Origin of the sequence: Agrobacterium tumefaciens (assembly GCF_005221325.1) — a bacterium.
Classification (GTDB): Bacteria; Pseudomonadota; Alphaproteobacteria; order Rhizobiales; family Rhizobiaceae; genus Agrobacterium.
The window spans coordinates 1,090,130-1,147,800 of sequence record NZ_CP039889.1 but is presented as its reverse complement, the minus strand read 5'-3'; the positions used below and the strand labels follow the sequence as shown (position 1 = coordinate 1,147,800).

47 protein-coding genes, 1 tRNA gene and 1 riboswitch (2 of these 49 running past the window's edge) are annotated in these 57,671 nt (G+C 59.5%); of the genes, 25 read left to right on the top strand and 23 right to left on the bottom strand.

Features of this window, described 5'->3' with window-relative positions:
* From CFBP5499_RS20130 to CFBP5499_RS20100, 7 genes are all read left to right on the top strand, one after another.
* A protein-coding gene (locus CFBP5499_RS20130) for an ABC transporter permease (RefSeq protein WP_080828985.1) crosses the window boundary here: on the top strand, window positions 1-31 show its end. The gene continues 971 nt to the left of window position 1, outside the view; only the last 31 of its 1,002 coding nucleotides appear in the window; the start codon falls outside the window, past its left edge; its stop codon occupies window positions 29-31.
* Window positions 32-72: 41 nt separating this feature from the next.
* A complete protein-coding gene (locus tag CFBP5499_RS20125) occupies window positions 73-1,047 on the top strand; it encodes a sugar-binding transcriptional regulator (RefSeq protein WP_175416903.1) in 975 nt (324 codons plus the stop codon).
* Window positions 1,044-2,042, top strand: coding sequence for an aldo/keto reductase (locus tag CFBP5499_RS20120; RefSeq protein ID WP_080828987.1), 999 nt, complete (start codon window positions 1,044-1,046; stop codon window positions 2,040-2,042). Before CFBP5499_RS20125 ends, CFBP5499_RS20120 begins: the two co-directional genes overlap by 4 nt.
* A 122-nt stretch (window positions 2,043-2,164) precedes the next feature.
* Window positions 2,165-3,889, top strand: coding sequence for a glycerol-3-phosphate dehydrogenase/oxidase (locus CFBP5499_RS20115; protein ID WP_080828990.1), 1,725 nt, complete (start codon window positions 2,165-2,167; stop codon window positions 3,887-3,889).
* A gap of 2 nt (window positions 3,890-3,891) precedes the next feature.
* Window positions 3,892-4,734, top strand: coding sequence for a class I fructose-bisphosphate aldolase (locus CFBP5499_RS20110; protein ID WP_080830173.1), 843 nt, complete (start codon window positions 3,892-3,894; stop codon window positions 4,732-4,734).
* Window positions 4,727-6,226: an FGGY-family carbohydrate kinase gene (locus tag CFBP5499_RS20105; RefSeq protein ID WP_175416834.1), complete on the top strand. Its 1,500-nt coding sequence runs from the start codon at window positions 4,727-4,729 to the stop codon at window positions 6,224-6,226. Before CFBP5499_RS20110 ends, CFBP5499_RS20105 begins: the two co-directional genes overlap by 8 nt.
* Window positions 6,227-6,511: 285 nt before the next feature.
* A complete protein-coding gene (locus CFBP5499_RS20100) occupies window positions 6,512-8,716 on the top strand; it encodes a methyl-accepting chemotaxis protein (protein ID WP_080828996.1) in 2,205 nt (734 codons plus the stop codon).
* A 144-nt stretch (window positions 8,717-8,860) separates the two neighbouring features.
* Here the strand turns inward: CFBP5499_RS20100 and CFBP5499_RS20095 are convergent, their stop codons facing one another.
* From CFBP5499_RS20095 to CFBP5499_RS20060, 8 genes are all read right to left on the bottom strand, one after another.
* Window positions 8,861-9,841, bottom strand: a complete 981-nt coding sequence (locus CFBP5499_RS20095) for a bifunctional helix-turn-helix transcriptional regulator/GNAT family N-acetyltransferase (RefSeq protein ID WP_080828997.1) — start codon at window positions 9,839-9,841, stop codon at window positions 8,861-8,863.
* A gap of 197 nt (window positions 9,842-10,038) precedes the next feature.
* Window positions 10,039-11,184: an alpha-hydroxy acid oxidase gene (locus CFBP5499_RS20090; RefSeq protein WP_080828998.1), complete on the bottom strand. Its 1,146-nt coding sequence runs from the start codon at window positions 11,182-11,184 to the stop codon at window positions 10,039-10,041.
* Window positions 11,185-11,291: 107 nt separating this feature from the next.
* The gene (locus tag CFBP5499_RS20085; protein WP_080829000.1) at window positions 11,292-12,305 is read right to left on the bottom strand and encodes a 2-hydroxyacid dehydrogenase; all 1,014 of its coding nucleotides are present in this window, start codon (window positions 12,303-12,305) and stop codon (window positions 11,292-11,294) included.
* 60 nt (window positions 12,306-12,365) lie between these two features.
* Complete coding sequence (locus CFBP5499_RS20080; RefSeq protein ID WP_080829001.1) at window positions 12,366-13,988, bottom strand: ABC-F family ATP-binding cassette domain-containing protein; 1,623 nt, start codon at window positions 13,986-13,988, stop codon at window positions 12,366-12,368.
* A gap of 144 nt (window positions 13,989-14,132) precedes the next feature.
* Window positions 14,133-15,371, bottom strand: coding sequence for a vWA domain-containing protein (locus CFBP5499_RS20075; RefSeq protein WP_080829003.1), 1,239 nt, complete (start codon window positions 15,369-15,371; stop codon window positions 14,133-14,135).
* 168 nt (window positions 15,372-15,539) lie between these two features.
* Complete coding sequence (locus CFBP5499_RS20070) at window positions 15,540-16,418, bottom strand: transglutaminase family protein (RefSeq protein ID WP_080829004.1); 879 nt, start codon at window positions 16,416-16,418, stop codon at window positions 15,540-15,542.
* Between the two features lie 4 nt (window positions 16,419-16,422).
* The gene (locus CFBP5499_RS20065; RefSeq protein WP_080829006.1) at window positions 16,423-18,828 is read right to left on the bottom strand and encodes a circularly permuted type 2 ATP-grasp protein; all 2,406 of its coding nucleotides are present in this window, start codon (window positions 18,826-18,828) and stop codon (window positions 16,423-16,425) included.
* Window position 18,829: 1 nt separating this feature from the next.
* Window positions 18,830-22,156 carry a DUF2126 domain-containing protein gene (locus CFBP5499_RS20060; protein ID WP_080829008.1) on the bottom strand — a complete coding sequence of 1,109 codons (3,327 nt, stop codon included), beginning with the start codon at window positions 22,154-22,156 and terminating at the stop codon, window positions 18,830-18,832.
* A gap of 290 nt (window positions 22,157-22,446) precedes the next feature.
* Between CFBP5499_RS20060 and CFBP5499_RS20055 the strand changes: the two genes are divergently transcribed.
* A complete protein-coding gene (locus CFBP5499_RS20055; protein ID WP_080829009.1) occupies window positions 22,447-24,255 on the top strand; it encodes an ABC transporter ATP-binding protein/permease in 1,809 nt (602 codons plus the stop codon).
* Between the two features lie 42 nt (window positions 24,256-24,297).
* Here CFBP5499_RS20055 and CFBP5499_RS20050 read toward each other — a convergent pair whose 3' ends face one another.
* The gene (locus tag CFBP5499_RS20050) at window positions 24,298-24,492 is read right to left on the bottom strand and encodes a hypothetical protein (RefSeq protein ID WP_233284222.1); all 195 of its coding nucleotides are present in this window, start codon (window positions 24,490-24,492) and stop codon (window positions 24,298-24,300) included.
* A gap of 168 nt (window positions 24,493-24,660) precedes the next feature.
* On the opposite strand from CFBP5499_RS20050, the gene CFBP5499_RS20045 reads away from it, so the two are divergent.
* The 4 genes from CFBP5499_RS20045 to CFBP5499_RS20030 all read left to right on the top strand — a co-directional run bounded on the left by CFBP5499_RS20045 (window position 24,661) and on the right by CFBP5499_RS20030 (window position 29,382).
* The gene (locus tag CFBP5499_RS20045; protein ID WP_080829012.1) at window positions 24,661-25,050 is read left to right on the top strand and encodes an acyl-CoA thioesterase; all 390 of its coding nucleotides are present in this window, start codon (window positions 24,661-24,663) and stop codon (window positions 25,048-25,050) included.
* A gap of 173 nt (window positions 25,051-25,223) precedes the next feature.
* A complete protein-coding gene (locus CFBP5499_RS20040; protein WP_080829014.1) occupies window positions 25,224-27,467 on the top strand; it encodes a polysaccharide deacetylase family protein in 2,244 nt (747 codons plus the stop codon).
* A 162-nt stretch (window positions 27,468-27,629) separates the two neighbouring features.
* Complete coding sequence (locus tag CFBP5499_RS20035; RefSeq protein ID WP_080829016.1) at window positions 27,630-28,670, top strand: four-carbon acid sugar kinase family protein; 1,041 nt, start codon at window positions 27,630-27,632, stop codon at window positions 28,668-28,670.
* Window positions 28,671-28,674: 4 nt separating this feature from the next.
* Window positions 28,675-29,382 (top strand): FadR/GntR family transcriptional regulator, encoded by a 708-nt coding sequence (locus tag CFBP5499_RS20030; protein ID WP_080829018.1) that lies wholly within the window; start codon window positions 28,675-28,677, stop codon window positions 29,380-29,382.
* Window positions 29,383-29,417: 35 nt separating this feature from the next.
* Here the strand turns inward: CFBP5499_RS20030 and CFBP5499_RS20025 are convergent, their stop codons facing one another.
* Genes CFBP5499_RS20025 through CFBP5499_RS20015 form a run of 3 tightly spaced genes read right to left on the bottom strand, consistent with a single transcriptional unit; the run spans window position 29,418 to window position 32,691 of the window.
* Window positions 29,418-30,545 (bottom strand): iron-containing alcohol dehydrogenase, encoded by a 1,128-nt coding sequence (locus CFBP5499_RS20025; RefSeq protein ID WP_080829021.1) that lies wholly within the window; start codon window positions 30,543-30,545, stop codon window positions 29,418-29,420.
* Window positions 30,542-31,498 carry a 4-hydroxythreonine-4-phosphate dehydrogenase PdxA gene (gene pdxA / locus CFBP5499_RS20020; RefSeq protein ID WP_080829023.1) on the bottom strand — a complete coding sequence of 319 codons (957 nt, stop codon included), beginning with the start codon at window positions 31,496-31,498 and terminating at the stop codon, window positions 30,542-30,544. The genes CFBP5499_RS20025 and pdxA overlap by 4 nt, the downstream gene beginning before the upstream one ends.
* Complete coding sequence (locus CFBP5499_RS20015; RefSeq protein WP_080829025.1) at window positions 31,495-32,691, bottom strand: sialidase family protein; 1,197 nt, start codon at window positions 32,689-32,691, stop codon at window positions 31,495-31,497. Before CFBP5499_RS20015 ends, pdxA begins: the two co-directional genes overlap by 4 nt.
* Window positions 32,692-33,013: 322 nt before the next feature.
* Between CFBP5499_RS20015 and CFBP5499_RS20010 the strand changes: the two genes are divergently transcribed.
* The 6 genes from CFBP5499_RS20010 (at window position 33,014) to CFBP5499_RS19985 (ending at window position 39,247) form a co-directional block, all read left to right on the top strand.
* Entirely contained in the window at window positions 33,014-34,522 is a 1,509-nt protein-coding gene (locus tag CFBP5499_RS20010; RefSeq protein ID WP_080830174.1) for an ABC transporter substrate-binding protein, read from the top strand.
* A gap of 75 nt (window positions 34,523-34,597) precedes the next feature.
* Complete coding sequence (locus CFBP5499_RS20005) at window positions 34,598-35,512, top strand: ABC transporter permease (protein ID WP_080829030.1); 915 nt, start codon at window positions 34,598-34,600, stop codon at window positions 35,510-35,512.
* Between the two features lie 15 nt (window positions 35,513-35,527).
* Window positions 35,528-36,451, top strand: coding sequence for an ABC transporter permease (locus CFBP5499_RS20000; RefSeq protein ID WP_080829032.1), 924 nt, complete (start codon window positions 35,528-35,530; stop codon window positions 36,449-36,451).
* Entirely contained in the window at window positions 36,444-38,084 is a 1,641-nt protein-coding gene (locus tag CFBP5499_RS19995; protein WP_080829034.1) for an ABC transporter ATP-binding protein, read from the top strand. The genes CFBP5499_RS20000 and CFBP5499_RS19995 overlap by 8 nt, the downstream gene beginning before the upstream one ends.
* Window positions 38,081-38,962, top strand: a complete 882-nt coding sequence (locus tag CFBP5499_RS19990; protein ID WP_080829036.1) for a dihydrodipicolinate synthase family protein — start codon at window positions 38,081-38,083, stop codon at window positions 38,960-38,962. Before CFBP5499_RS19995 ends, CFBP5499_RS19990 begins: the two co-directional genes overlap by 4 nt.
* Window positions 38,963-39,157: 195 nt before the next feature.
* Window positions 39,158-39,247: transfer RNA gene (locus CFBP5499_RS19985), tRNA-Ser, on the top strand.
* A gap of 730 nt (window positions 39,248-39,977) precedes the next feature.
* Here CFBP5499_RS19985 and CFBP5499_RS19975 read toward each other — a convergent pair.
* Window positions 39,978-41,234, bottom strand: a complete 1,257-nt coding sequence (locus CFBP5499_RS19975) for an MFS transporter (RefSeq protein WP_080829040.1) — start codon at window positions 41,232-41,234, stop codon at window positions 39,978-39,980.
* A 90-nt stretch (window positions 41,235-41,324) separates the two neighbouring features.
* Here CFBP5499_RS19975 and CFBP5499_RS19970 point away from each other — a divergent pair, with 90 nt between their 5' ends.
* Window positions 41,325-42,176, top strand: a complete 852-nt coding sequence (locus CFBP5499_RS19970) for a LysR family transcriptional regulator (RefSeq protein WP_080829042.1) — start codon at window positions 41,325-41,327, stop codon at window positions 42,174-42,176.
* Window positions 42,177-42,239: 63 nt separating this feature from the next.
* Here CFBP5499_RS19970 and CFBP5499_RS19965 read toward each other — a convergent pair whose 3' ends face one another.
* Genes CFBP5499_RS19965 through CFBP5499_RS19955 form a run of 3 tightly spaced genes read right to left on the bottom strand, consistent with a single transcriptional unit; the run spans window position 42,240 to window position 44,587 of the window.
* Window positions 42,240-42,818 carry a GNAT family N-acetyltransferase gene (locus tag CFBP5499_RS19965; protein WP_080829044.1) on the bottom strand — a complete coding sequence of 193 codons (579 nt, stop codon included), beginning with the start codon at window positions 42,816-42,818 and terminating at the stop codon, window positions 42,240-42,242.
* Window positions 42,819-42,866: 48 nt separating this feature from the next.
* Entirely contained in the window at window positions 42,867-43,754 is an 888-nt protein-coding gene (locus CFBP5499_RS19960; protein WP_080829047.1) for a LysR family transcriptional regulator, read from the bottom strand.
* A 2-nt stretch (window positions 43,755-43,756) separates the two neighbouring features.
* Window positions 43,757-44,587: an acyl-CoA thioesterase gene (locus tag CFBP5499_RS19955; RefSeq protein ID WP_080830175.1), complete on the bottom strand. Its 831-nt coding sequence runs from the start codon at window positions 44,585-44,587 to the stop codon at window positions 43,757-43,759.
* 98 nt (window positions 44,588-44,685) lie between these two features.
* Window positions 44,686-44,894: riboswitch (cobalamin riboswitch) on the bottom strand.
* A gap of 296 nt (window positions 44,895-45,190) precedes the next feature.
* On the opposite strand from CFBP5499_RS19955, the gene CFBP5499_RS19950 reads away from it, so the two are divergent.
* The 3 genes from CFBP5499_RS19950 (at window position 45,191) to CFBP5499_RS30120 (ending at window position 47,760) form a co-directional block, all read left to right on the top strand.
* The gene (locus CFBP5499_RS19950; RefSeq protein ID WP_080829049.1) at window positions 45,191-46,174 is read left to right on the top strand and encodes a DUF1852 domain-containing protein; all 984 of its coding nucleotides are present in this window, start codon (window positions 45,191-45,193) and stop codon (window positions 46,172-46,174) included.
* Window positions 46,175-46,199: 25 nt separating this feature from the next.
* Window positions 46,200-47,228, top strand: a complete 1,029-nt coding sequence (locus tag CFBP5499_RS19945; protein ID WP_080829051.1) for a methionine synthase — start codon at window positions 46,200-46,202, stop codon at window positions 47,226-47,228.
* Window positions 47,229-47,397: 169 nt separating this feature from the next.
* Window positions 47,398-47,760 (top strand): hypothetical protein, encoded by a 363-nt coding sequence (locus CFBP5499_RS30120; RefSeq protein WP_175416902.1) that lies wholly within the window; start codon window positions 47,398-47,400, stop codon window positions 47,758-47,760.
* A 110-nt stretch (window positions 47,761-47,870) separates the two neighbouring features.
* Here the strand turns inward: CFBP5499_RS30120 and CFBP5499_RS19935 are convergent, their stop codons facing one another.
* From CFBP5499_RS19935 to CFBP5499_RS19915, 5 genes are all read right to left on the bottom strand, one after another.
* Window positions 47,871-48,800, bottom strand: coding sequence for a sugar ABC transporter substrate-binding protein (locus CFBP5499_RS19935; RefSeq protein WP_080830177.1), 930 nt, complete (start codon window positions 48,798-48,800; stop codon window positions 47,871-47,873).
* A 33-nt stretch (window positions 48,801-48,833) separates the two neighbouring features.
* On the bottom strand, window positions 48,834-49,799 hold the full coding sequence (locus CFBP5499_RS19930) for an ABC transporter permease (protein WP_080829053.1): 966 nt from the start codon (window positions 49,797-49,799) through the stop codon (window positions 48,834-48,836).
* On the bottom strand, window positions 49,796-50,794 hold the full coding sequence (locus CFBP5499_RS19925; protein WP_080829055.1) for an ABC transporter permease: 999 nt from the start codon (window positions 50,792-50,794) through the stop codon (window positions 49,796-49,798). The genes CFBP5499_RS19930 and CFBP5499_RS19925 overlap by 4 nt, the downstream gene beginning before the upstream one ends.
* Complete coding sequence (locus tag CFBP5499_RS19920) at window positions 50,791-52,290, bottom strand: sugar ABC transporter ATP-binding protein (RefSeq protein ID WP_080829057.1); 1,500 nt, start codon at window positions 52,288-52,290, stop codon at window positions 50,791-50,793. Before CFBP5499_RS19920 ends, CFBP5499_RS19925 begins: the two co-directional genes overlap by 4 nt.
* A gap of 129 nt (window positions 52,291-52,419) precedes the next feature.
* The gene (locus tag CFBP5499_RS19915) at window positions 52,420-53,931 is read right to left on the bottom strand and encodes a UxaA family hydrolase (RefSeq protein WP_080829059.1); all 1,512 of its coding nucleotides are present in this window, start codon (window positions 53,929-53,931) and stop codon (window positions 52,420-52,422) included.
* 289 nt (window positions 53,932-54,220) lie between these two features.
* On the opposite strand from CFBP5499_RS19915, the gene CFBP5499_RS19910 reads away from it, so the two are divergent.
* Together CFBP5499_RS19910 and CFBP5499_RS19900 are read left to right on the top strand one after the other, a co-directional pair.
* Entirely contained in the window at window positions 54,221-55,273 is a 1,053-nt protein-coding gene (locus tag CFBP5499_RS19910) for an aldo/keto reductase (RefSeq protein WP_175416901.1), read from the top strand.
* 194 nt (window positions 55,274-55,467) lie between these two features.
* A complete protein-coding gene (locus CFBP5499_RS19900) occupies window positions 55,468-56,217 on the top strand; it encodes a GntR family transcriptional regulator (RefSeq protein ID WP_233284221.1) in 750 nt (249 codons plus the stop codon).
* A gap of 28 nt (window positions 56,218-56,245) precedes the next feature.
* Here CFBP5499_RS19900 and CFBP5499_RS19895 read toward each other — a convergent pair whose 3' ends face one another.
* Window positions 56,246-56,575 (bottom strand): L-rhamnose mutarotase, encoded by a 330-nt coding sequence (locus CFBP5499_RS19895; protein WP_080829066.1) that lies wholly within the window; start codon window positions 56,573-56,575, stop codon window positions 56,246-56,248.
* 10 nt (window positions 56,576-56,585) lie between these two features.
* Window positions 56,586-57,332, bottom strand: coding sequence for an SDR family NAD(P)-dependent oxidoreductase (locus CFBP5499_RS19890; RefSeq protein ID WP_080829068.1), 747 nt, complete (start codon window positions 57,330-57,332; stop codon window positions 56,586-56,588).
* Window positions 57,333-57,599: 267 nt separating this feature from the next.
* Between CFBP5499_RS19890 and CFBP5499_RS19885 the strand changes: the two genes are divergently transcribed.
* Window positions 57,600-57,671: the 5' end (the start) of a low affinity iron permease family protein gene (locus tag CFBP5499_RS19885; protein ID WP_080829070.1), read on the top strand. 336 nt of this gene lie beyond the right edge of the window; the window shows 72 of its 408 coding nt (coding positions 1-72); the start codon lies at window positions 57,600-57,602; its stop codon lies off the right edge, out of view.

Sequence of the window (57,671 nt, the reverse complement as noted above, 5' to 3'; positions counted from 1 at the left end):
CGACCACTATCTGGTCAGGCGCCGCCGATGAGCGCCCTTCGCGCGCCCGAGGGTAACTGGAGAAAGACGATCATGCTGGATATCAAGGACGATTTCGATCAACAGAGGCAGATGTATTCCGTCCTGGTGCTGCATTTCATCGAGGGGGTGAAACAGTCGGAGATCGCCGAGCGGCTCAATCTTTCCCATACAAAGGTGAACCGCATGATCGCGGCGGGCCGCAAGGCGGGCATGGTAAAGATCACCATCGCCAGTCCCTATCAGCGGCTGGTGGACCTCGAAAACGAGATCAGCCGCCGGTTCGGCCTCACGCAGTCGGTGGTGACGCCGACGGTCTCCGACAATCCGGAAACCGCCTTGCAGATGGTCGGCCGGGTGGCCGCCAACCATTTGCTGGAGACAATCCGGGATGGTGACGTGATCGCGATTACCGGCGGCAAGGCGGTGAGTGCCGTCGTCGATAATCTGGAGGCGGAGCGGCGTTTCGATGTGCGGGTGGTGCCGCTGACCGGCGGCGTGCAGGGCAAGCATTATACTGACGTCAATCATCTTGCCACGCAGCTTGCGGAAAAGCTCGGTGGCAGCGCCTCGCTCCTGCATGCGCCGCTCTTTGCCGAGGATGAGGAACAGCGCGATCTGCTGATGAATGTCGCGTCGATCCGCGAAGTGTTCGACTTAGCGCGGCAGGCACAGGTGGCACTGGTCGGCATTGGTTCCGTGGAGGCTCCGGGCTCCGGTTATTACGATCTTCTGCCGGATGCGGCCCGTGGTGGGCAGGCGCTGGTGGATGTGGGTGTTGCCGGTGAATTTCTCGCCCATCTCACCATGGCGGACGGGCAACTGGCACGGATCGATCTCAACTCGCGTGTGGTGGCGCTGGACCCCAGGCAGCTTGCCCGGTGCCCGAACATCATCGGCGTCGCGGCAGGCGCCATCAAAGCCGGACCGGTGGCGGCCACGCTTGCCGGTCGTTATCTGACCTCGCTCGTCGTGGACGAGGCGATTGCCGGTTATTTATTGAATCAAGGGGAAGGGGAAACGTCGTGACGGAGAACGCAATATTGACCCGGACGATCGGCGGCAGCGACATCAGCGCATCCGCCGTGGGGCTGGGCACCTGGGCGATCGGTGGCTGGATGTGGGGCGGCACCGATGAGCGGCAATCCATCGCCGCCATCCAGGCTTCCATCGATGCCGGCATTTCCCTGATCGATACCGCCCCGGCCTATGGCATGGGGCTTGCGGAAACCATCGTTGGCAAGGCGATTTCCGGCAGGCGCGACAAGGTGGTGCTGGTCACCAAATGTGGTCTCGTCTGGCATGTCAACGAGGGCGCCTATTTCTTCCATCAGGATGGCAAGCCCGTTCACCGTTATCTTGGCGCTGCCTCGATCCGTTATGAGGTTGAAGAAAGCCTGAAGCGGCTTGGAACCGATTATATCGACCACTACGTCACCCATTGGCAGGACGCCACGACGCCGATTGCCGAGACGGTCGAGGCTTTGGTGCGGCTGAAGGAGGAGGGGAAGATCCGCTCCATCGGCGCAAGCAATGTCTCGCCTGATGATCTCGAGGCCTACATCGCTACCGGCGCGCTGGATGCCGTTCAGGAAGAATATTCCATGGTGAAGCGTGATATCGAGACGACGCTTCTGCCGCTTTGCCGGAAGAATTCTGTCTCCGTCCTCAGTTATTCGTCGCTGGCACTCGGCCTTCTGTCGGGCAAGGTCGGGCCAGAGCGGGTGTTTGCAGAGGACGATCAGCGCCATGGCAATCCTCGTTTCAGCCAGGCGAACCGTCAGAAGATCGCGCGGTTGATGGCGGTGCTGGAGCCGGTGGCGGCCACGCATGGGGCTTCTGTCGCGCAGGTGGTGATTGCCTGGACGATTGCTCAGCCGGGCATAACATTCTCGTTGTGCGGCGCGCGCGATCCGGCGCAGGCGGTGGAAAACGCCGCTGCCGCCCGCCTGCGGCTTACAGGGAGTGAGCTGGCCTTCATCAGTGCTGGTGTTACCGAGCATCTTGTCGGGCTCGATAGCTGAAACATGTAGGTGAGGCGGGACCTCCGGCGAACAGCACGTAGTTTTCGCCGCCCGTCTTTCCCGTCGCTTTAAACGATCAACACCATTGGGACGCTGGTCATTAGCCAGCGAACGGTATTCCTATGCCCAGTTTTCGCGAGGACGCTCTTAGCCGCATCCGGCACAACGGTGATTTCGACGCCGTCGTCATCGGCGGCGGCATCAACGGCATCGCGGCCTATCGCGATCTCGCCCTCCAAGGGCTGCGGGTGCTCCTGGTCGAGCGCAATGATTTTTCCTCCGGCTGCAGCGCAGCACCCTCGCGCATGATCCATGGTGGCCTGCGTTATCTCGAGAATGGCGAATTCGGCCTCGTGGCGGAATCCTTGTGTGAGCGCGATGCTCTTCTGACGCTTGCGCCGCATATGGTGCAGCCGCTGCCGACGACGATCCCGATTTTTTCGATGTTCAGCGGCCTGTTCAACGCGGCGGCGACATTTTTCGGCTCGGGCGGCAAGCCCGCAAGCCGGGGAGCGCTCGCCATCAAGGCGGGCCTTACCCTCTATGACTTCGTCAGCCGCAAGAACCGCATTCTGCCCCGCCATGAGTTTCGCGGCGCCGGCAAGACGCTGAAGCACTGGCCCGGCCTGACGCCTGACATCAGATATTCGGCCACCTATTACGATGCATGGATAAGCCAGCCGGAGCGGCTTGCCCTGGAACTGCTGATCGATACCTCGGCCGATGCGCCGCAAAGCATCGCGCTCAACTATGCGGAGCTTATTCGCAACGGCGATGGATACCGCCTCCGGGCAGGGGAAACGGACGAAACAATGTCCATCCGGCCGCGCATCATCGTTAATGCCACCGGGGCATGGATCGACGAAACGATCGGCACGCTTTCCGCCGCCCCGTCCGCAGAAAGGCAAAAACCGACCGTTTCCGGCACCAAGGGGTCGCATCTCATCATCGCCAATGATGCACTCCTCAAAGCGCTGAACGGTCACATGATTTTCTTTGAGAACGCGGATAATCGCGTCTGCATCCTCTTTCCCTATCTCGGCCGGGTTCTCGCGGGGTCAACCGATATCAAGGTGGATCGTCCCGAGCGGGTGCGATGCGAGCCCGAAGAGCGGGATTATATTCTCGAAGCGGTCGCCCAGGTGTTTCCGGACATTACCGTCGATCCCTCAGACATTGTCTTCAGTTTCAGCGGCATACGCCCACTGCCGCGCAGCGATGCCGCTTTTACCGGGAGAATTTCCCGCAGCCATTTCATTCACCGTGTCGCCGGCGATCCACCGCAGCTTTGCATGATCGGCGGCAAGTGGACGACCTTCAGGGCCTTCGGCGAACAGGTAAGCGATGAGGTTTTGGCCTTTCTAGGGCGTAAACGGCTGACCGGCACGATGAACCGCCCGATCGGCGGCGGCAGGAATTTCCCCACCGGTGCCGGACGCCTCTCCGTTTTACTGTCGGAACAGTTTTCAATCGACCGGCGCCGGGCGGAACATCTGGCCCTGGCCTATGGCTCCCGTGCCTTCGAATTGATGGGTTTTTGCCGGGGACGGGCGGATGACGCGCCGCTTTCGGAAAAATCGCCGATAACGGCCGCGGAAGTCCTCTGGCTGATCCGTTGCGAACATGTGCGGCACCTGACGGACCTCATTCTGCGGCGCACGACGCTCGCCATCACCGGCCTCATTGATGTGGATCTGATCGACGCCATCCTCGGCGTCGCCTCGCGCGAACTGGGCTGGTCATCCAGCCGGGCGGTGGAGGAGCGGCAGCGGCTCATCCAGGAGCTGGAAACTTTTTACGGGGTCACCCCGGTAATGCTTCAAAACAGATGCAAGGAGAATGCATGATGATGCGGATTTCGAAAAAGGCGCGCATGAACCGGCTGTTCCGCGATGGCGGTTGCCTTGACGTGGCCATCGATCACGGTGTTTGCAACGAACCGAGCTTTCTCGTCGGGCTGGAGGATATGGCGCAGACGGTCGAGAAGCTGGTGGAAGCGCGTCCCGATGCCATCCAGATGACCTATGGGCAGGCGGATCTGCTACAACAGAGACCGGAGCGCGACAAGCCGGCCCTCGTCATGCGCATCGATATGGGCAATCCCTATAATTCCACCCGCCACAGAACCATGTGGTCGCAGCTGCAGAATTATCATGATCCGATCATCGGTGCGTTGGAGATGGATGCGGCCTGTGTCGTCGTCAATCTGTTCATGCTGCCGGATGAGCCGGAGCTGTTTCGCCAATGCGTCGAGAATATCAGCCGGGTGCGGGCCGATTGCCATCGTTTCGGCATGCCGCTGATGATCGAGCCACTGGTGATGCTGCCCAACGACGTGCGCGGCGGATATCAGGTTGATGGCGACGCCGAGAAGATCGTCACGCTCGTACGTCTTGCCTCGGAAATGGGAGCCGATATCATCAAGGCCGATCCCACCAGCAACCCGGAGGATTTCCACAGGGTGATCGAGGCGGCGCGCTGCCCGGTGCTGGTGCGGGGCGGGGGGCGTGAGGACCTGCGCAATGTGCTGACAAAATCGGCGGCCTTGATGGCGGAGGGCGCGAACGGGATGGTCTATGGCCGCAACATCTATCAGCATGACAACCCCAAGGCCGTGGTGGCGGCCTTGATGGCCATCATCCATCAGGGTGCGAGCGGTGAGGAAGCATGGGACATCTATAATCGTGGCTGAGAAAAATCATATATTGGGTCTCGATGTCGGCAATACGGTCATCAAGGCCGTGCTGTTCGACACGGCGGGCCGGCAGATCGCCCAGCACGCCATCGACGGACATTCGACATTTCCGCAGCCCGGTTATGTCGAGCGCGATCTCGAGGAATTGTGGCGGAACGGCTGTGAGGCGATCCGCCAGCTTCTGGTTAAATCGGCGGTTGATCCCCGCAGCATCGCGGGCGTGGGCTGTGCCGGCCATGGCAATGGTCTCTACCTCTTGGATAAACAACAGCAACCGCTCCTCGGCATCCAGTCGCTCGACAGCCGCGCCGCCGATATGGCGGCCGAGCTTGACCGGAAAAGCGGAGGCTTGTTGCAGGCGCGCTGCCTGCAACGGCCGTGGCCCGCGCAGACGCCCACACTTCTCGCCTGGGTGAAACGGCATGCGCCCGATCTCTATGCGCAGACCGGCACGGTGCTGTTCTGCAAGGACTTCGTCAATTTCCGCCTGACCGGCTGCCTTGCCAATGATATTTCCGACCTCAGCGGTGCGGGACTGCTTGCCCTGCCGGAAGCGCTACTCGACCGCGAGCTTCTGTCACTCTACGACCTTGAAGATGCCTTTGCGTTATTCCCCCGTCTCGTGGAATCGGCTGACATTGTCGGCCAGGTGACGCGGGAGGCTGCCGGCCTGACCGGGCTTTCGGAAGGCACGCCCGTCATTGGCGGTTTCTTCGATGTCGTTTCCAGCGCCATGGGTTCGGGCGTCATCAATGCGGGCGAAGCCTCCGTCATTGCCGGCACCTGGAGTATCAACCAGGTATTTGCAGACAAACCGGTCATCAGCCCTGACGTCTTCATGGTCACGACATTTGGCCGTGACCGTTATGTCAATATTGAATCCAGCGCCACCTCCGCCGCCAACCTCGAATGGTACGTGCATCGTGTCCGCGCCGACCATGGCGACCATGCCTTCGAGCGCTGCAACGAGCTGGTCGGTTCCGTGACGCCACGGGCGGACGATCCGTTCTTTCACCCCTTCATCTTTGGCTCGCGGCTCGGAGCGGAGTTTCGTGGTGGGTTTTATGGTCTCGCCGGCTGGCACGGCGAAGGCCACATGGTGCGCGCCCTGTTCGAGGGAGTGTGTTTCGAGCACCGCCGCCACATCGGCGTCCTGCGAGAGGCGGGGCTGCCGGTCGAAAGCGCGGTCATGTCCGGCGGCGGTTCCCGCAGCCAGCACTGGCCGCAGATCATGGCGGATGTTCTGGAGATTCCCCTTCGCGTCGCCGAGGCCCGGGAAACGGGAGCGCTCGGAGCGGCGATCGGTGCCGCCGTGGCGACGGGGCTCTATCCGAACTACGAGGAGGCCGTTGCTGCGATGACGCGGGTTCAGAGTGCCTATCAGCCGAATGCTTCGCAGGTCTCGCACTACAGGCGGCGCTACGGTCTCTATCAGGAATTGACCGGACAGTTACGGAGCTTCTGGAGCGCTTTGCGGTTACCGCAATAATGCGTGTTGCGGCAGGCGGCAATCGCGTCCACCGCATCTGGCAGAGACCGGCACGGAGAGGAATATCTGTGCCGGTAGCGGCCGCAGTATCCCCGATATCATGTATATACTTTTAATATTACGTCTTCATAAAGTATTGATTTCACGGATTGCACCTAAATATAAAATAGAAAGTAATTTTTAAACATAACTTTATAGTCTTTCTTTCCAGCCCGGTCATCGACGGTTACGCGTGCGCACCCGTAACTCTCGCTACCGTTGCAGCATAGTTTTGGGGGGTGGGAGATGCTTTTTAAATCGACAACGGGTCGGAATATTTTTGCGGTCGCCGCGTGTGGTGTCTTTGCCACGATCGCGGCCTCGGCCGTGCTGTTATATCGGTCTATCGAGGATACGAGGGACAATAGTCTTGAGCGCATGCGGCAGATCGCCCGTGCGGAAGCCCTGGCAACCGAAAAGAATATCGGCGGCACCATCCATATCGCCAACAGCCTCGCCTCGGTTCTGGAAGCGATGAAGCAGTCAGGCAACGCAGACCGGAGCCTGGCCGATCAGATTATTCAACACACGCTAGCCGATAATCCTGACATACTCGGACTATGGACCGGGTGGGAGCCAAACGCCTTTGACGGCAAGGATGCGGATTTCGTCAACAGCCAGGGACATGATGCGACCGGCCGGTATATCCCCTATTGGGTGCGAAGCGGCGGCAAGATAAGCAATACCGCTTTGGTCGATTACGCCACCGCAGGTCCGGGCGATTATTATCAACTGCCCTTCACCCTGAAGAAAACGGTTGTCATCGAACCTTACTCATATGCGATCGACGGCAAGGAGGTTCTTATCACCTCCGTGGCGAAGCCCGTCATGATCGATGGTAAACCTGCGGGGGTTGCCGGCCTCGATCTCTCGCTCGAGGAAACAGGCAAGGCGCTTTCGACGGTGCGGCCCATGGGAACGGGTTTCGTCAGTCTGGTCAGCGGTGGCGGCAAGATCATCAGCCATCCGGATTCGTCGATCATGGGGAAAAGCCTTACGGATGGTGGCGTGCAGACCGCCGGCTGGGACCAGCTCATTGCAAAACCCGGCGTGGAGCAGGAAATGACGGCGCAGGATGGAACGGCTTCCTTCGCCGTCGCGCTACCCGTGACGCTCACGCCTGACATGAAGTGGTACGCGATCGTCTCGGTGCCTGTAGAAACGGTATTTGCCCAGCTCCATGCGTTGATGCGGAACGCCGCCATGACGATCGCAACAGCCGCCGTGCTGCTGGCGCTTGCAGGGTGGTTCATTGCGCGGCGGTTCATCGGGCGCATCGCGAATATCATCGATGAAACAGCCCGTATCGCAAAGGGTGATCTCCAGTTGACACTGAAGGACGTCGAGACGAGAGACGAAATCGGCGACCTTGCCCGTTCGCTTGACGTTCTGCGCGAAAGCAATCGGCAGAAAGCCTCATTGGAGCGGGAAGCGGAGACCAACCGCGCCCTTGGCGAAGAAGAGCGTATGGACCGGGAGCGCAAGGCTGCCGATGAAGCAGGCAACATCCGCTTTGCCGTGGACAGCCTGGCTTATGCTTTGGCGAGGCTTGCTGACGGTGATGTGTCGTGCCGTATCGGTGATGCTTTTGTCGAACAGCTCGACGCGGTGCGTAACGATTTCAATGGCTCGGCCGGCAAATTGCAGAACGCGCTTCTGCGGGTATTGGAAAACGCTTCCGGCATCGATGCCGGCGCCCATGAAATCAAGGCGGCGTCCGATGATCTGGCACGGCGAACGGAGCAGCAGGCGGCCGCCGTTGAGGAAACCGCAGCTGCCCTTGAGGAGATCACGATCACGGTAAAAGACGCTTCAAACCGGGCGAATGAGGCGGGCCGGCTCGTTTCCCGCACTCGTGTCGGTGCCGAACGTTCGGGCGAGGTCGTGCGCCAGGCTGTGATGGCGATGGAGCGGATAGAGAAATCGTCAAACGAGATTTCCAGCATCATCGGCGTGATCGACGAAATCGCCTTCCAGACGAATTTGCTGGCGCTCAACGCCGGGGTGGAGGCCGCGCGTGCAGGTGAGGCGGGCAAGGGGTTTGCCGTGGTAGCGCAGGAGGTGCGCGAACTTGCACAACGTTCCGCCGCGGCGGCAAAGGAAATCAAGTCGCTGATCACCAAGTCGAACCAGCAGGTTGAAGAGGGCGTGCATCTTGTCGGCGATACCGGCAAGGCCCTCGATGTCATCGTCGCGGAAGTGCAGGAGATCAACCAGCATGTCGCCGCGATCGTGGAATCCGCGCAGGAACAGTCGTCCGGCCTCCAGCAGATCAACGTTGCCGTGAACCAGATGGATCAGGACACCCAGAAAAATGCCGCGATGGTCGAGGAGATGACCGCCGCCAGCCATACGCTGGCAACGGAAGTCGATGCGCTGAACCGGTTGCTTGGCCAGTTCGAGCTTGGCCAGGGAGTGAACGCCAGCAGGGGGGCGCTCAGGGCGGCTTGATCGGACAGCACCCGAGGATGAGCAACTGTGGATGCATATCAGGCACTTGAGGGAGAAATCTCGCGAGCGCCTGATATGCTGCATGCCGTTCGGCCGCATCGAGCCAATGACCAGACCATTTGGGCAGCCGACACCTCTGGAAGATCAATCCGGGCATGGCCGGACAAAGCGCTGTTCCAGCACCTCGCTTCCCCATTGGCTGCCCGGATATTCCTCGGTGCATGTGAAACCATGGGCCTCGTAAAGATGCCGTGCGGCCAAAAGGCCGTTGAATGTCCAGAGATGGGTTTCGGCAAAGCCCGCCTCGTCGGCAAAGGCGAGGGCGGTTGCGAGTAGCCTGCGTCCGACACCGCCGCCGCGTATGCCATCATCAACGATGAACCAGCGCAGATGCGCAATACCAGCTCCAAGATCTTCCCCGTCGATGGCGACCGAACCGATGATTTCCTGTCCGCGCATTGCGACCCAGATCGCATTTCTCGGGTTTTCAAGCCGGTTGCAGAAAGCGGCGAGGCCTTCGGCCACGACAGATTCGAAACGCTGGCCGAAGCCGGATGTCCGGGCATAATAAAGCGCATGCATCTGCGTGATACGGGCGATGATGCCAGGTCTGTATCCCTGTTTGATATCGATGGTCGGAGCCGACGTGCCGGCCCTTGCTCCCAGCGCGGTTGCATAAAGACGAAGCCCTTCGAGAATGGTGTGAGCATCCGTCGACGTCAGTTGCGCCAAAGCGCCAGACACCTGCCGGTTCGCGAAGCCATTGATGGCGCTGACTTTCTCCTGACCCTGTCCCGTGAGATGCAGCCGCTTGATGCGGCTATCCGTGTCGTCAGTTTGTTCGAGAATATCGCCCGACAGGATGAGCTTGCGCAGCATGCGGCTGACACTCGATTTCTCAAGCCGCAACAGTTTTCCAAGATCCTTTGCCGTGATGCCGGGACATGCTTCGATCTCGATCAGTGCATGCACCGCCGAGGGTGGCAAATCGGTGCCGGCAAAATCTCCGCCCATGAAACCAAGCTCGCGGACAAGCTGGCGTGAAGTGGAGCGGATGTCGTGTATGGGGGGGAATTGTTTGGGCACGTTCGCTCCATTATGGTTGCATCTTGCAACTATAATCATATTCCACCCGCATTGCCAAGATTGCGACCGGCGTAAAAAGTTGGCTTTCTCCGCAAAAGCGGACGATCTGCTGCTCAGGACACCGACAACGGCAGCGAAGCTGCCTTGTTAGTACGGTGAGTATTCTCCAAGGTCGTGCCGTGAAACTCTCCAGCGCTCGATTATGAACGAACGCCGCCCTCTGCCATGCGGTGTGCTCAGCGGAAACGAAGATTTCGCCGTGTGAGCTGATCGACGGTGGTGCAGCCCATCAGTTTCATACCGCGCTCGATTTCGATCCGCATCGTTTCCAGCGCACGTTCCACACCTGGCTGCCCGGCGGCGGCAAGCGGGAAAAGGTAATAGCGACCAAGGCCCACGGCTTTTGCGCCGAGGGATAACGCCTTCAGAACGTGGGTGCCGCGCTGCACGCCGCCATCCATCATCACGTCGATCCTGTCGCCGACCGCATCGACGATCTCGGCCAGCTGGTCGAAGGCGCTGCGGGAGCCATCGAGCTGACGGCCGCCGTGATTGGAAAGCACAATGCCGCTGCAGCCGATCTCAACCGCGCGGCGGGCGTCGTCCACGGACATGATCCCCTTCAGGCAGAACGGCCCGTCCCATTCGCGCACCATCTGCGCCACATCGTCCCAATTCATCGAAGGGTCGAGCATTTCGGTGAAATATCGGCTGATGGAAAGGGCGCCGCCGTCCATTTTGATATGGTCGTCGAGCTGCGGCAGGCTGAAGCGCTCATGCGTCAGGTAATTGATGCCCCAGGCGGGCTTCATGGCAAATTGCGCGATGCCGGAAAGATTGAGTTTGAAGGGAATGGCGAAGCCGGTGCGCTTGTCACGTTCGCGGTTCCCGCCGGTGATGCTATCAACCGTCAGCATCATCGTCTCGACGCCGGCGCTTTTCGCCCGGGCCATCATATCGCGGTTGAGGCCACGATCCCTATGGAAATAGAATTGATAGACCTGCGGGCCGCCGCTGATCCGGCGTGCTTCCTCAAGGCTGGTGGTGCCGAGCGAGGAGACGCCGAACATGGTGCCGAATTTTCCGGCGGCAGCCGCGACAGCCTTCTCACCCTGATGGTGAAACAGGCGTTGCAGCGCTGTCGGGGAGCAATAGACCGGCATCGCCAGTTTCTGTCCCATGACCGTGACCGACATATCCACATCGGCTACACCCTGCAGCACATCGGGAACGAGATCGCAATTTTCGAAGGCGGCCGTGTTTCGACGATAGGTCACCTCGTCATCGGCCGCGCCGTCTATGTAATTGAAGATCGGTCCGGGAAGGCGCTGTTTGGCCATGCGACGGAAATCGTGGAAATTATAGCAGTCTTTGAGTTGCATCTGTCGCTCGGCCGGTCCGGTTTGAAAGCTCGAAAGAGATGGACTGAAACCTATACCGGGGATTGGGGCCGGGCAATTCTATCACCGGCGATTTTTACCCTTCTCAGCTACGAAACTGTGCCGGCAAGGTGCTTCGTGGAGACGGCGTGCAGGGCTTTGCCGGTTTCGACAAAACTCTCGATATTTCCGATCGTCGTGTCCGCGATATTCTTGAGCGCTTCCTGTGTGAAGAAACCCTGATGGCCGGTGACAAGAACATTGGGGAAAGTCAGCAGTCGCGCGAAGACATCGTCGCGCAGCACGTCATTGGAAAGATCTTCGAAAAAGAGATCAGCTTCCTCTTCATAGACATCGATGCCGAGAGAGCCGATCGTGCCGTCCTTCAGTCCTGTAATTGCGGCCGGGGTGTCGATGATGGCGCCGCGGCTGGTATTGATGAGCATCACGCCCTTTTTCAAAAGGGGTAAAGTCTCCCTGCGAATGAGGTGCCGGGTTTCCGGCGTGAGCGGGCACATCAGCGCGACGATATCCGATGTCCGGAACAGTTCCTCCCGCGTCCCATAGGTCATGCCCAGCGCCTCGCAATCGGGATTGGGACGAAGATCGTGGCCGATGAGACGGCAGCCGAAGCCGGCCGCAATGCGTGCGAAAATCGCGCCGATCTTGCCCGTGCCGACAATGCCCACCGTCTTGCCGTGTAGATCGAAGCCGAGCAGGCCATCAAGGGCGAAGTTTCCCTCGCGGACACGGTTGTACGCGCGATGAATCTTGCGGTTGAGCGACAGAATGAGCGCCATTGTATGTTCGGCGACCGCATAAGGTGAATAGGCCGGCACGCGGGCAATGGTGAGACCAAGCTTTTCGGCAGCGGCGAGATCGACCTGATTGAACCCGGCACAGCGAAGAGCAACGAGCCGCACGCCCATGCCCGCCAGTTTCTCGAGCACCGGCCGCGATAGATCGTCATTCACGAAGGCGCAGATCGCCGTCGCTCCATCTGCCAAAGCGGCCGTTTCAGGTGACAGGCGGGCTTCGCAATATTGCATCCGCATGCCCGGCCTGGCGGCGTCGTCAAGAAACTGCCTGTCATAGGGTTTGGCGCTATAGACCACGATCCGCATCTGTCTCTCCAGTTTCAAAACGAAAGCTGCCGCTACAGGGCGATGTGTCCGGCAAGCACCTTAGCTGCGTAGGCCCGGCGCTTCCTGCCCGGTGCTTTCGACATATTCGGTATATCCGCCGCCAAACTGATGGATACCATCAGGCGTCAGTTCCAGCACCCGGTTCGAAAGCGCCGCCAGGAAATGGCGGTCGTGCGAAACGAACAGCATGGTGCCTTCATAATCCGACAAGGCCTTGATCAGCATTTCCTTGGTATCGAGATCGAGATGGTTCGTCGGCTCGTCCAGCACCAGGAAATTCGGCGGATCGAACAACATCGCGGCCATGACGAGGCGGGCTTTTTCACCACCGGAAAGAACGCGGCAGCGTTTTTCCACGTCGTCGCCCGAGAAACCGAAACAGCCGGAAAGGGCGCGTAGCGGTGCCTGGCCCGCTTTCGGAAAACGCTCCTCCAGCCATTCCAGAATAGTGCTGTCACCGTCAAGAACATCCATGGCGTGCTGGGCGAAATAACCGAGCTTGACGCTGGCTCCGAGGGTGACATTGCCGGAATCCGGCTCGGTCGTGCCGGTCACCAGTTTCAGCAATGTCGATTTTCCGGCGCCGTTGACGCCCATGATGCACCAGCGCTCCTTGCGGCGTACCATGAAGTCCAGTTCGCCATAGATCGTGCGGCTGCCATAGGTCTTGTTGACTTTTTTCAGCGCAACGACGTCTTCCCCCGATCGGGGTGCCGGGGCAAACTCGAAAGCCACCGTCTGACGCCGTTTTGGCGGCTCGACTCGGTCGATCTTTTCAAGTTTCTTGACGCGGCTCTGTACCTGCGAGGCATGGGAGGCGCGCGCCTTGAAGCGTTCGATGAACTTGATTTCCTTGGCGAGCATGGCTTGCTGGCGCTCGAACTGCGCCTGCTGCTGCTTTTCGTTCTGTGCCCGTTGTTGTTCGTAAAAGCCATAATCGCCCGAATAGGTGGTGAGGCTGCCAGCATCGATCTCGATGATCTTGGTGACGATGCGGTTCATGAATTCGCGGTCATGCGATGTCATGAGCAACGCGCCGTCATAATTCTTCAGGAAGTCTTCGAGCCAGATCAGGCTTTCGAGATCGAGATGGTTCGACGGTTCGTCGAGCAGCATCACATCCGGTCGCATCAACAGGATGCGGCCGAGCGCCACGCGCATCTTCCAGCCGCCGGACAGTTTCGAAACATCGCCGTCCATCATTTCCTGGCTGAAGCTCAGCCCATCAAGCACCTCACGGGCGCGGCCTTCCAGCGCGTAGCCATCAAGCTCTTCGTACCGTGCCTGCACCTCGCCGTAACGTTCGATGATGGCATCCATCTCGTCCATTCGGTCGGGATCGGACATGGCGGCTTCCAGTTCGCGGAGTTCGGCTGCCACTTCGCTGACCGGGCCTGCGCCCTCCATGACCTCGGCCACTGCGGAGTGGCCGGACATCTCACCGACATCCTGATCGAAATAACCGACCGTCATGCCTTTTTCGACGACGACCTGTCCCTCATCGGGCTGGTCTTCACCTGTTATCATTCGGAAAAGCGTGGTCTTGCCGGCGCCGTTCGGACCGACAAGGCCGATCTTCTCACCACGATTGAGCGCGGCGGAGGCCTCGATATAGAGAATACGGTGACTGTTCGACTTGCTGATATTTTCGATGCGGATCATGACAGGGCCTGTGAATGGGAGCGGCCCTCCTATGCCACGGGCCGCCGCCGCTGTCACCTGCCGTGCATGTCCTGCCAGCCATGCAGGAAGGACAAGCTTCGCTCCGAAGCCGGACCGGAGAAAAGACGGTTTCGGCGTTTGCCATCAGTTGGTGAGCGTGGCTATGCTACCAGCCGCTTTGCGGGCGATTTCACCAAAGGCGGTAACGATTTGCTCCATGTTCTCAGGCGCGTAATAATTATCGGCGCTGGAGGCGCAATATTGCAGCAGTGACTTGCCTTTGTCCGGCGCCATGAAGGCAACGCTGAAAATCTTGATGCCGTCTTTCTTGGCAGTCTCGCAGGTGGTGCGCACGGATTGGTCGATGCTGGAGTTCCACGCGGCGCTATTTCCCGTCATTTCGCCATCGGTCATGAGAACGATATAACGCTCGAAGGATTCATTTCCCTTCGTCTTGTGTGCTTTTGCTTCGTCGGAATTGGATTTTTTGAGAGCATTATAGGCGGCGGTGAGGCTGCTGCGGGCATCGGTGCCGCCGGTAGGGAATTCCGGGATCTGTTTATCGACATAGCTCACGACACTACTCGTCCCCCAACTGATGGGCTGAGCGGCATAGGTCTCATGTGTGTAAACGGAGGCGCCTGTGCGAACGAGTTCTGAGCCGCCGCTGGCTGTATAGGTTGGATCAGCCTTGTTCAATGTGGCGACAAGAAACGCGACGGCCGTTTTAAGCGAGGCGGCCTTGTTGATGTAGCAAGGGCTGGATGTGGCCTTCGCTTCGCTTTCACCCCAATTGGCGGCGGTGTATACCGGGCAGGATTTTTTTGCCGTATTGATTGTGTCTGTCTTGAAGGACATCGAACCCGAGCGGTCGAGCGCAAGATACATGGAGATCGGCGCGCCCTTGTTGACGGTGCTCTGCGCGGTGCCGGTTACCGAAAGGTCGAGCGTTTTTACGCCGATAAAACCGAGCATCGGATTGAGTTGCATCCGGTGTTTGATCGTGGTTTCAACGGAGTAGGTCTTGCCGCGTGCATTTTCCGTGGCCGTGACACGGGTTGGAGAATTCTTCTCCAGTTCGATTTTCTCTTCCGCGGTCAGATTCTTTTCCATCTGCGCCGCAATGAAGGCTCTGGCGATTTCCTTGAGCTGTTCGTCGCTCAATTCGCCCTTTTTCAGACGGGCCTCGGTGGCTGCTGCAAGAGCCGCGGAATCGGCCGTATTCTGCATATCCGCTTTCACCTGCATGACATTCGCAAGCTCCATGCCGGCACCGGCGACACCCAGCAACACCGGCAGCAATATGGCCGTCATCATGCCGAAATTACCGCTTGTATCGGCAAGGAAACGGCGCTTGGATTTGTGAGGTGCAGACACGGTCATTGAAGGCTCACCGATTAGAATATTCTACTGAGCGCAGGAAACCCGCAAACGATGTAAAATCCGCTAACGCGATCGGTTCAATTTTACGTAGCGTTCAAATTGGCGCAGTTTTCGAAGTATTTTCAAGAATTGTTCTGCGCGAGGACCGCAATAATACACATCGTGTCATTATTGGACGGGAATGACGTCAACGGCCTGCTTTATCTGCTGGTTGCCGTAACTCTTCAAGACGCCGATAACAGGGGCGACATCGGAATAATCGCGGCCATAACCGACGACGATGTGATCGCTTCCGGCGATAATATCGTTTGTCGGGTCTAGTTCGAGATAACCGGTCGCCTCGCCGCACCAGATGCGGACCCAGGCATGCATGGCATCGGCACCTTCCAGCCGCTCCTTGCCCGGCGGGGGAATGGTGCGCAGGAAGCCGCTGACATAACCGGCGGGAATGCCGAGGCTGCGCAGCGCCATGATCATGATATGCGAAAAATCCTGGCACACGCCGCGCTTCAGCTTGAAGGCTTCCGATGGTGTCGTATCCACTGTCGTCGCTTCGCCGTCATAGGTGAAATCCCCATGGATGCGTTTGCACGTCGCCAGTGCGATTTCGCGAATGGTCATTCCCGGTTTCAACGATTCGCGGGCATAGGCCGCAATTGCCGCGTCGGTGCCTATTCTTGGGCTGGTGCCGATGAAATGGTGCGGCGACTGGAAATCGAGCGACCAGACCTCGGCAAGTTCCTGCGGCAGGCGGGAAAGCTCGGGCGAAAAATCGGCCGTCAGCGCCGGCGCTTCCACCATCACGCGGGCCTGCATGCGGATGTCGAGCTTCTCATGCGGGGCGCGCAAATGCACCGAGGTGGCCGATTGGTGAAAGAAATCCTCGAAGCCGACCCGTTCTTCCGGCGCGGGCGAAACATCGATGGAACCGGCAACAAGCCGCTGCCGGCCGGGAATGGAAAGCGGCAGAACGCGGATGATGTGGCGCGCGCCGTGGGCCGGCGTGTCGTAGGTGTAACCCATATGCAGGGAAAGATCATAAAGCATAGGATTATCCGAGATAGGTTCGGGCCAGAACATCGGAGAGATGTTCCATGTCGGTTTCCAGCTGGCGATAGATCGTACCGTTCATGTTTTCCGGTGTCATCACGGCGAGCCCGGAATGCAGACGCATCGCCTCGCGATAGAAAGGCGACATCTGGCCGTTGACGAAAGCATTCGGAAGCTGCTCCACCTCGGTGCGGATTTCGTTCAGCTGAAACAGGATCGAGCGAGGGTTGAGCGGATCGAGCGCCAGAAGATCGGTCACGGTCAGGCCGGCCGTATTGACGTTGTAGCGGCGGCGATGGGTCATGACGCTGTCGCCGATTTCGAGCAACATGTCATAGGAACCATCAGGCGCATCCGGCCCGGTCATATGGCCGAGAAGCCGAGTCATATGCAGGCCGCGTTCGAGATAACGGCCGATCGACAGGAAACGCCAGCCGGTGAAGCGATACATGTTTTCGTGCACAAGACCGGCAAAGCCCGCAAGCTTGCGCAAGAGGATCGTCATGGCATGGGTGGCGTCGTCGCCCGGGGCCACCTTGGCGTGGAAACGGCGGGCGGTCTTGGCAAGATCGTTCAGCGCCAGCCATCCGTCAGGCGAGAAGCGGTCGCGAATGTTGCTGGCGGAATAGAGCGCGCTGTTGATGTTGGTCAGCAGGCTCTCCGGCACGGCATCGTTCATCTCCACATCGAGCGCTTCGAGATAGCCCGTCACATGGGCGAGCAGCGGCTGGCGCGGATCGGCAGATTCCGCATAACGTCCGTGCCAGGCGCGCAGGATGCGCAATGCGCCTTCCGAACGTTCGATATAACGCCCAAGCCAGAAGAGATTGTCGGCAGCCCTGCTCGGCAGGCTGCCCGGCATATTGCGGGTAAAGCTTTCTTCGGCCGGCAGAAGCGTGGTGCGTTCCACGGGTTTGTCGCTGACGATCCAGACATCCGCCGCGCTGCCGCCCGATTGCATGGCGATGGCGGACACATCGTCACCGCTGCCGATCCGTGCGAAACCGCCGGGCATGATCTGCCAGCCATCCTGGGTACGGGCGGCAAATACACGAAGGCTCATCGGACGCGGCACGAGCTTGTTGTCGATATAGGCCGGGGTGGTTGAAAGCTTTACCACTTCCTGGCCCACCAGCCTGTGGCCGTCGGAGGCAAGCCAGTCGCTTATCGATTCCTTCGCCGTTTCACGCAGCGAAGAGCCGAGTACCGATTGGCCATTGTCGTCAAAGAACGGCAGCCGCGAATAGGCCGGGCCGATGACCATCCCCTCGATATTGCCGGCAACGTGACGGCGTTCGGATTCCTGTCCGCACCACCAGGTGGCGATCGAGGGCAGTTTCAGTTCCTCACCCAGAATGTGGCGGCAGATGCGTGGCATGAAGGCGAGCAGCGCCCGCGTTTCGAGAATGCCGCTGCCGAGCGCGTTGACGATGGTGAGCGCCTCATTGCGCAGCGCCTGTACCATGCCGGGCGTGCCGATATGGGAGTGCTGGTTGAGTTCCAGCGGATCGGAATAGGAGGCGTCGAGACGTCGCCACAGCACGCCGATCGGTTTCAGTCCCGCCACGGTCCTGACCATGACGCGACCGTTGACCACGGTCAGGTCCTCGCCTTCCAGCAGCATGAAGCCGAGATAGCGGGCGATATAGGCGTGTTCGAAATAGGTCTCGTTGGCGGGGCCGGGCGTCAACACGGCGATCCGGTCGTCGGGATGTTTCCTGTGCGCCTGCAGCGCGTCGCGGAAAGCGCCGAAAAACGAGGCGAGACGGTGGACGTGGGTTTCCGCATAGATATCCGACAGCGCACGGGTGGTCGCCACCCGGTTTTCAAGCGCGAAACCCGCGCCGGAAGGCGCCTGTGTGCGGTCGGCCAGCACCCACCAGTTGCCGTCAGGTCCGCGGCCGATTTCAAACGAACAGAAATGTAGATAGTGGCCACTTGCCGGCTTCACGCCGACCATCGGCCTGAGATATTCCGGATTGGAGGCGAGCAGTGCCGGCGGCACGTAACCTTCCTTCACCAGCCGGTTCTCGCCGTAAAAATCGGCGGCCATGGCTTCCAGAAGATTGGCGCGCTGCTTCAGCCCTTCGGAAAGAACCGCCCATTCCCGGTCGTCGATCAGGACAGGAATATGGGAGATCGGCCAGTTTCGTTCACTGCTGCCCTTGCCGTAGTCGCGGTAGAACACACCCGCATCGCGCAGATAACGGTCGGTGCGGGCAAAACGCTCGTGCAGTTCCCGCTCCGACATGCGCGACAGGGCGCCGAGCAGGGTCTTCCAGACCGGCCTTACCTTGCCGTTGGTATCGAGCATTTCGTCGGCAATGCCCGGCAGGGGGGAATATTCAAGCCCGCGCGGTTGCGGGCTCGTTTCCGTCTTGCGATCCGTTGCCGGGGCTTTGGACAATTTACACTCCGTAAGGCCGGCGCAGATCGAGCGTCAGCGGAAATTCTGGCGACACGGTTTCCGCGTGAAGCGGATATTGCCCTGCCCTATGCCCCCATGGTTCGAAACGGGCGAGGCGGCGTGCCTCGGCCTCATTTCCGTTGACGGGAAACGTCTCGTAGTTGCGCCCGCCCGGATGAGCAACATGATAGATGCATCCGCCGATCGATCGCCTCGACCATGTATCATAAATGTCAAAGGTCAAGGGTGAATTGACGGGCAATACGGGATGCAGGCCGGAAGAGGGCTGCCACGCCTTGAAGCGCACGCCGGCCACCGCGACACTGCGGTTTTCCGTCGGCGTCAGCGGAACGGCGCGGCCGTTGCAGGCGACTGTGTAACGAGAAGGATTGGAGGTTTCCAGCCGCACCTGCAGACGTTCCACGGAGGAATCGACAAAACGCACGGTGCCGCCGATGGCGCCCTGTTCACCCATCACATGCCAGGGCTCCAGCGCCTGGCGCAGTTCCAGCTTCGCGCCCTCATATTCCACCTCGCCGAAGAAGGGGAAACGGAACTCCTGCTGGGCGGTGAACCATTCCGGTTTCACGTCGAAGCCGTTTTCCCGGAGGTCGGCGAGCACATCCTGGAAATCCGTCCAGATATAATGCGGCAGCATGAAACGGTCCGCGAGCGCGGTGCCCCAGCGCACGAATTTGCCGGCGGCCGGATTTTTCCAGAAGCGGGCGATCAGCGCGCGCACCAGCAATTGCTGAGCGAGCGACATGCGGGCATTCGGCGGCATTTCAAAACCACGGAATTCCACCAGACCGAGGCGGCCGGTCGGCCCATCGGGCGAAAACAGCTTGTCGATGCAGATTTCGGCGCGGTGAGTGTTACCCGTCACATCCGTCAGCAGATTGCGGAACAGCCGGTCGACCAGCCATGGCAAAGGCGGAGCGCCGTCGCCGGGCGCGGGCACCTGCGCCAGCGCAATTTCCAGCTCGTAGAGGCTGTCGTGGCGGGCTTCGTCGATGCGCGGCGCCTGGCTTGTCGGGCCGATGAACAGGCCGGAGAAAAGATAGGAGAGTGACGGATGCCGCTGCCAGTGCAAAACAAGGCTTTTCAGAAGATCAGGCCGGCGCAGGAAGGGGCTGTCATTGGGGTTCGCTCCACCCACTACCACATGGTTGCCGCCGCCGGTGCCGGTGTGACGGCCGTCGATCATGAATTTGTCGGCGCCGAGACGCGACTGGCGCGCCTCCTCATAGACTGCCGTGGTGATATCGACGCAATCCTTCCAACTCGAGGCGGGGTGGATGTTGACTTCGATGACACCGGGATCGGGCGCGACGCGGATGACATTGATGCGCTCGTCATGCGGCGGCGCATAACCTTCGATATGGACCGGCAACCCAAGCTCGGCGGCAGCCGCTTCCGCCGCCGCGATCAGTTCGAGATAATCCTCGATGCGCTCGACCGGCGGCATGAAGACGCAGAGCCGGCCATCGCGTGGCTCGACGGAGAGTGCGGTGCGCACCGCGCCGCCGATTTCCCCGAGCGTCTGTTCGACGCGCTCCTGCCCGGCCCCTTCGCTTGCATGGAACGAGGCTTCAGGCATGGCGCGGCCGGAGGGCGTGAAGACGTCGGGAAGCGGTCCTCTCGGGATAGAAGGGTCTGCCTCGTGAATATAGGGATAGGCCGATGGCGGCACATAGGGCAGGGTGCCGAGCGGCAGGCGATAACCGACCGGGCTGTCGCCCGGAACGAGAAAAATCTTGCCGCGCCGCGTCTTCCATTTCTCGCTGATCCAGCGGTTGTCGGCCGCGCGGGCATTCCATGCCTGTACCGGCAGGATGTAACCGGTAGGCGTCGTCAAACCGCGTTCGAAGACGCGGGCGATGCGGTTGCGCTCTTCCGGGTCCTTCAGCTTCGAATTTGATGGATCGACATTATCGGGCAGGCTGCCTTCCTTGATGATCCATTCGGCCGGATCCTCATAGGCCGGCAGCACCATATCCGGCTCAATGCCGAGCTGGGCGGCGATACCGCCTAGCAGGTTCTGTGCATCCTCGGCCTTGACGCCGGTATTTGCACCTTCCTCGGCGATCAGCGCGGGATTTTGCCAGATCGGCAGGCCGTCCTTCCGCCAGTAGAGTGAGAAGGTCCAGCGCGGCAGGCTTTCGCCCGGATACCATTTGCCCTGCCCGTAATGCAGAAAACCGCCGGGGGCGAAACGTTCGCGCAGGCGACGGATCAATATATCCGCCTTTTCGCGTTTCGTCGGCCCGACCGCGCCGGTATTCCATTCATCGGATTCGAAATCATCGATGGAAACGAAAGTCGGTTCGCCGCCCATGGTCAGGCGGACGTCCTGGGCGTTTAGAACCCCGTCGACCGCTTCACCGAGCGCGTTGAGGTCTTCCCAGCTTTCATCCGAAAAGGGTTTGGTGATGCGCGGTGTCTCGGCAACACGCCGGACCTGCATGTCGAAAGCGAATTCCGTATTGGCATGGCCGAAGTAACCGCCGGAAATCGGTGCGGCATTGCGATAATGCGGCGTTGCCGCCAGCGGAATATGGCTTTCTCCGGTCAGGAGCCCGGAGGTCGGGTCAAGACCGATCCAGCCGGCACCGGGCATGTAAAACTCGGCCCAGGCGTGCAGATCGGTAAAATCCACCTCGGTGCCCGAGGGGCCATCGAGCGCCTTGAGGTCGGGCGTCAGCTGAATGAGGTATCCCGACACGAAACGGGCGGCAAGGCCGAGATGCCGCAGTACCTGCACCAGCAGCCAGCTGGTGTCGCGGCACGATCCCTTGCCGGAAGCGAGCGTCTCCTCCGGCGTCTGGACGCCCGGCTCCATACGGATGACGTAACCGATTTCCTGCTGCAGACGGGCGTTGAGGCCAACGACCATGTCCACCGTCGGCTGCTCCGGGGTCCGGTCGACAGTGGCCATGAAGGCGGCAAGCAGAGGGCCGGTCGGCTCCGGTTTCATGTAGATGGAGAGATCATCGCGCAATTCCTGCGGATAATCGAAGGGCCATTTTGTTGCCTCTTCCTCCACGAAGAAGTCGAATGGATTGTAAACGGTCATATCGGCGACAAGATCGACCTCGATCTTGAACTCCGTTGCCGGCTCGGGAAAAACGAAGCGGGCAAGGTAATTGCCGTAGGGGTCTTGCTGAAGGTTCACGAAATGGTTGGAAGGTGAAACCTTGAGCGAATGGCTGATGACGCGGGTTCTGGAGTGCGAGGCGGGCTTTAATCTGATGATTTGTGGTCCAAGGCGAACCGGATTGTCATATTTATAATGCGTCAGATGATAGATGCTCGCTTTGATCGCCATTAATCTGCCTTGCCCGGTTTTTCCGGATTATGCGGTTGTCCGCCCCTCTGAAATTATCGGGATTTTGTGCAATGCAGGAAAAGAAAGCAAGGATCATTTCCGGGGGTAATGCATTGTTGGTTGAGGCCGCGATGTCTACCGCAGGAAGAATGGCCCGGGCTTATCGATCATCGCCGCTGAGATTTCGCCGGGATTGTGGACAAGGTCGAACGGCGTGTTATTGCTTGGCATCGCAAGGCGCAGAATCGCGACCCGCTTTCTTTGCCGATTGACGTTTCGGAATGGAATGAATGGCAACAACGGTGACCGACGACCAGCGCAAGAGCGCGGCGAACCTTTCGGGTTTCGATCTCGACTTTCCGGCGCAGCTGCGGATGATGGGGCGTGCCTTCTGGACATCGCCGGTGCGCACCCGGCTGATTTTGCTGTCGATTGCGCTGCTCACCGTGATATTGCTCACCGCCTACGGGCAAATCAGGCTCAATGAATGGAATGCGCCGTTTTACAACGCGCTCGAGCGGCGCGACCTCGATGCCTTCATTCATCAGCTGGAAGTTTTCGCGATCATCGCCGGGCTGCTGCTTCTCCTTAACGTCATCCAGACATGGCTCAACCAGATGACGGCGCTGAACATGCGCGAGGGTCTTGCCAAGGATATGGTGGATCAATGGCTGAAACCGGGCCGCGCCGCGCGTCTCGCCGGTTTCGGCACGATTGCGATCAATCCGGATCAGCGCCTGCATGACGATGTTCGCAATCTCGCGGAAAGCAGCACGGCGCTTTCGATCGGTCTCGTGAATGCGACTATTATTCTCGTCAGCTTTATCGGCGTCCTCTGGTCGCTCTCGGCCGGTTTTGCCATCACCATCAGTGGCGATACCTATGCGATCCCCGGCTACATGGTCTGGGCGGCGATCCTATACGCCGGGTCGGCCTCGCTGCTCAGCAATCTCGTTGGTTACCGGCTGGTGGGGCTGAATGCCGAGCGTTATTCCAAAGAGGCGGAACTGCGCTTTTCCCTGATGCGGGCCAGCGAAAATCTCGCCGCCATTGCACTTGCGCGAGGCGAAAAGAATGAAAGGCGGCGGATCGGCATCGATATCGATGCGGTGCTCGGCGTTATCCGCGGGCTCGCCATGGCGCTGACGCATCTCACATGGGTATCGGCGGGTTATGGCTGGCTGGCGGTGGTGGCGCCGATCCTCATTGCCGCGCCGGTCTATTTTTCCGGCAACCTCACCTTCGGCGGGCTGATGATGGCTGTCGGTGCTTTCAACCAGGTCAATACGGCGCTGCGCTGGTATATCGACAATTTCGGCCCCATCGCGAGCTGGAAGGCGACATTGCAGCGCGTTTCAGTGTTTCGCAACGCGCTTATCCAGATGGACAGCGTGGAACAGCACGGCCTCACAATCGACCTGCAGCGCAGCGCGGAGAATGAAAAAATCCACCTGCAATCGGTCATCATCTGCCGTGAGGCGGGCGGGCAGGATATGGAGCGCGGCTTCCGGCTGCGCGAGAGTGAGGTAGGGATCGGGCCGGGCGAACGGCTGATGATCAATGGTGAACAGGGCGTGAACCGGCGGCTGCTGTTTGCCGCCATGGCAGGCCTGTGGCCCTGGGGGCAGGGCAAGATCGAGATGCCCGAACAATCCGACACGCTTTTCATTGCCCAGCACGGCTATCTGCCGGCCGGTTCGCTGCGTGAAATATTGGCCTATCCGCGTGCGCCACAGCGTTTCACCGAGACGGATTATCTCGCGGCGCTCACCGCATGCGGGCTCGGAGAAATGACCGTCCGTCTCGACGAAAACATCCGCTGGGACAAGAAACTGGATTCGGATGAGCAGGCCAGCATCCGCATTGCCAATGCCCTGCTTTTGAAGCCGAAATTCGTCGTGATTGACGATTTGCTGGAAGGTCTGGAAAAACAGACGCAGGATATGTTGGCGGAGGTTCTGAACGGGATGGAGGGTGCGGCGATCATTTATATCGGCCGGTCGGAGACTTTTCTTTCAGTCCTTACCCCGGCCGTGGCCCATCTTGACCACGCCTTGCAGAAGGAAACCAGCCCGAAGCAAGACGGCATGTCGCAATAGGTCGCGAGGCCTGGGGCTCTCAGTTCCGCTCATGGCCGCGGATCAGAGCCGCAGATGCCATTTTTCAGAGTTCAAGCGTGGCTGTTTGGCGAGGCTTATCGTGGTTGTCGGGTCCATCTGCGGTCGTAGCGCCAGGGTGCCGGTCGCCAGGCTGATGGCGACGATGCCGGCGACCACAAGGACAATCCGATCGTAGCGCTGCTGTATCGCGTTATTTCCACTCCAGTCATAAGCCATTTGCACGCCCCCGCGTTTTTTGGAATCGTGCCGCATCATGGTTAACCGAAGCTTACGATGGCTCTGTTATTCCTTGCTGTAAGGGCTGCCGCGACAAATCGGCTATTGGCTGACAGGACGGGGTTGTTTAAGTCCGGCAGCGGGAGGTTTGTGAAAGGAATTCGAGACATGGACCAGCAACCGCCCGCCGATATGGAACTCACGCTCAGAACGCTTGCCATGCCCGCCGATGCCAATCCGGCCGGCGATATTTTCGGCGGCTGGGTCATGTCGCAGATGGACCTTGCGGCTTTCGTGCGCGCCAATGATGTGGCCGGTGGTCGCACCGTCACCGTGGCGGTCCATGAAATCGTCTTCAAGAAGCCGGTCAAGATCGGCGATACGCTCTGTGTCTACACACGGATCGAAAAGATCGGACGCACGTCCGTCACGCTCAAGATCGAGGCCTGGACCCGCAGGCATTATCAGGATTCGCGCGACAAGGTGACGGAGGCCGTCTTCATCATGGTGGCCGTGGATGAGAATGGCGAGCCACGCGCGGTGCGCAAGGAGGCGTGAGGCCGGAGCCCGTTTCTTTTCAAAGCAAATTCCGAAGCGCCGGCTGAAAGATCAACTAGTACGGCGCTTTGGCCTTCTCATCATTCGATAATCGTCTGCCCAATACTTTAGAAATATCCAATTTATTTATCAATTTTTGCGATCAAGATGTGGAAGAGGACGGGGATCAGGCTTTGACCATTCCAGGTGTTGTTATTATCGGCGGCGCTCACGGCACGCTTGCCCTTGCCCGCAGCCTCGGCGTCCTGAATGTGCCCGTCTATTACCTCACCCATGATTCACCGCTGCCGGGCTGGTCGCGCTTCGTGCGCGAAACAATCCGCTGGGCCGGTCCGCATGATGACGGGGCGATGGCGTTTTTGCGTCAAATGGCTGAAAAACCGGGCCTGGAGGGCTGCCTGCTGGTGCCATCGGGCGATGGTGAGGTTCAGCTTGTTTCGCAGCATCGCGAGGAGCTTTCGGCGCTCTACAAGATCATTTTGCCGGAGTGGACGAACCTGCAATGGCTGTGTGAAAAACCGCTGCTCTATAAGCGCGCGGCGGAACTCGGCGTCAGCATTCCCCGAACCTATGCGCTGACATCGGCTACCGATATCGACGGGCTGGATGTGATGTTTCCCGTCATTCTCAAACCGAATATGGGGGGCGGCAACACCTCGATCGCCCGGGCGAAAGTTATCCGCGCCGATGACCGGGAGGGGCTGAAAACCGCTTTCGCCGATGCCAGTGGAGAGATCGGCGCCGACAATGTCGTCGTGCAGGAACTCATTCCGGGCGGGGGAGAAAGTCAGTTTTCCTATGCGGCGCTGTGGCTGAACGGTGAACCTATCGCCGAATTCACCGCACGGCGCGCAAGGCAATATCCCGTCGATTTCGGTTATACCAGCACCCGTGTCGAGGTTGTCGATAACCGGCAAGCGACCGAAGCGGCCCGGAAAATATTGAAATCGGCCGGCCACAGCGGGCTGGTCGAAGTGGAATTCAAACTTGACGGCAGAGATGGGGCGCTGAAACTTCTCGATGTCAATCCACGCCCATGGTCGTGGTTCGGCCTCTGTTCGGCCGCCGGCATCGATCTTGGCGGGCTGCTGTGGCGGGTGGCCAATGACATGCCTACCGGGCAGGCAGGCACTGCGCGGCAGGGTACGTCCTGGTCCTACCTCGTTCGCGATACCGTTGCCGCTTTCACGTTGGCACGAAGAGGGCAGGCGAGACTTGGCGATTATCTCGCCTCTCTCGGCAAAATCCGCAGCTGGGCCGCTTTTGCGCCGAACGATCCCCTGCCGGGCCTGATCGATCTGCCGCTGACGGCCTTGCGGGTGTTGAACAAACGTGTTCTTCCCGGTCTGGCGTCGGGACAATCGGCAAGGGCCATGTTGCCGCCGGTCAAACGCTTCGTGAAATACGGGGCCATCAGGGTGGGGCTGGAGGTGAGTTCTCTTTCGGCTATCCGCTCTGCATTTCCATCCCTTGCCGGGCGGGGCGTGATTTTCACGCTTCACCATGTGCGTCCGGGGCATGCGGTCTCGGCTTTTGCACCCAATGTGCAATTATCCGTCACGCCGCAATTTCTGGAAGAGGCCATTGAGGCCGCGCTCGAATCCGGTCTCGTGCCCGTTCATCTGCATGATCTGCCGGCTCTGCTTGCCGACGGCAGCGAAGGTAGGTCGTTTTGCGCCTTCACGCTTGATGACGGCTATCGCAACAATGCCGAACATGCTGCGCCGATCTTCCGCAAATACGCCGTTCCCTACACGATTTTTATCACGCCAGGTTTTGTCGAGCGGAGCCGCAGCCTGTGGTGGGAAACCGCGGCGGCTCTAACGCAGAAAGCCGCATCGTTCGAATTCGATTTCGGCGCAGGGCCGGAGCAGGTGGAATGTGCTACGCCTTCGCAGAAGGTGGAGGCATTCGCCCGGCTCGAAAACTTCGTTCAGGAATCCGTGGAAGATGAGGCGGTGGACAGGATCGATCTTGTTGCGAGGCGGCATGGCATCGACCCCATCGCGATCGTGGACGAACTGGTCATGGATGCGACCGAACTCAGAACGCTGTCGGACGATCCGCTCGTGCATTTTGGTGCGCATACCATGACGCATGTGAATATGCGCAAGATCGATGCGGCGCGTCTCGTCCATGAGATTGAGGAATCGACGCGGTTGGTAGAGGCCTGTGTCGGCCAGCGGCCGCAATCCTTCTCCTATCCCTATGGCTGGGTGAGGGCCGTGGGAGAGCGCGAAGCGAAAGCGGTGTCGGATGCGGGTTTTTCCGTGGCGGTCACCACGCAGGCCGGTGTTCTCGGTCCTCACAGCCTCGAAAAGCCGGCGCAGCTGCCGCGCGTTTCGTTGAACGGGCGCTTTCAGAAAAAGCGCTTCGTCAAGGCGCTCATCTCGGGCCTGCCTTTCCGGTTCATCTAGCGGCCACATCTGCATCTCGTCTTTCGCTGGCCCACGACAATGCGAGGTGCGGTCGCTCTTTGCCATGCTTATGATAATTTTTGTTATTCACATCCTTTTATCTATTGATTATAAATAAATTTATCGATGTAAAACATTACAACTTTTTTGAAGGCTCTGCCCGTGCTGTTGATTTTCGCCGATGATCTGACCGGTGCGCTCGATGCCGCTGCCCCCTTCGCCGGGCGCGGGCTGGCGACCGAGGTTGCGATCGGGCTCGACGGTGTTTGTGAAGCACTTGTGGATGCGCCCGCGGTCCTTAGCGTCAATCTCGGCTGCCGCGATGGTGAAGCGGAGGAAGCTCGCCGCCGCACGCGGGACCTGATGGCACTGGTTCCGGTCGGTACGACATTTTTCAAGAAGATCGATTCCCGGATGAAGGGACATATTGCGGCGGAAATGGACGCGATTTCCTATCGGCGCGCGCTGGTCGCTCCCGCCATTCCCGATTTCGGGCGTATCGTCACCGGCGGGGCCGTGTCCGGTTTCGGTGTCGAGTCCGCCATTTCGGTTGCTGCGAAACTCGGTGGGCATGTTGCGCGCTGCACGATACCGGATACGCGCTCGCAAGGTGATATACACGAGGCTCTCATCGCCGCGCAGACCGAGGGGATCGATCTTCTGGTGGGCGCGCGCGGGCTTGCCGAAGCGCTGGCGGAGACGATGGCGGCCGGGCGCGCTCCGCAGGCGGCGACCATTCCACCCGGCAAGGGTGTTTTTGTCATCGGTTCGCGCGATCCGATCACGGTCGCGCAGATCGACGTTCTCAGGAGCGTCGGGAATGTTTCGCTCATCGAGGCGCCCAATGGCACCGTGCCCCATCAAGTCAGCGATTATTGTGATCTGATCCTGGTTCAGGCAACGCAGGGGTCGGACGATCTCTCGCCGCTTGCGGTTTCCGATCATCTGGCGGAAGGCGTCGTGCCGCATTTCACCGCCGGGGCGAAGCGACTGCTTCTGTCGGGCGGGGCGACTGCCGAAGCCGTGCTGCGAGTGATGGGCATCTCGCGTCTGCGTCTTGCCGGCGAATGCCTGCCGGGTCTTGGCGTTGGCTGGGCCGGAGACCAATGCATCATTGCGAAGTCCGGTGGTTTTGGGCAAGCTGACACGTTGAAACGGATTGCGAAAATGATGCTTGGCGAAAACGACGCTGGAGAGAGCTGACCAGATGGGGCTGATGAAAGAAACGGCGCGCAAGGCACTTCCGGACATTATTTTCGAGAGAATGCACCGGGCGATCAAATCCGGAGCCTATAAGCCGGATGAGCGGCTGCCGACCGAACATGAACTCGCCATGGAATTCGAAGTCTCGCGCCCGGTCGTGCGCGAGGCGCTGCGGCGCTTGCGCGAGCAGGGGTTCATCTATTCCCGCAGGGGTTCCGGCAGCTATGTCAGGGCGTTTGGCCTGCGCGAACCACTTGGTTTCGGCCAGCTGGAAAATGTCGCGGACCTTCTGAACTGTTATGAATTCAGGTTGACGCTGGAGCCGGCCGCGGCCGCTGCAGCGGCCTTGCGGCACGATGCCGAAAGGCTGGCGGCGATCCGCAAGGCGCTCGAACTGATGCGGGACGCCACCAATCGCCAATCCCACCGCGAGGACGCCGATTACCAGTTTCACCTCGCGATCGCGCGGGCGGCCAGGAACAGTTATTTCTCCACCGCCATGGAAGCGCTCAAGGACCATATCGCGGTCGGAATGAAGTTCCACGGAATGTCGGTAAAGCGGGAGGCGTCCGGCTTGACGCGTGTTTTCGCCGAACATGAGGCCATTGCAAAGGCGATTGCCGACGGCGATGCGGAAGCGGCCCGTCAGCTGATGCTCCAGCATCTGACGGGATCACGAGACCGCCTCTTCGAGTCTTCCCACACGGATTAAGGGCCGATGCGTATATCCGCGCACCGGATCTCCCTTCAGAAGGCGTGGCGGTAGATGCCGAGCACGTCCTCAAGGCTCATATCCACCGGGTTGTTATCCATTAGCCGGCGGATGGCATGGGCGTTCTCGGCATAACGGGGCAGATCACCCTCCGTTGCCCCATGCCGTGCGAGTGACATTTCAATGCCGAGCCCGGCGCAGAAATCCGTCGCCGCCTTGCGGAGATCGTCCTGCGAGAGATGACCGCGAAGGCCGAGCGCGCCTGCCACTTCCGCCGTCTTCTCCGAAACAGCGGGCTGGTTGAAGGCCAGAACATGCGGAAAGACGACGGCATTGGCCAGCCCGTGCGGCAGGTTGAGAAGCGTGCCGAGCGGGTAGGCGATGGCGTGGCCGGCGGCGGTATTGACTGGGCCGAGGCAGATGCCGCCGTAATAGGAGGCGAGCATCATGCCCTCCCGCGCTTCAGTATCGGCGCCATCGCGAACGGCGCGCGCCAGATATTTGCCGACCAGCGCAAAGCCCATGCGGGCAAAACCGTCGATCATCGGATGGGCCTTGCGGTTGGTGAAAGCCTCTACGCAATGGGCCATGGCATCCACCCCCGTCGCCGCGGTCACGGCCGGTGGTACGGAATAGGTGAGTTCCGGATCGAGAACGGCAAAATCCGCGATCAGATAAGGGCTTTCGACCGCGATCTTGCTGCCCTTGACAGGATCGGTGATGAGCGAACGGATACCGGCTTCCGAACCGGTGCCGGCGGTGGTGGCGATCTGCACGAGCCGCGTATCGCGCCCGGCAACCCTGTTTGGCCCGGCGACGTCTTCAAGCATCTGGCTGGAGTTCCACAGCGCCGCGACGAGCTTTGCCACATCCATGACAGAACCGCCGCCGAGGCCGATGACGAGATCGGGTTTGGCCGCGCGCGCCGCAGCAAGTGCTGCATCGAGTGTGGCGGTATCCGGCTCACCGGGAATGGCGTCGAAAACGGTAAAGGGGCCCTGCAATTGCAGCCGGTCGACAAATTTAGCCGTCAGCGGCGTGGCGATCACCAGGGTCGAGGTGGTTTTGCCGGCGAAGGCGCCGACCTGCGCAATCGTGCCAGCGCCGACGGCGAGCTTGCGCGGCTGGTGGATGAGAATCGGAGCTGTGGACATGGTGCTCATCCCTTCCTGGCCTTGCCCGCCACGAGCTTTCGCGCATAGGCGATGGCCTCATTCATGTTGCCGTGATTGGCAATGCCCTTGCCGGCAATATCGAAGGCGGTGCCGTGATCGACGGAGGTGCGGTCTATCGGCAGATCGACGGAGACATTGACGGCTGTATCGAAGGCGACGAGCTTGATCGGGATGTGGCCCTGATCATGATATTGCGCGACGACGAGATCGAAAGCGCCGGAATAGGCCCTGTGAAACACGGTATCAGCGGAAATCGGCCCCTGCACCTCGATGCCTTCGGCGCGGGCGGCTGCGATCGCCGGCGCGATCTGATCGTCATCTTCCGTGCCGAACAGGCCGTTTTCACCGCAATGCGGATTGATGCCGGCAACGGCAATACGCGGACGCTCGTAACCGATGCGCTTCAGATGCGCATTGCCGGCACGAATGGTCGCCAGCACCCGTTCCGTCGTCGCCCGGCGAATGGCGTCCTGCAGGGAAACATGGGTCGATACGTGGATCACCTTCAGCCGCTCGGAGGCGAGCAGCATATAGGCGGCGGATGAGCCGGTCAGGCTGCGCAACATGCCGGTATGGCCGTCATAATGGTGGCCTGCCAGATTAAGCGCTTCCTTGTTAATCGGCGCGGTGACAATGCAGCCGATTGTGCCGGCTTCGGCATCGCGCACGGCCTTTTCGATGAAACGAAAGGCGGCGTCGCCAGCCACCGGCGACAGCGTGCCCCAGGCAAGCGGTGCGCCCTCCACCGGCAGGTCGACCACATGGGAGGCGAGATTGATATCAACACCGAGCGCTTCCCGCGCCGCTTCCAGCGTGGGGAGGTTTCCGTAAATCCGGGTTGCATCGCGGTCCGCAGCGGACATGTCCGCCAGTGCCCGAACGGTGATCTCGGGGCCGACGCCGCACGGGTCGCCCATGGTGATGCCAATGATGTTGCTCATCTTTTTCTCCCGTCCTTGGCGTCGGCCCAGCCGGGCGCCAGCCGAACATATTTGATTGCGCGGCGATGATAGGTGTAGCTTGCGTGCAGCGTACCGTCCGGCGCTTCCAGAAGCCATGGATAGGACATTTCGAGATTGCGGCCATCCGTGGAATCGTTTGACAGGCAGGTGCCCGGCCCATCCTCGATCAGAATCCGCGTGGGGAAGGTGCGCCCGTCGTCATCGGACAGGCAGATGGAGACCGGAGCCCGCGGCACGCCCCAGATTGGCACGCATCCGCCGCTCGGATCGGCATCCGGCCTGTCGTCCTCCTCGCCCAGCTCGTCATAGAGCGAGGCGCGCCGGTCACTGGATTCTTGCGCATTGATCGGATTGCAGATCATTGCCAGCCGGCCGTCAGCGAGCCTGATGACGGCAATGGACGAATTGTTGTTGGGCACGTCCGTCGGCTGCGGTTTCGACCAGGAGCGGCCGCCATCAGCACTTTCCGTGCGATAGACGAAATCCGCCTGGCGACGGCGGAAGAAGGCGGCGTAGCGCTCCTCTTCTGCCGCAACCGGGCTCATATGCACGCAGCCGATCGAGTCAGGCAATTCCTGCAATGTCCATGTCGCGCCATTGTCCGGGGATATGCCGAGCGCCGCTGTGTCGTGGCTGCCGTTCCATTTCTGGCCGGGACGCTGGACGCAGCGGAAGATCGGCAGGAGCCAGGCGCCGTCGTCGCGAATGCGAAGCGGCGCGCGGATGAAGCAGCCCTTGGGAAGATCGAGGAAGCGCCCCTCCTCGGATGTGAGTTTTTCCGCTTCCGCCGCGTCGCGGTGAATGCGTGCCATGCGGATGCGGCATTCATCCTGATTGCCTGAAGGCTGAGCGGTGTGAAACAGCCAGAGGGTGCCATCCGGCGCGGTGAAGAGAACCGGATTCTGTTCGGAATGGGCGGAGTCGTGGCTGAGTCGCTGCGGGGCTCCCCAGCTGGTCGCATCGGGCGTCAGTACGGATGCGAAGATCGAAATATCCGACTTGCCTTCCAATGTGCCGCCGAACCAGGCGCAGAGCAGGGTGCCATCATCGAGAAGGTGCAGGAAGCTCGCATGGTTCTGGATCATCGGCGACGGCAGGAAGGCTTCCTGCCGGTTTTCCGACACGGCGTGCATGGCTCCGGTCATGGCGTGAGCGATGTCATCAGGGGTCATCGTGGTCTCCTCTTGTCCTGATGAAAATGACATATTCAAAAAGTTGTCAAGTTTATTTGATGTAAAAACGAGGTCGTATTTTTTTGATTTATGAAATTAAATATCTGTTTTTAAATGATAAAAATAAGATATTTTGCGTGAATAAAAAATCGATCTGAAAAATAAATTGACAAAAAACGCGATAACGCCGATGCTCTGCTCACGGGTGGAGGAGACAGTCATCCGCACGCCATGCTCCTCAATGCAGGAGACGGGGCTTTTCAGAATTCCCCTTGCGGTGCGCCGCCATGTTGCTGAATTTCTGATCTGGGAGGAGAACGGAATGAAGAAGTCATTGATTGCGGGCGCCCTTGTTCTGGGTTCCCTCAGCGCCGCGGTTTCGCCGGTGCTTGCGGCATCGGGGCCGATCAAGATCGTGCTGGCGGAAGAGGCGGACCTGCTGGAGCCTTGCATGGCCACGCGTTCCAACATTGGCCGCATCATCATGGAAAACGTCAGCGAGACGCTGACCGAGCTTGATGTGCGCGGCAAGAACGGCGTGCAGCCGCGCCTTGCCGAAAAATGGGAACAGAACTCGGATGGCAGCTGGCGTTTCCACCTGCGTCAGGGCGTGAAGTTTTCCGACGGTACGGGTTTTGATGCCAAGGATGTGAAGCACAGCTTCGAACGCATCATGAGCGACAAGAACGCCTGCGAATCCCGCCGCTATTTCGGCGGCATGACGGTGACGCCAACGGTTGTCGATGACTACACGATCGATTTCAAGACGGATCCGGCCCAGCCTATCCTGCCGCTCCTGATGTCGCTGGTCACGATCGTTCCGGAAGAAACCAAGATGGAATTCATCCGCGAGCCTGTCGGCACCGGCCCTTACAAGCTGACCAACTGGACGCCCGGCCAGCAGATCGTTCTGACCGCGCGTGATGATTATTGGGGCAAGAAGCCTGAGGTAACGGAAGCGACCTATCTTTTCCGTGCCGATCCTTCCGTTCGCGCCGCCATGGTACAGACCGGCGAGGCCGATCTTTCGCCTTCCATTTCCCAGCTCGACGCCACGAATGCGAAGACCGATTTTTCCTATCTCGACAGTGAAACGGTCTATATGCGCCTCGACCACAATATCGCGCCGCTGAACGATGTGCGGGTGCGCCGCGCGCTCAACCTCGCCATCGACCGGCAGGCCTTCCTCGGCACGCTGGTTCCTGAAGGTGCCGTGCTGGCAACCGCGCTCGTTCCGCCGACCACGCTTGGCTGGAACCCCGACGTCAAGGTTTTCCCCTATGACCCCGATGGCGCAAAGAAGCTGCTCGAGGAAGCCAAGGCTGCCGGCGTGAAAGTGGATACGCCGATCACCATCATCGCGCGCACGGCGAATTTCCCCAATGTCACCGAAATCATGGAGGCTATCCAGCAGCAGCTGCAGGAAGTCGGCTTCAAGATCGACCTGAAATTCGTGGAAGTGGCCGAACACGAGAGCTATTATTCCAAGCCTTTCAAGGAAGGCCGCGGCCCGCAGATCGTCGCCGCCATGCACGACAATTCCAAGGGCGACCCGTCCTTCACCATGTTCTTCAAATACGCCACCAAGGGCACGCAGTCCGGCTTCTCGGACCCCAAGGTGGATGACCTGATCGAACGGGCCTCCGCAGCCGTCGGTGACGAGCGCGCCAAGCTGTGGTCCGAACTCATCGCCTACCTGCACGACGACGTGGTGGCGGATGTGCTTCTGTTCCACATGGTCGGCTTCTCCCGCGTCTCCGAACGACTGGATTTCAAGCCCACCATCGCCACCAACTCGATGCTGCAGCTTTCGGAAATCGGCATCAAGTAAAGCCGGTATCTTATACGCCAAAGAGCGGCGGCAGGGCGAAAGCCTTGCCGCCGTGTTGAAAAACCGGAGGCAACCATGCTGAGCTTCATCCGAAAACGTTCCGTTGCGAGCCTGATTTCCCTGATCGGCCTCATCGTGATGGTTTTCTTCCTTTCCCGCCTGACGGGGGACCCGGCCGCGCTGTTTCTGCCAGTTGAGGCTTCGGAGGAATTGAAGCAGCAGTTTCGTGCGCTGCACGGGCTGAATGATCCGCTGATGGTGCAGTTCCTGCGTTATGCGGGCGATGTGATGACGGGAGATCTCGGGGAATCGCTCAGAAAAGCCCGTCCGGCGCTGGATGTGGTGTTGGAAGCTTTTGTCTGGACGCTCTGGCTCGCGGTTATCACCATGTCGCTCGTCACCACGGCGGCCATCGTTGTCGGCTCGCTTGCGGCTTTCCGGTCTGGCGGCTTTTTCGACCGCATGGCCTCGACCATTTCGCTGATCGGTGCCTCGGTTCCGGATTTCTGGCTGGCCATCGTGGCGATCGTGGTTTTTTCCGTCAATCTCGCCTGGCTGCCTACATCAGGCACCGGCTCGGTGCTGCACTGGATTCTGCCAATTTCGGTGCTGTTCGTGCGCCCCTTCGGTATCATCGTGCAGGTGGTGCGCGGCTCGATGATCGGCGCTTTGTCGTCAGCTTACGTGAAAACGGCGCGCGCCAAGGGTGTGAAATCCGGGCCGATCATCTTCATCCATGCCCTGCGCAACGCCATGCTGCCGGTCATCACCGTCATCGGCGATCAGGCGGCAAGCCTGCTTAACGGCGCTGTCATCGTCGAAACCATCTTCGGTTTCCCAGGCGTCGGCAAGCTGATGATCGATTCCATTCTTCAGCGGGATTTCAACGTCGTTCTGGCCGCCATTCTCGTGACCGCGCTCGTCATCTTCCTGATGAACCTTCTGATCGATATCGCCTATGCGTTGCTCGATCCGCGTATCCGGCACTGAGGGGACCGTTCAGCCATGAGCCTTTTGAACGCCGACACCCAGATCATCGACGAGCCCTCATTCGCAACACGCATGCTGCGCATGTTGTGGGCGGATAAATTCGCGCTCTGTGCCGCGATCTTCCTCGTTATTGTCGTCGTCCTCGCCTTTGTCGGCCCGGCTTGGCTTGGTGATCTCGCGACGAAACAGAACCTGCGCGGGCGCAACCTCGCTCCGTTCGACTGGCAGCGCGAATGGTATTTCTGGCTGGGGGCGGATGCGCTCGGCCGTTCGCTTTTTGCACGCATCGTCGCCGCCACGCAAAACACGCTGATGATTGCTGCGGGCGCCGTGCTTCTCTCCGCTGTCACCGGCACCGTGCTTGGCCTGATCGCCGGCTTTTCTTCGAACCGCACCGGCCAGATCATCATGCGGTTGGCCGATGTGATCATGTCCTTTCCGTCGCTGCTGATAGCGGTCATCGTACTTTATCTGCTCGGCTCCTCCATCCTCAACCTGATGCTGGTTCTGGCGATCACCCGCATCCCCGTCTATATCCGCACCACGAGGGCGGAGGTGCTGGAGGTGCGCGAACGCATGTTCGTGCAGGCTGCGCGCGTCATGGGCGCATCCGGCAAACGCATCCTGTTCCGCCATATCCTGCCGGTAGTGCTGCCGACGCTGACGACATTGGCGACGCTCGATTTCGCCTACGTGATGCTGGCGGAAAGCGCTCTCTCTTTCCTCGGCATCGGCATTCAGCCGCCGGAAATCACCTGGGGCCTGATGATTTCCCAGGGGCGGCAATATCTCACCAATGCCTGGTGGCTCTCCTTCTGGCCGGGGCTTGCCATCATCCTCACCACCCTGTCGCTTAACCTGCTGTCCAACTGGCTGCGCATCGCGCTTGACCCCGTGCAGCGCTGGCGGCTGGAAATGAAGGGCCGCAAGCATGGCTGACCATCTTCTCGACGTGCGCAACCTTTCCGTGGAGTTTCACACCGCAAGCGGTGTCGTGAACGCGGTGAAGGATGTTTCCTACCATATCGACCGTGGCGAAACGCTGGCGATCCTCGGCGAAAGCGGTTCCGGAAAATCGGTATCGTCCTCGGCCATCATGAACCTCATTGACATGCCGCCCGGGCGCATTGGTGGCGGCCAGATATTGCTCGACGGCAAAGACCTGCTGACCATGCCGGACGAGGCGCGCCGCGAGATCAATGGCCGGCGTATCGCCATGATCTTTCAGGATCCGCTCAGCCATCTCAATCCCGTCTATACCGTCGGCTGGCAGATCCGCGAAGCGATGACCACCCACGGCATGGGCAAGGCGGAAGCTGAAGCGGAGGCGAGACGACTTATCGCCCGTGTCGGCATTCCCGATCCCGACAGGGCGCTCTCAAAATATCCGCATGAATTTTCCGGTGGCCAACGTCAGCGTGTCATGATCGCCATGGCGCTTGCGCTGCGGCCCGATCTGTTGATCGCCGACGAGCCGACCACCGCGCTTGACGTGACGGTGCAGGCCGAAGTGCTTGCGCTGCTCAAGGAGTTGCAGCGGGAGACCGGCATGGCCGTGCTCATCATCACCCACGATCTCGGCGTTGTCGCCGAAATCGCCGACCGGGTGGTGGTGATGGAAAAGGGCGTGCTGGTGGAAGCGGGCACGGTCCGCGAGGTTTACCGCAATCCGCAGCATCCCTATACCCGCAAGCTCATCAATGCCGCCCCCGGCAAGGGCGAAATGCATCAGCCGGAAGCAAAGGGTGAACCGCTGCTCAGCGTGCGCGATGTGCGAAAGCGTTACGGCGCATTCGAAGCGCTGAAGGGCGTCTCTTTCGACCTGATGGCCGGCGAGACCATTGCCGTCGTCGGCGAAAGCGGTTCCGGCAAATCGACGCTTGCGCGCATTCTACTGCGGCTCGACGAACCGGATGCGGGCAGCGCCCTATGGAAGGGGCGGGACCTGTTCAAGCTGTCGCCAGCGGAATTGTTTGCGCTGAGGCGCGATCTGCAGATGGTGTTCCAGGACCCCACACAGTCGCTTAACCCCCGCATGACGGTGTTCCAGCTGATCTCCGAAGCCTGGGTCATCCATCCCGACATATTGCCGAAAGCGAATTGGCGCGAACGGGTCGGCGAGTTGCTGCAGCAGGTGGGCCTCTCGCCGGAACATATGCGTCGTTATCCGCACCAGTTTTCCGGCGGCCAGCGGCAGAGGATCGCCATTGCCCGCGCGCTGGCGCTGGAGCCGAAGCTCATCATCTGCGACGAGGCGGTCTCGGCGCTCGATGTTTCTGTTCAGGCGCAGGTCATCGCGCTTCTGGACAAGCTGCGCCGCGACATGGGTCTCTCCTTCATCTTCATCGCCCATGACCTTCCTGTCGTGCGGGATTTTGCCGATCACGTCATGGTTATGCAGCGGGGAGAGGTAGTGGAGTTCGGCACGGTGCGGCAGGTGTTCGAAGCGCCGCGTGAGGCCTATACCCGCGCGCTGCTTGCTGCCAGCCTCGATCCGGATCCCGATATGCAATCCCGGCATCAAGAGGCGGCCGGCCATGCTATTGAAAATTCAAGCGGAGTTCTCCCATGAGCAAACAAGCTTTCGTCGCACTCGTCACCTGTTTCAACGAGGACGAAACCATCAATTACGAGGCGACCCGCGCGCAGGTGCGCCGCCAGGTGGCGGCGGGCAACAACATCATGTGCGCCGGCACCAACGGCGATTTCACCGCGCTGACGCATGAGGAAAAAATCCGCCTGACGGAAGAGGTGGTGGACGAGGTGGCCGGCCGAGCCAGGGTGATCGTCAATGCCGGCATGCCGGCCACGTTCGAAACCCTGCAACTTGCCAAAGCCTTTGACCGTATCGGCATCGACGGCATTGCCGTCATCACGCCCTTCTTCATTGCCTGCACGCAGGATGGCTTGATCCGCCATTTCTCGACGGTGGCCGATGCCGTGGAAACGCCGGTCTATCTCTATGATATTCCTGCCCGCACCCAGAACCACATCGAGCCGGAAACAGCGCGCAAACTCGCGTCTCATGGCAATATCGCCGGCATCAAGGATTCCGGCGGGGCGCAGCAGACGCTCGAGGCCTATCTTCAGGTGGCGAAGGACATGCCGGGTTTCGAGGTCTATTCCGGTCCGGACCACCTCGTTCTCTGGTCGCTGCAGAACGGTGCCGCCGGCTGCATCTCCGGCCTCGGTAACGCCCTGCCGGATGTGCTTGCAGGCATTCTCAACGCATTCAACGCTGGCGATATCGCCGAGGCTGAGCGCCAGCAGGCGATCTATGCCAATTTCCGCACCGATCTCTACGCCCTCGGTTTCGCACCCGCCATGGTCAAGCGCTCACTCTACCTGCAAGATCCCTCCGTCGGTGCCAGTCGCCAGCCGGCCCTTCTGCCGGATCAAGAGCAGGACGACCGGATCCTTGAAATCCTGAAGCGTTATCAACGACTGTAACGCCACCACGGGATGTGGAGGCGTACGGCTGAAGGCCGAGGTGGGTCCTTGGAAATCCGTGAAAGTGGCCACGAGCCGAAGCAATTCGCCCGGCTTCTCCTTGAGGAATAATTTGTGACACAAACACGAAATCCCCCTTGTCAGCCCGATCATTGATGTTTAAGAGGAGCGCGCAACGCAAGCGTTCGCGCATGCGGAGAGGTGGCAGAGTGGTCGAATGCACCGCACTCGAAATGCGGCATACCTGCAAGGGTATCGTGGGTTCGAATCCCACCCTCTCCGCCATTAAGGTTAAGCTGCATATTTTTATCCATCCCGTCACGGCTATTTCACCTGAGTCAGCTAAGACAACCAAATTGGCGATCGGTGATCATTGAATTGTGGGTCCAAGCCGTTCACTCGTGCGCCTCGATAAATCACTGCTAAGAGCAGCACGAAAGGCCCGGAAGAGGCCCCCTCGTCACAGATTTTTGATGTAGAATCGCTTTCACGGGCGAGGGCAGGCGACCGTGCAAAAACCCAGGTGGTCAGCGAATGGAGTACTCGCGCCTGTACACTGCAGAAGTTGGTCCTAAGGAGACTAAATGGGCTACCCGAATGGGCGGGCGCTTGCGGTCCACTGGGTTATTACTTCTTCTTTGCTTGATCGTGATGCCACTTGATGGCGTAGAACATGCCTATGCCCAACACGAGAAGCTTGAATGGTAAGAACACTATAGGGAAAAAATCCCACATTTCGGATATTTCCAGGCTAGGACTCGACACTATCTGTCGTTAGGGAGCAGTACCTTAGAACCGCTGTATATAACATCAGCCATTTTGACGCAGATAAGATCGTAACATTCTCCATCGCCACATGGGTGGGCTTGTCCCATGTTTCGGGACAGGTTGTTTAAACTAACCGTCTACACGAATCCGGCCACCGCCGCAGCTTGGTGGCGGTGGAGGATGAGCCGGAGGTTCGTTCCCGCTCAAGATTGCAGATTCCACAAGGCACCATGTCACCGACTGCGTTTCACGGTGAGCCGGTTTGAGCTTTCGGGAGGCGCGGTGAGGAGATGGTGAGAGGCAGCGCCGTTACGACCACCGGCACGATCAGCGCCGACCAAGCTGCCCCATAGCCAAAACGGTCGACCAGGAGCCCGAACAGGTAAGGACCAATTGCCATGACAGCCAAACAGATCGTGGATGCGAAGGCGATTGTCGATGCTATCGAGCCTTTTGGTGCGCTCTCCGCGATCTGCAGAAGGTAAAGCGGAAACCAGCCGATCCCGAATATCCCCAATATGACAAGCACGAGGAGGATCACCGGCGGTGAAGTGCCGATGGGGAGGAGCGCGAGTAGCGCGGCCGCACCGGCAGCAAGGACGGATACCAGGCCAAACGATTGACCGCGAAGACCGGGCCGAAAGCGATCGCTGAGCCAGGGCAGGAAAATGCGGCCGGGAATGCCCGCAAGCTGTGTTGCTGCAAACATCGAAGAGGCGACAAAAAGGCCAAGCCCCAATCCATCAGCCATGAAGCCGATGACGTGAGCGCTCAGGGTGAATTGAAATGCTGACATGGCAATACCAAGCCGCAATACTGGCCAGAAGCTGCGATCCTGCCCGACGATGCGGACGAGTTTTGCCAGGGGGAGCGGACGCTCGGTTTTCGCCGCCACTTCGCCTCCCTCGCGATACAGCCCCCAGAAAAGTGCTGCGCCGGCGACGGAAACGCCGGCACAGAGCCATGCCGCGGCATGCCACCCGTAACGAACCGCCATGAACGGCAGGAGAGCGGCTGCGATCATCGTTCCGAAGGGAACCGCGGCCTGCCTGAACCCTGTGGCTATTCCACGTTTGGCGGGCGGGAACCAGCGCATGATCGCCCGCGTGCCGCCGGGTTGGACAGCTGCATAGGTGCCACCCAGAAAAGCGATGCAAACGAGCAGCGCGGGCAGACTGTTTGCAAATGTTGCCGCGCAGGCCATGGCGATCGCCATGCCGAGCATGGCAATGCCGACGATACGACGCTCACCGTGAATGTCGATGGCACGGCCGAGCGTGAACATCGTCGCGATCTGGACACCGTTCATGACGGTGACGGCAAGCGACGCCGATGCGAGGGAAACGCCGAATGCTTCCCGCCAGAAGGGCACCAGAATGTAAATGCCCTGCGACACGAATGAGCCTGCGGTCTGCGTTCCGACTGCCACGGCAAGCACTGCCCATATGTGGGGATCGACGGCAGGCGTTGGGGTGGGCGAGGACGAAGAAATCTGCAACGACACGAAAAACTCCTATCTAGAGTTTCACGCAATAGCCGTCTTGAGGAGATGACAGAATTAGGGGCTTGCAAGTTTCAGCGATAACAGCTTGTTATGAAAGCCATGCGCTCATTGGATCCCGAGGCCGTCGAGGCTTTTCTTCTTGTTGCCGAACTGCAGTCGTTCACGCGGGTTGCAGGCGTGATGAATACGACGCAGGCGGCCATATCCCTGCGTTTGCGCCGGCTCGAAGACATGCTGGGACATCGTCTGGTCGAACGGACGCCGCGCCGCGTGCGGTTGACCGCTGCGGGCGAGCGCTTTCTGGAACCAGCGCGCGCCTATGTCGCCGCCGGCCGTCGTGCGCTTGACGTCTTTGGTCAGGAGCCGACGCGGCTGGCGATCGGTGTCACGCATCATCTGATCGGCGCCGACCTTCCTCGAATACTTCGGGTGGTCAGCGAGCGTGAAACGAGCGTTACGCTTCATCTTCGTACGGCCGGCACGAGAACCCTGCTTGATCTCTATGATGCCGGAGAACTCGATGCGATCATTGTGTTGCGGCACGATGATATCCGCCGGGATGGAGAAGCTCTGTTTCAGGAAAGTTTTGGCTGGTACTGCAGCGCGGATTTCGATCTGGCTTCGGACGTCCCAGTGCCGCTGGTGCTGCAACCGGAACCCTGCAATTTGCGAGCCATGGCGCTTCGGGCGCTGGAGACCGCAGAGATCGCCTGGCGCGAGGTGTTTGTCGGCACCGGCGCAACAGCGGTGGGAGCCGCTGCGGAAGCCGGAATCGGCGTCGCGCTTCTGGCGCAAAGTGCTGCTCCTGCGGGTGTGCGGCATGTCAAAAGCCGCACGCTCCCGGAACTTCCGAAACTGGATGTCGTGATGATTTCCACGGTCACCGGCGACCATGCCAACGCGGTGCTTCGACGGATCACGGGGGCATTTCGGTCATCCTGAAGCGCGGGACGTTTACGGCCGAGGTGAAACGGCTTCGACTAAAACACAAAGACATCTTGTGTTTTATTGAACATCCTCATGCAGAGACTTCTCAAAGTCCACACTCCTATCCGTTCCTCTTGGTGACGGATAGGAAAAACGGTCGAACTCGCTGTAACCCTGGCTCCTCCAGAAGCTGAGTGTGTCAGCTGTTTCTGCATCGGCATGAAGGTAGGACGTGATGTAGCCCAGCGCGCGTGCCCTGGTCTCCAGAGCTGCCACGACCGACGACCCCAGTCCTTTCCGCCGAGCGTCTGGTTCCAGATAGACCCGGGCGATCTGACACACCCTGTCCGCGTCGGGGTAGCGATCTCGCAAGCGCTCTCTCGTGGATGGCTTTGTTGCCAAGCCGTAGAGACCTCCAGTGGCGATGATGTGTCCTCCGTCACCCCGGACAAGGAGAAAGCCTCCGCGCTTCCCATTCGAAAACCAGTTTTCGGGGGCGCTTTTCAACAGTGAATCCAGATCGGAGTGCCAGGCTGGTGTGTAACCGATCCCGTAGAATTCATTGATCATCCGCAGACAGAAGGCTCGCGCTTCTGCTTTTACCTCACTTGCGGCATCATCTGCCAGCCATGCCGACGATGAGTTCTCAATATGCATACAGATGCCTCCTCCTGCCAGGGCTGCGAACCGATCGAAATCGACTCGTCACGCGAATGTTTGACGCGACGTTTCGAGAAACCCGGCGATGAAATCGACGGTATCGTCGCCCTCTCTTAAGCCGAGATGGATGCTTTTCTGGATGCCGCTCTGACCGATGCGGACAGCGCGGACACCGAGTGCTGCCGCTTCCCGTCGCACCAGCCAATCGGGAATGGCGCTGACCCCGCGGCCTGCGGCCACGAGCTGAAGCATCATTTCCGTTGTCTCGATATTCCGGTGATGGCGCGGGCGGCAATTGGCGGGCACCAGGAATTGCGTGAACACATCCAGCCGCTCCGGCGGCACCGGATAGGTGAACAGCGTCTCATTCAGCAGATCCGCAGGTTCGGCATGGCGTTTCAGCGTCAGGGGGTGATCGACTGGCACCGCCAGCACCAGTTCGTAGTCGAACACCGGCAAATAGTGAATTCCGGGCATCTCGATCGGATCCGGTGTGATCAGGATATCAATCTCATATCCAGCCAGCGCCGTGACGCCGCCGAAAGCGAACGAGGTCGTGAGTTCCAAACCCACATCCGGCCATTCCATGAGATAGGGTTTTGTGACACTCATCAGCCACTGGTGGCACGGGTGGCATTCCATGCCGATCTTGAGCGAGCCTCGCTGTCCGTGGCGATAATCCGACAGAACATTCTCAGCCCTCTCGATCTGGGGCAGAACGCGCTGTGCCAGTGTCAGGATGTAGCGGCCGGCGTCGGTGAGACGAAGGTTGCGGCCATCCTTTTCCCACATCGCCACGCCGTATCGATCTTCCAGCTTGCGGATTGTGTGGCTGAGAGCCGACTGGGAGACATTCAGCCGCTCGGCAGCCGCCGTGAGGCTGCCCATGCGGTCGACTTCGCGCAGGATCGAAAGATGTTGCCTGTCGAGCATGGCTATTCTCCCCCCTTGTCAAGGGAAACGACTTCGGCGGGGTCGAGAATGGGAGCCGGCCGGTGGTCCTTGTCGATCGCCACCATGGTGAAGTGTCCGGTGGCCGTAATGTGCCTCTCGCCTGTCAGAAGATTTTCGGACCAGAGTTTTGTCTGGATCGACATGGAGCTGCGGCCCACGCGTTCGATACGTGCCTCAGCCTCGACAATCTCGCCGATCTCGATTGCTCTTGAAAAATCGATGCGCTCGGATGAGGCCAGCACCACCAGCTTGCCGCAGTACCGCGACGCTGCAACGAAAGCGGCTTTGGTCATATAGGCGATTGCTTCGCCCCCGAACATCCGGCCAGCGCTGTTTGCCTGATCCGGAAAGACGATTTCGACCATGGTAACGGCATCGCTTGGATCAGGGGTCTCTTCAGGGAGGAGTTCGGGCAGGACATAACGCGCGGCGTCCTCACCTTCCGGTATGGCTACCATATGGAAGATGCCCCGCGTACAGATGTGTCGCTGGCGGCCGACAATGGTTTCCGCCGCCATTTCGACCTCGACTGTCAGGGAACGACGTCCAGCCTTCACTGGTCTCGCGCTGAATTCGACGATGTGCCCAATGCGTGCGGGTTGTCTGAAATCGATACGTTCGCAGGAGGCGGTGACGAAGGGCGCGCGTCCGAAGCGGGTCGCCGCAATGAAGGCGACGCGATCCATAAGGGCTAGGCCGGTTCCCCCGAAGAGGGTACCGTGATGGTTGGTATCTCCGGGAAAGACGATATCGATGAGACGGGTTATCGAGCCGCGCTTGGCAGGCTTTCCTATCGTTGCGGTCTTTGTCATCGGCGCTGCCATCAGGTTGCGGCAGGGCGGGACATGACGCAGAGGCAGAGGCACGGAAATGCCTGTCGCGAAAGCGGCACTCCGGGACACCCCGCCCGTGGACGTTATCTATCGCGGCAGGTCTCCTGGCTTGCGGGTCATCGCTTTGGTCCGTCTTCCCGAGGCACGCCTCAGTGACATGATGGACTTTCACTCGTCGCTTACAGTTGCGGGGGCAGCTGCGGCTTCAGGCTATGATCAAAGCCCTCACCGAATTCCCTCTTAGCTCCGGACCTTCGTCCGCAGAACCACGATGACCAACCAATGTCGCATGTCGTTGAACTGGTCAAGGCATCTGTCACTGGAATGTAATGGAAGCGCTGAGAGGTTCGGAGCAGACGACGTCCAGTCAGCGCGACGCCAAATCATGAACATGGCTCATGCATCAATGAGATAAAACCATTGTTACTCGATCAACGTCTCAGGCATATATCACGCACAGTCTCAAGTATGGATAGCAGGAATGTTGCTGACCGGAGATAATGGAAAATAATAAATCCGTATATCCTGAAATATAATTCAAAAAATGCAGGGCTATATCGGGAATTTGGACGTCGGATCGCGATGAGCAGAGATTTTGATTTTGATATCAAGAGAATATCTTTTAATGAGGATTATCATCCTTCAGAAAATACGCGTGTTACGACCAACTTCGCCAATCTGGCTAGAGGGGCGAACCGACAGGAGAATTTGCGCAACGCCCTGAGGATGATCGACAATCGCTTCAACACGCTGGCGCATTGGGATAACCCTGAAGGCGATCGCTATTCTGTCGAGCTCGAAATCATATCCGTCGAAATGAATATGGGTGCCGAAGGCAAGAATGATGCCTTCCCACTGATTGAAATCCTGAAAACGAACATCGTTGATCGAAAAACCAACGAGCGCATCGATGGCATTGTCGGCAATAATTTTTCCTCCTATGTCCGGGATTACGACTTCAGCGTATTGCTGCCGGAGCACAACAGGGATCGGCCGCAATTCAGCACGCCAGACAAATTTGGTGAGCTGCACGGAAACCTGTTCAAATGTTTCCTGAACTCGGCTGCTTACAAAGAGAATTTCAGCAAGCCGCCAGTCATATGCCTGAGTGCATCAAGCAGCAAAACCTATCATCGGACTGACAATCAGCATCCCGTACTGGGTGTCGAATACCAGCAGAATGAGTTCTCTTCGACCGACCAGTATTTCAAAAAAATGGGGTTGGAGGTCCGCTATTTCATGCCTTTGAATAGCGTTGCGCCATTGGCTTTTTACTATACCGGCGACCTGCTTGGTGACTACACCAATCTCGAGCTTATCAGCACTGTCAGCACGATGGAGACTTTTCAAAAGATTTATCGGCCCGAGATTTATAACGCCAATTCTGCGGCGGGCGCTCGCTATCAGCCAGACCTGAAGCACCAGGATTATTCACTCACTCGAATTGTCTACGATCGGGAAGAACGTAGCCGGCTAGCTATCGAGCAGGGCAGGTTTGCCGAGCAGCATTTCATCAATCCATACAAGACCATTCTTGAGAGATGGTCCGCCGATTGCGTTCGTTGACGAACAAAACACAAGGTAATCTATCATGAAAACACTGTTGCCCACGTCAACCGCCGGCAGTTTGCCAAAACCCTCTTGGCTTGCACAACCTGAAAAACTCTGGTCACCCTGGAAATTGCAGGATGAGGAATTGATTGAGGGCAAACGAGATGCCCTGCGATTGTCCCTGAACGATCAACAACAGGCAGGCATCGATATCGTCAGTGACGGCGAGCAGACGCGCCAACATTTTGTTACGACGTTTATCGAGCACCTCAGCGGCGTCGATTTTGAGAAACGCGAGACCGTCAGAATCCGCAATCGCTACGATGCCAGTGTGCCGACGGTCGTTGGTGCAGTGTCTCGCGAAAAGCCGGTTTTTGTTGAAGATGCCAAATTCTTGCGTCAGCAAACCAGTCAGCCTATCAAATGGGCCCTGCCAGGTCCCATGACCATGATCGATACGCTCTATGACAGCCACTATAAAAGTCGCGAAAAACTGGCCTGGGAATTCGCCAAAATCCTCAATCAGGAAGCCAGAGAACTGGAGGCTGCCGGTATCGACATCATCCAGTTCGACGAGCCCGCATTCAATGTCTTTTTCGACGAGGTGAATGACTGGGGCGTTGCCACGCTCGAGAAGGCAATCGAAGGGCTCAAGTGCGAAACCGCCGTGCATATTTGTTATGGTTACGGCATCAAGGCCAATACGGATTGGAAAAAGACCCTGGGGTCGGAGTGGCGGCAATATGAGGAAGCATTTCCCAAACTGCAGAAGTCCAATATCGATCTGATCTCGCTGGAATGCCACAACTCTCGTGTTCCGATGGATCTTATCGAGCTCATTCGCGGTAAAAAGGTGATGGTTGGCGCCATTGACGTGGCAACCAGTGCCATCGAAACCCCCGAGGAAGTCGCGGATACCCTGCGAAAAGCGCTTCAGTTTGTAGATGCCGACAAGCTCTATCCCTGCACCAATTGCGGCATGGCGCCCCTCTCGCGTCAGGTCGCAAGAGGCAAGCTGAATGCTTTGGGTGCAGGAGCGGAAATCATCCGAAGGGAGCTTTCGGCGTAGTGCGGGGTGATGCATGGCGGTTCACCCCTTAGGGGCGAAGACTAAATTGGAAGACTGGGGGAATGCCGGCAAGTGAGGGGTTACATCCGCCATTGCCTCTCGCGGCAGAGGCGTTATCATGGTCGTGCTGTAAGATGGTAAGCTTTGGGAGGAGCGATACGTGAGACGGATGTGGCCAGACGAATTTGCCTTTCTGCTTGATGATGCGGAAGAGGTTGACCTTCATATTCCACCGGTAGCACACGACGATGGTTCGCCCGGAAAAGCGATATCCAGAAGGGCCTTGAAAGCCCGTATCAACCAGCAGGATTTTGAGAAAATCTGGCCTCTTGCGGAGGTTCGCTATCGGTTGAACGGCAGGTTTTCGGGCAAGGCGATTACGCTGATCGCCAACAACCCCCACTACCAGAAATGGCACCCTTCCGATGGTGGCAGCGTCGAGAGCGTGTCCGATAGCGGCCAGAAACACACGACGCCCTATGTGATCGTGCACTTTCTTCTGGATGACGTTCGCGAAACTGCCGAAGCCTGAAGTCCGCAGAGTCGGTTCTTGCCGATGACGATGGAAAATGCCGCGCAACCCGGATGGTTGCGCGGCCTATTTCTACATGAGGTGCCCGCTTATGTCCGATGCCGCATCGTTCAGAAGGCGGGTTTTTCCTTCTCCACATTCGCCTTCGTCACAACCGTCAGCGGAATGGGCAGACGGGCATCGATCGTCTTGCCGCTCAGGACATCCGCCATCGCGTTGATTGCCAGGAGGCCGTCCTCGATCGGGGATTGCACGATGGTGGCGTACATTTCACCGTTCCTGATCGATTCGAAAGCATCCTTCTGGCCGTTGATGCCGACGATCGGAGGCGTTGCCTTGCCGGATTTCGCTTCTTTCCAGGCGTCGATGAAGCCGCGCGCCATGGTGTCGTCATTGGCGTAGACGCCCGCAATCTTGTCGCCGAAACGGGTGATCAGGTCGCGGCTGGCAACGAGCGCCTTCTGCTGGTCGAAATCCGCATTGACCGTATCGAGAACCTCGATCTTGCTGCCGAGCGCCTTCAGCTTGGCGTTGAAGCCATCGACGCGGCCGATGGTGGTGCCATTGCCGGCCTGGCCGGCGATGATGACGATGGAACCCTTGCCGTCCAGCGCCTTCTGAAGCGCCTCGGCCGCCATTTCACCTTCGGAATAGACATCCGGGCCGGTGAAGGAGGTGATGAAGGGCTTGGCCGCGTCATTCATGGGCGAATTGATGAGGTTGACGGGAATGCCGGCCGCCTTTGCCTTTGCGAGACCGGGAATATAGGCCTGCGGATCGAGCGGCCATAAAATGATACCAGCCGCCTTGCGGGCGATGCAGGTGTTGATCTGCTGCACGCCGGTCTGGACATCGAAATTCTGGCTGAGGCTGAGAACCTCAACCCCGAGTTCCTTGGCCCGCGCATCGATGGCCTTGTTGGCCGGCGTGACATAGGCATGGGAATCGGCGGCCGTGACGTAGCACACCGTCTTGGCCTCGGCGAAACCGGCCGAGGCGATAAGCGCCGCCACACCGGCAAACAGGGTCTTTTTATTCATGATCACAAACTCCTCCTCAAGTGACATGTCTGGTTAAAGGGATTTCAGTATCGGCATTGCCGGGCGCGGACTTGCGCGCACGGTGCGGTCGAGCACGACCAGCAGGATCAGGATCAGGCCGTTGACGATCTGCTGGACGTAGGCCGGCACGGACTGGAACTCCATCGCCGTGGTCAGTGCAGCAATCGTCAGGACGCCGCCGAGCGTGCCGAGCGCCGAACCGCGGCCGCCTTCCAGCCGGGTGCCTCCCACCACCACGGCGGCGATGATGACGACGGTGATTTCCGCACCGAAGACCGGCGAGCCGGTATTGGTCGTCAGGCTTTCGAAAACCCCGGCGAGCCCGGCCAGTGCACCTGCGAAAGCGAAGCTCAGGAACAGCGTCCTGCCGGATGATATGCCGCTTGCCTCGGCGGCAGCGGGGTTCGATCCAACTGCGAACAGGTTGCGGCCCGAAACGGTGCGCCGCAGCCAGAAATCGAGCAGCACGATACCGGCCAGAAACAGAGCGCTGCGAGCCGTGAAGAATTCCGCATAGACCTGCGAGAGCGTGACGGCGAAGATGATATCGGTGCCCGATACCGGCTGGCTGCCGGTGACCCAATGCGCCAGGGAGCGGAAGATCAGCATGCTGGCGAGCGTCGCCACCAGGGCATTGATCTTCAGGCCAACGGTGAGAACGCCGTTGAAGACACCTGCGGCGATACCGGTCAGCACCCCGAGCGCGGCCGCCGGCCATATGCCGAGCTGAGCCTGCAGCGAAATCGCTACGATACCGGAGAGCGCAAAGACCGCACCGACGGAAAGATCGATCTGGCCGGCGATGAGCAGCACCGTCAGGCCGATGGCGACGATGCCGATCGACGCGCCGCGATCAAGACCAAGGCTTGCGGTGGTGAGGCTGACGAAGCCGGGCACGGTGAGCGCGGCAATGACCAGCGTCGCGCCCAATATGATCGTTACGCGATAACGGGAGAGCGCAGACAACACTTCGTTCATGCCACGGCCCTCCGGCGAAGCGCGACGTCGAGCGCCACCGCAAATGCGATCAGGAGCCCGAGGACAAAACCCTGGATCGGGGTTGGAACGCCTTGCAGCACCATGACATTGGTCAAGAGCTGGACGAGGACGAGGCCGGCGATGGCGCGCGGCACGGAGCCGAAACCGCCCATGATCGAGATGCCGCCGACCACGACGGCGGTAATGGCGCTGAATTCATAACCCGTTCCGACAAGGGGGCGCGCGCTTTGCAAGGTAAGGCCGAGCAGGCCGCCACTGAGGCCGGACGCCAGCCCGGTGATGACGAAAGCCCCGGCCTTGACCGCCCTGACCGGCACGGTGCTGGCCCGCGCCGCCCGGTAATTGCCGCCGGTGGCGAGGCTCCATCGGCCCCAGACGGTGCTGGACAGGACGAAATGACCGGCGACGGCGACGGCCAGAAACACCAGCACGACGAACGGAACGCCTAGGACGCGGCTTTTGACGAAGGCGGCGATGGCCGGATTCGTTCCATAAACGATGACGCCGCCGACCGCCGCCTGCACGATGCCGAGAATGATGGTGCCGAGACCGAGGGTGGCGATGATCGGATTGACGCCGATATAGCCGATCAGCAATCCGTTGATGAGACCGCAGGCGCCGGCGAGCGCGACCGCGACCAGGAAGGCCGGAACGGCGCCGATCTCCGGCTGTAGCGCCAGAGACAGGATCGCGCCGCAGGCAATGGTCGCCGGCACCGACAGGTCGGCGAGCCCGCCTGTGATGAGGACGAAGGTCATGCCGACGACCACGATGCCGACGATGGCCATGGATGTCAGGATATTGATGAAATTGCCTGTCGTGAAGAAGACGGGGCTCGAAAACGAGCCATATAAGGTCACGAGAAGAATGGCCAGCAGGAGGCCGCCTTTGGCGAACAGGCCGGTGAGCCGCCCGCCGCGATGAAAGCGCGGTGCGACGTTCCGTTTTTCGGTGATCGCGGTAATGTCGTTCACGCTGGTTCTTCCCCTGTTGCAAGCGCCATGATGCGCTCTTCCGTCAAGTCTCCGCGCGCGATGGGGGCGCAGGCGCGTCCATCGCGCATGACCACCACCCGGTCGCAGACCCCCATCACCTCAGGCAGTTCCGACGAGATCATCACGACCGCCATGCCACTGGCCACGAGTTCCCCGATGATGCGGTGGATTTCCGCCTTCGCTCCGACATCGGCGCCGCGTGTCGGTTCATCGAGGATCAACACCTTCGGCCCGGCCGCCAGCCAGCGCGAAATGATCGCCTTCTGCTGGTTGCCGCCCGAAAGCAGGTTGATGCGCCGCTCCGGATCGGGCGGAACGATGGAGAAATCGCGCGTATATTTCGCCGCCAGCCCGCGATCCCCGCTCATGCCGATGCGGCCAAGACGGCTTAAGCGTCGCAGCACCGGCAGGCTGATGTTTTCGCGCACGCTCATGGACGGCACGATGCCGTCGGCTTTTCGATCTTCGGGAACATAGGCTATGCCTGCTTTGACGGCTGCCGCCGGCGAACCGACCGTAACGGCCTTGCCGTTTATCTCGATCCGGCCCGCCGCCAGCGGCGCAAGGCCGAAAATCGCCTGGGCGACCTCCGTGCGGCCGGCGCCCACCAGGCCGGTCAGCCCAAGGATTTCACCTGACCGGACATCGAAACCGACATCGTGGAATTTTTCGCCGTCGCTCAGCCCCGTGACCTTGAAAGCCACCGGGCCGATCTTCGACGGCGTTTTGGGAAAGACATTGGCAACTTCGCGGCCGACCATGAGGCGGATCATTTCGGCGGCGGTGATGCCGGCTGCCGGTCGGGTGTCGATCATGCTGCCATCGCGCAGGATGGTCACGTCATCAGCGATATCAAGCACTTCCTTCAGCCGATGGCTGATATAGATGATGGCGATGCCCTGGCTTTTCATCTTGCGCAGGATGGAAAACAGCGCTGCGGTCTCATGTTCGCTCAGGCTGGATGTCGGTTCGTCGAGGACGATGATGCGCGGATCGGCGGAATAGGATTTGGCGATCTCGACGAGCTGCTGCTGGCTGATCGTCAGGTCGCCGAGCCGCGCCTTCGGGTCAATTGCCGCTTCCAGTTCCTTCAGAACTGCGGCGGCCTTGCGCAGCATGGCCTGCCTGTCGACCAGAAAACGGCGGCGCGGCATGCGGCCGAGATAGATATTCTCCGCAACGGTGAGGTCTGGAACGAGGTTCAACTCCTGATGCACCATGCGAATGCCGAGTTTCTGTGCATCGGCCGGCCGGCGCATATGCACTTCCACCCCGGCGATTTCCGTCGTGCCGGTTGTTGGGGCATAGCTGCCGCTCAGGATTTTCATCAGCGTCGATTTGCCTGCGCCGTTCTCACCGACGACGGCGTGAATACGGCCATATTCGACCGTGAAATTGACGTTGGACAGCGCTTTTACGCCGGGAAAGATCTTGCTGATCCCCCGCATCCGCAGCGCATTCGCCGTTTCCGCCATGTTCTCCTCCCATAGCTTTCTCAATTTTGTTACATTAATATAATAGTCGCGGCAAGCAAATGCCCCTTGCGTCTTTCCTTGTAGACCGGCCTTGGCTCAGGCGTTTCCTGAAGCCTCCGAGCCGCTCGCTTACATCGTCGCGCCAATAGACCATGGGACGAATTCGCTGTCGCCATAGCCCAGAAGCTCGGATTTCGTGCGCTCGCCGGAGGCGACGGCCAATATTCTGGCGAAGATTTCCTCGCCCTTCTGCTGCAGCGTTGTGCCGTCAAGCACATCGCCGCAATTGATGTCCATATCTTCCGCCATCTTCTCGAAGATGTAGGAATTGGAGGCGAGCTTGATAGAGGGCGTGGGCTTGCAGCCGAAAGCGGAGCCCCGTCCGGTGGTGAAGCACAGGATATTGGCGCCACCCGCCACCTGGCCCGTGGCTGAAACGGGGTCGTAACCGGGCGTATCCATGAAGACCAGTCCCTTGGCGTCCACCTGCTCAGCGTAGTTGAACACCGCCGTCAGATTGGTCGAGCCGCCCTTCATCGCCGCTCCCAGCGATTTTTCGAGAATGGTCGTCAGGCCGCCCGCCTTGTTGCCGGGAGAGGGATTGTTATTCATCTCCATGTCGTGCCGCCAGGTATAGTTCTCCCACCAGCGGATGCGTTCGGCCAGTTTCTCGCCGATCTCCGGCCGCTCAGCCCTGCGGATCAGGAGATGCTCCGCGCCATATATCTCCGGGGTTTCCGAGAGGATCGCAGTTCCGCCTTCGGCAATCAGGATATCGGCGGCAATGCCGAGCGCCGGATTGGCGGTGATGCCGGAATAACCGTCCGAGCCGCCGCATTGCAGCGCCAGCATCAGTTCCGAAGCGGGGGCGGGAACGCGGCCGGCAAGATTGACCACCGGCAGCATCTCGCGGATGGCCGCCACTCCGGCCTTCACCGTCTTGCGCGTGCCGCCGACTTCCTGAATGGTAAGTGTGCGGAAGGTCTCGTTTTCCTTAACGCCGTAAGCATCCATCCAGCGCGGAATCTGAAACGCCTCGCAGCCCAGCCCCACCATCAGTACGCCGCCGATATTCGGGTTTTGCGCCACGCCCCATTGAGTGCGCTTGAGCAATTCGTAGGCTTCCCCATGAATATCCAGCCCGCATCCGGTGCCGTGGACGAGCGATATGACGCCGTCCACATTCGGGAACTGGCCGAGAATGCCCGAGCGGTTGATCTCGTCAGCGATGAAGCGCGAGGCGGTGGCGGAACAGTTCACCGAGGTGAGAACGGCGACATAATTGCGGGTGCCGAAGCGTCCGTTGGCGCGCCGGAAGCCATTGAAGCTGTGCCGCTTCTCCGGCTCTATATAGCGCGTGGGCCTTGCTTCCTCGCCGCTTGCATAGCCGCGTTCGAAACTCTGCATCGTCACGTTATGTTCGTGAACCCATTGCCCCGGCTCGATGTCCTGCGTGGCGAAGCCGATGATCTGGCCATATTTGATGATGGGCGTCCGGCTTGCGATCGCCTGCACGGCCATTTTGTGACCCCGCGGGATGCGCTCACGCGCAGCAACCTCTGCCACGGTCTCACCCGATGCGATCGGTTCGACGGCGACGATGATGTTATCGGTTTCAGTCAGTTTGATATAGCGAGCCATGATTTCTCTGCGTGAAACAGGCGGAAGCCGGAAATTCGTTCTTTGCTGTATATTGGAATACTAGTATAATGCACCGTGGTCAAGGGACTTGAAGTGGGTTGTGACGCGAGCATCTCCGGCAAATGGAAGCCGGGCTCTGCTTAATGTGTGAAAACCAAGAGAGGGAATATTTGCGCCTGAAGGAGGAGCAATTCGCCTGAGCCTAGGGCGGGCTGGTTCTCGATGAAAGGTTCCCCAGGAATCTTGATCGATCATTATATTAGTGTAATTGTTGATAAGCGCACGGGAGATTGCGATGCGGGCAGGGGATAAACGACGTCTGGGAACCACGAGCCTCTCAGTAACGACGCTCAGCATGGGCTGCGCGTCGCTTGGCGGGCTTTATGCGCCGGTGAGCGCCACTGACGCGCTGGCGACGCTTCAGGCGGCATGGGATAGCGGTATCCGTTATTTCGACGTGGCGCCGATGTACGGGCTTACCCGGGCGGAGCATCTGCTCGGGCAGTTTCTGCGCGAAGAGCCGCAGCGCGATGAGGCGGTCGTCAGCACCAAGGTCGGCAGGCTTTTCGCCAACGACCGTCCGGGTCACCGCCTGCCACCGGAGCTGCCGAAAAATCCCTTGGATCCGGGCTGGCAGAATGGTCTGCCATTTCGCGAAACCTTTGATTACAGCTATGACGGCATCATGCGCAGCTTCGACGACAGCCAGCAGCGCATGGGCACCAACAGGCTGGATATTCTCTTCATTCACGATATCGGCGTTCTCACCCATGGTGAAAGAAATGCCGCGCTCTGGCGGCAATTGACGTCGGGCGGTTTCAGGGCACTCTCGGAGTTGCGTGAGGCCGGTCTGATCGCCGGTTTCGGGCTGGGCGTCAACGAGGCTGACGCGATCGCCGCCGCCATGGATGAGGTTCATCTCGATTGCTGCCTGCTGGCCGGCCGGCACAGCCTGCTGGAACAGGATGCGGTGCCGTTGCTTGATCGCGCCCGGCGGCAGGGCACGGCCATCGTCATTGGCGGGGTCTTCAATTCCGGCATTCTCGCCACCGGCACGGCGGCTAACGCCAAATTCAACTACAAGGATGCGTCTGCCGAGATCGTCCTGCGCACGGAGAAGCTGGCGCGGGTCTGCGGCGCTTTCAACGTGCCGCTGGGCGCTGCGGCGGTGCAGTTCCCGCTGTTTCATCCCGCAGTCGTTTCGGTCCTGGTGGGGGCCAAACATCCCGACAAGCTGCTGCAATCGGTCGGATGGTTCGAGACGGACATACCGGACGAATTGTGGCAGGCCTTGCAGGAAAAGGGCCTGCTGGCGCCGATGCCGGTTTTGATGGAAACATGAGGATCATTAAAGCGAGCGGTAACCGAACCGCGCAGCTCCGGACGATGGGCTGCGGCGAATATCGGCAGCCGCCGATTGATTGCTTCTTTCATGAACGGCTTGTCTCGAAATCATGGGGGAGGTTGGTTGCGGACAAGAAACCGGCTAAAGAAATTTCTGCCGGTGAGTCCGGTTTTTGATGGGAGAATACGGACGTGTCAAAAGAAGAGGCGAATACCGGCCGTTCCTTGCAGGACAAATCCGATTTGACCGGGTTCCTCAATGGCGTGACGATCACGCGGAATATGCCGCTTCGCGACCAGATCTACCAGCTCGTTCGCCGCGCCATCGTGACCGGCAGGCTCGCGCCCGGTTCGCCGGTCAATGAAATAGAGATTGCCGAGCGTCTCGGCACCTCTCGCACGCCGGTGCGCGAGGCCGTCAAACGTGTTGAAGATGAGGGGCTGATCGATGTCCGCGCCCAGGCCGGAACCTTCGTCACACCCATCAGCCGCAGGCAGGTGCAGGAAGCCTATATCATCCGCATAGCGCTGGAGCGGGAAAGCGTTCGCCATGCGGCGGAAACGATCAGCGCGGATGGAGTGCAGCGCCTGCGCGACATTATCGATCTTCACGCCCTTTCGGTCAAAAGAAGCCGCTTCGAGGATGCGATCGATCACGATGACGCCTTTCACAGGGTCATTGCCGAGGTCAATGGTTATTCCATGCTATGGCGTGTGGTGGACATTACCAAGGCGCAGATGGATCGCTGCCGCCTTCTGTCGCTGCCTTCGCCGGGAGCCGGTGAAACGACGATCGAGCAGCACAGCGCCATCGTTGATGCTTTGGAGGCGCATGACCCGGAAGCGGCCGAAAGGGCGATCAAGGAGCATCTGGAGACGTCGCTCAGCAATACGCTGAAACTGCTCGGCAGTATTGAAGCCAGCGGGTTTGCCGGCGTTTGAAGCGGGCCTGAGAGGACGATCGGCGCAGTCACTCCATGTGGAAGACCTCGGTCATCTGCGCCCACCACTCGTCCGGTCGGCGCGTCGGGAAGGGCAATTGCAGAGGTTGGCAGATCGCCCACCATTCCCGCATGCGTTCGCCCTTGGCCATCTCCGCCATATCGGCGGAGAAATCATCGCCGGTATATTCCCAATAGCCAAAGAGCAGGTTTTCCGGTTCTTTCAGAAAAATCGAATAGTTGGTGATATTGGCGCGGGCGATGGCTTTGAGCACCTCCGGCCACACGTCAGCGTGCAGCCTTTTATATTCGCTGACCGTGCCGGGCCTGAGGTTAAGGCAAAATCCCATGCGCCTCATCGACTGCTCCTCAATAGGTCGTCCGTCCGCCGGAAAGGTCGAAAACCGAGGCGGTGGTGAAGCTGTTTTCGCGGCTCACCAGCCATGCGACCATGGCCGCAGCCTCTTCGACTTCCAGAAAGCGGCCACGCGGAATACGTGTCAGCATGTAATCGATGAATTCCGGCGTCAGGGTTTCGAGAATCCGGGTGCGTGCCGTCGCCGGCGTGATCGCGTTGACGGCAATATCGTGTGCCGCGAGTTCCTTGCCGAGCGATTTGGTCAAGCCGATCACGCCCGCCTTGGCTGCGGAATAGGCTGACAGTTTGGGATTGCCCTCCTTGCCGGCAACCGAGGAAATATTGACGATCCTGCCATAATTCCTGGCCTTCATGGACGGGATCACGGTCTTATTGGCATAAAAGGTGCCGTTCAGATTAACCTCCACGACGCGCCGCCATTCCTCGATGTCATAATCCTCAAGGGTCGCATTGCCGCCCGCAATTCCGGCGGAATTGACGAGGATCGATACGGGGCCGGTCTCCGCCTCGACCTCGGCGTGAACGCGGGCGAGGCCGTCAAAATCGGTGACGTCAACAACCTTGCCGCTGGCGCCCTCGCCAAGCACACCGCATGCCTCTCCAATCGCCGTCTCGCTCATATCCCAAAGGCTGACTTTCGCCCCGGATTCGATAAGCCGCCTTGCGATGGCAAGGCCAATTCCCTGCGCGCCGCCGGTCACCACCGCCGCCTGTCCGTCGAGATCAATCCTGTTCATGTCATTCCTCCACCTGACTTTCGGATAAACTATTATACTAGTATTTTGATTCCACAAAGAGGAAATCGCAATCACGCTCTGACGGGCGATCAGGGGCGGTGTTGCCCGGCATGATCTGGAAATGACCGCGGTAGCGGCCTCGCGCAACGTGGGGTTTCCGACGCAGTACAGCCCGCGCTCCGGAACCATCATTCTCTTTGTTTGTTAGTGCCTTAGAGCCCTAACAGGCGTTTGATTGGTATCTGAGCTGAGGGAATACGGCGTGTCATGAACAAGGTCTTCACCCGCTTCGCAACCCGCATAGCGTCCTTCTCCGGCTCTCCGGCCGCTTTCGTCGTG

Coding starts and splice junctions, on each gene's coding strand:
- CFBP5499_RS20010 (WP_080830174.1), top strand. CDS start 33,014: ATGAAGAAGTCATTGATTGCGGGCGCCCTTGTTCTGGGTTCCCTCAGC.
- CFBP5499_RS19895 (WP_080829066.1), bottom strand. CDS start 56,575: ATGAGGCGCATGGGATTTTGCCTTAACCTCAGGCCCGGCACGGTCAGC.
- CFBP5499_RS20015 (WP_080829025.1), bottom strand. CDS start 32,691: ATGACCCCTGATGACATCGCTCACGCCATGACCGGAGCCATGCACGCC.
- CFBP5499_RS19890 (WP_080829068.1), bottom strand. CDS start 57,332: ATGAACAGGATTGATCTCGACGGACAGGCGGCGGTGGTGACCGGCGGC.
- CFBP5499_RS20115 (WP_080828990.1), top strand. CDS start 2,165: ATGCCCAGTTTTCGCGAGGACGCTCTTAGCCGCATCCGGCACAACGGT.
- CFBP5499_RS20085 (WP_080829000.1), bottom strand. CDS start 12,305: ATGCGGATCGTGGTCTATAGCGCCAAACCCTATGACAGGCAGTTTCTT.
- CFBP5499_RS20110 (WP_080830173.1), top strand. CDS start 3,892: ATGCGGATTTCGAAAAAGGCGCGCATGAACCGGCTGTTCCGCGATGGC.
- CFBP5499_RS19935 (WP_080830177.1), bottom strand. CDS start 48,800: ATGAATAAAAAGACCCTGTTTGCCGGTGTGGCGGCGCTTATCGCCTCG.
- CFBP5499_RS19965 (WP_080829044.1), bottom strand. CDS start 42,818: ATGCATATTGAGAACTCATCGTCGGCATGGCTGGCAGATGATGCCGCA.
- CFBP5499_RS19955 (WP_080830175.1), bottom strand. CDS start 44,587: ATGACAAAGACCGCAACGATAGGAAAGCCTGCCAAGCGCGGCTCGATA.
- CFBP5499_RS20075 (WP_080829003.1), bottom strand. CDS start 15,371: ATGACCGTGTCTGCACCTCACAAATCCAAGCGCCGTTTCCTTGCCGAT.
- CFBP5499_RS30120 (WP_175416902.1), top strand. CDS start 47,398: ATGTGGCCAGACGAATTTGCCTTTCTGCTTGATGATGCGGAAGAGGTT.
- CFBP5499_RS20060 (WP_080829008.1), bottom strand. CDS start 22,156: ATGGCGATCAAAGCGAGCATCTATCATCTGACGCATTATAAATATGAC.
- CFBP5499_RS20095 (WP_080828997.1), bottom strand. CDS start 9,841: ATGATTATAGTTGCAAGATGCAACCATAATGGAGCGAACGTGCCCAAA.
- CFBP5499_RS19970 (WP_080829042.1), top strand. CDS start 41,325: ATGAAAGCCATGCGCTCATTGGATCCCGAGGCCGTCGAGGCTTTTCTT.
- CFBP5499_RS19950 (WP_080829049.1), top strand. CDS start 45,191: ATGAGCAGAGATTTTGATTTTGATATCAAGAGAATATCTTTTAATGAG.
- CFBP5499_RS20000 (WP_080829032.1), top strand. CDS start 35,528: ATGAGCCTTTTGAACGCCGACACCCAGATCATCGACGAGCCCTCATTC.
- CFBP5499_RS19960 (WP_080829047.1), bottom strand. CDS start 43,754: ATGCTCGACAGGCAACATCTTTCGATCCTGCGCGAAGTCGACCGCATG.
- CFBP5499_RS20090 (WP_080828998.1), bottom strand. CDS start 11,184: ATGCAACTCAAAGACTGCTATAATTTCCACGATTTCCGTCGCATGGCC.
- CFBP5499_RS20125 (WP_175416903.1), top strand. CDS start 73: ATGCTGGATATCAAGGACGATTTCGATCAACAGAGGCAGATGTATTCC.
- CFBP5499_RS20080 (WP_080829001.1), bottom strand. CDS start 13,988: ATGATCCGCATCGAAAATATCAGCAAGTCGAACAGTCACCGTATTCTC.
- CFBP5499_RS20025 (WP_080829021.1), bottom strand. CDS start 30,545: ATGAGCACCATGTCCACAGCTCCGATTCTCATCCACCAGCCGCGCAAG.
- CFBP5499_RS19945 (WP_080829051.1), top strand. CDS start 46,200: ATGAAAACACTGTTGCCCACGTCAACCGCCGGCAGTTTGCCAAAACCC.
- CFBP5499_RS19995 (WP_080829034.1), top strand. CDS start 36,444: ATGGCTGACCATCTTCTCGACGTGCGCAACCTTTCCGTGGAGTTTCAC.
- CFBP5499_RS19990 (WP_080829036.1), top strand. CDS start 38,081: ATGAGCAAACAAGCTTTCGTCGCACTCGTCACCTGTTTCAACGAGGAC.
- CFBP5499_RS19920 (WP_080829057.1), bottom strand. CDS start 52,290: ATGGCGGAAACGGCGAATGCGCTGCGGATGCGGGGGATCAGCAAGATC.
- CFBP5499_RS20005 (WP_080829030.1), top strand. CDS start 34,598: ATGCTGAGCTTCATCCGAAAACGTTCCGTTGCGAGCCTGATTTCCCTG.
- CFBP5499_RS20050 (WP_233284222.1), bottom strand. CDS start 24,492: ATGGCTTATGACTGGAGTGGAAATAACGCGATACAGCAGCGCTACGAT.
- pdxA (WP_080829023.1), bottom strand. CDS start 31,498: ATGAGCAACATCATTGGCATCACCATGGGCGACCCGTGCGGCGTCGGC.
- CFBP5499_RS20070 (WP_080829004.1), bottom strand. CDS start 16,418: ATGCTTTATGATCTTTCCCTGCATATGGGTTACACCTACGACACGCCG.
- CFBP5499_RS20030 (WP_080829018.1), top strand. CDS start 28,675: ATGGGGCTGATGAAAGAAACGGCGCGCAAGGCACTTCCGGACATTATT.
- CFBP5499_RS19930 (WP_080829053.1), bottom strand. CDS start 49,799: ATGAACGAAGTGTTGTCTGCGCTCTCCCGTTATCGCGTAACGATCATA.
- CFBP5499_RS19915 (WP_080829059.1), bottom strand. CDS start 53,931: ATGGCTCGCTATATCAAACTGACTGAAACCGATAACATCATCGTCGCC.
- CFBP5499_RS20045 (WP_080829012.1), top strand. CDS start 24,661: ATGGACCAGCAACCGCCCGCCGATATGGAACTCACGCTCAGAACGCTT.
- CFBP5499_RS20100 (WP_080828996.1), top strand. CDS start 6,512: ATGCTTTTTAAATCGACAACGGGTCGGAATATTTTTGCGGTCGCCGCG.
- CFBP5499_RS20055 (WP_080829009.1), top strand. CDS start 22,447: ATGGCAACAACGGTGACCGACGACCAGCGCAAGAGCGCGGCGAACCTT.